This is a genomic window from Shewanella saliphila (assembly GCF_014648295.1).
Classification (GTDB): Bacteria; Pseudomonadota; Gammaproteobacteria; order Enterobacterales; family Shewanellaceae; genus Shewanella; species Shewanella saliphila.
Map to the genome: position 1 here is coordinate 1 of NZ_BMQV01000024.1, position 57,671 is coordinate 57,671.

The following is a 57,671-nucleotide window of genomic DNA, read 5'->3' on the forward strand; positions in this document are numbered from 1 at the left end:
TTAGCGCCTGCGATAACGGCACATAGCGAACCAAACAGTACCTCAAAAAGGCAATAGGTCACTTTAGCCCCTTGACGCTGGTCTGTTATTGTTTGGAAATTCTCTTTGAAGTGGTCAATATGCATGATGTGCTCCCGAAAAAAGGGAGTATAAGATCATAGCGAGATGTTAACGTCAAATAGTGCGTCGAATTGTTCGAAAAACGTTCACGATCTCGCCCTGGCGCCGCACCAAAGCATATTGTCACAGCAGCCAGTTTTTCTCGCCCAAGATTATTTTTAAACTTCAAGTTAACTCCTCATCCGTTGAGCCGATTTATTTAAGCAAACTAAATCTGTTTTAAATTTACAGTAAACACTCACAAAAGACAGCAATTCTACGGGTTAGTGAGATGCAAAAAAGCGACTACACAATGAGTCAGTCGCTTGTTATCAAGCTTTAGCAGTTAAATACTCACAATTTTTTGGTGCTAAACTAAAAAGAGTAAATTATTCATAGTATGCTGTTGTTTGTAATAATATCTCACTAAAATCAAAGATTTGATCAATAGTCTCTATCGGATGTCGAGTTTCATTTTTATCAACATCGAACAACCCAAGATATTTTTGTTTGGCATTAAAGTGCAAACGGCATAAAGGTTTGCGATTATTGTCATCTAATAACACACCAAAATAGCTCTGAGTATCTCTTGCAATAATTCTCGTTGCATCTACTTTTTGTCTTAAGATAGCTTTAACGATATTAAAACCTTCAACTTCATCATTAGTGGTAATAATTTTTGGTTTATCATCATCTTGCGTATGGAGAGTTTCTTCATCTTTTTTTGAAACTTGCTCGCCACCGATTGCCGATTTCAACCTGTCATTAATACTATCACTTAGAAATTGTCTTAAGGCTTTCTTTGTAATTTCAGTAAACTGTTGCTTAACTTTAGGTGTAAGTACACCGTCATATGCTCTTGCAGCGAAAAATTTAATAAACTCTTCTTCTGGTTCTTTAAATTGCTCATTTAACAATTTTTTTATTTGATTTAAATATTTAAGTTCACCAGCGGCACTCACGATAGACTCAACATCAAATGAAGATTTAGTGAGTTTCTTAAGCTCAGGAACCAAATGCTCATCAATATTTAATAAATCTAAGGTTAAAAATGGTTTTTCATCCATCTTATTAGGGGCATCAAGATCGGTAAAAAATTGGTATTCTGTGCCGTTTGTTAAAATGGCCAAACGAGAGTTTGTAACCGAAAAATACCTAAAAAGTTGTCCTGCATGTTTAATGGATAGCTTTTCACCATATTTTTTGCATTCGATAAGAATTTGTACCTCGCCATCCTTAACTAATGCATAGTCTACTTTCTCACCTTTTTTCGTGACTATATCGGCAGTAAACTCAGGGATTACCTCGTTGGGATTAAAAACATCATAACCTAATACTGTATGTAAAAATGGCATGATCAACGCATTTTTAGTAGCTTCTTCAGTTTGCAAACTGGCTGCTATTTCAGGAATCCTTTTTGATAAAACATCTATTCGTTCAATAAAATCCATCTCATCGACCTCGTGTTAATGATTAATGTCACTCCAATTTCAAGTTAGCAGATAAAAACCAAATACCATAATATTTTCTTGAGCATTTTTCAAACAATAAAAAAGGCTTCCATAAGAAGCCTTTTTTAATTAAATCATAAACTTACTCTACTGTGACGCTTTTTGCGAGGTTACGTGGTTGGTCAACATCGGTACCTTTAATTAAAGCCACATGGTATGACAATAACTGTAGTGGAATGGTGTAAATCAGTGGTGCCATAAACTCATCACAATGTGGTACCTGGATGACTTTCATGGTGTCGTCTGATTCAAACTCAGCATCGACATCAGCAAAAACATACATTAATCCACCACGAGCACGAACTTCTTCAACGTTCGATTTAAGCTTTTCAAGTAATTCATTGTTGGGTGCGACAACAATCACTGGCATATCAGCGTCAATAAGCGCTAACGGGCCGTGCTTTAGCTCGCCTGATGCATAAGCTTCTGCGTGAATGTATGAAATTTCTTTCAGCTTTAATGCGCCTTCCATTGCAATAGGATACTGGTCACCACGGCCTAAAAATAATGCATGCTGTTTATCTGCAAAATCTTCTGCTAGTTCAATAATTGCATCATTTAACCCTAATGCTTGCTCAACTTTGGCAGGCATTGACAGTAAGCTTTGAGTAATCGCCGCTTCCATATCGCTAGACATGCCATTATGACGACCAATTGCCGTTGTAAGCATTAATAAACCGGCAAGCTGCACGGTAAAAGCTTTGGTTGATGCTACGCCTATTTCAACACCAGCTTTCATCATATAAGCCATGTCAGATTCACGCACTAATGATGAACCCGCCGAGTTACAAATGGTCAATGTGGCCTTGTAGCCCATTTCTTTTGCTAAGCGCATTGCCGCTAATGTGTCGGCAGTTTCACCAGACTGTGAAATAGTCACTAATAGACTTTTTGGGAATAGGTGCGACTTGCGGTAGCGAAATTCTGATGCTATTTCAACGTTACACGATACTCCTGCCCAGTCTTCTAACCAGTAACGCGCAGCCATACCAGCATGGTAACTGGTACCACAGGCAATTATTTGTACGTGTTTAATGTCTTTTAATAGTTCTGCTGCATTTTCACCAAACGCACTGTCGAGCACTTTTCCACCCGTAATACGCCCCTCTAAAGTATGGGTAATGGCTGTTGGCTGCTCGTAAATCTCTTTAAGCATGTAATGACGGTACTCACCTTTATCACCCGCATCATGGGTAACTTCAGACTCTTTAATTTCACGCTTAACAGGATTACCATCGATATCAAAAATACTGACTTCACGACGAGTGATTTCCGCGACATCTCCTTCTTCTAAAAAGGCAAAAGAACGGGTAACGGGTAATAAGGCTAATTGGTCAGAGGCAACAAAGTTTTCACCTAAACCAAAACCAATCACTAACGGACTGCCACTGCGAGCTACAACCATACGCTCGCTATCACGACGATCAATAACAACTGTACCGTAAGCACCTTCTAGCTGTTTAACCGTGGCTTGAACTGCAGCCAATAAATTAGCCGTAGCTTTAAGCTCATGATGCACAAGGTGACAAATAACTTCAGTGTCGGTATCTGATGAAAATACATAACCTAAACCTTTAAGCATCTCACGTAGTTTGTTGTGGTTTTCAATAATACCGTTGTGTACAACCGCAATGTCATTTTCTGATAAATGTGGATGAGCATTACGCTCGCTTGGTTCGCCGTGGGTAGCCCAGCGGGTATGAGCGATACCAGTACCACCAGCCAGTGGCGCGGCATCTAACGCTGATGACAATTCTTGTACTTTGCCTAAACGACGAGTACGGCTTATTTCACCTTGATTAATAACAGCAACACCGGCTGAGTCATAACCTCGGTATTCAAGACGACGAAGGCCTTCGACTAAAATCTCTGCAACATCCCTTTGTGCAACAGCACCTACGATTCCACACATAGTATTTTCCTTTGAGATATTAATTTAGTTGGCATACGGCGCAAGTATGACTTTAACACCGAGTGCTGAAATGGTTTCTACAGCTTGCGGGCTGACGTTGTCGTCGGTGACTAAAACATTAACAACATCCCACGACAGTTCTAGGTTGGGGATCCGTCGACCTATTTTTGTCGACTCTAATAACACCACAACCTCTCGAGACATTTCGGCCATCACTTTACTGAGGCCAGTGAGTTCATTAAATGTGGTAGTTCCACGGTCTAAATCTAGGCCATCAGCACCAATAAACAGTTGGTCGAAGTTATATGAACGCAATACTTGCTCTGCAACTTGGCCCTGAAAAGACTCTGAATGTGGGTCCCAAGTACCACCGGTCATCAATAATGTCGGCTCATTTTCAAGATCATGAATCGCGTTTGCCAGCTGCAATGAATTAGTCATCACCACTAAACCACGCTTATCATTAAGTTGTTGTACGATCCCTGATGTGGTGCTACCACTGTCAATTATGATTCGGTTATGATCGCGAATAAGCTCTGCCGCTTTTGTGGCAATAGCTTGTTTGTTTAATGACAATGACTCATTGGTTATTTGTGTCATTTCTTGCGGTAGTTGGACAGCACCGCCATAGCGACGTAACAATAATCCGTGCGTCTCTAGCATGGCCAAATCTTTGCGGATCGTAACTTCTGAGGTTGAGAACAAACTGGCCAGCTCATCGACACTAACTTCACCTTGGTCGTTGACCAATTTAATAATCGAATGGCGGCGTTGTTGGGTATTACGCTTAGTCATTTTATTAAAAACCGTTATAAAAGTTTCGTTTCGAAAGATATTTTAGCATCAAATGAAACTTTTTCTAGATCTGAATCATTAAAATTGAAATAAAAGTACAAAAAAACCTCTGTTGTTAGCAGAGGTTTTGACAGTAAACGCCAGTATTGAGCTTACGGTATTACTTTTTAATCTTCACTGGACGTTGCCAACCTGAAATATGGCGCTGCTTTACACGGGTAATAACTAATTCATCTTCTGCTACGTCTTTAGTGATCGTAGAGCCGGCACCCAAGGTGGCGTTTTTGCCAATTGTCACAGGGGCAACTAATTGAGTGTCGCTTCCTACAAAGACGCCGTCTTCGATGGTGGTAATAAACTTATTAGCGCCGTCGTAGTTACAAGTAATGGTCCCTGCGCCAATATTAACACCGGCACCAATAACAGCATCACCGAGATAAGCTAAATGACCTGCTTTAGAACCCTCGCCTAAAACCGCCTTTTTGATTTCAACGAAATTACCAATGTGCGCATCTTGCTTCAGTTCAGCGCCAGGGCGTAATCGTGCAAACGGCCCTGCACTTGCCGCTTGACCCAGTTTTGCCCCTTCTACGATGGTATAAGGTTTAATTTCAGCGTTATCGGCAATCTCGCAGTTTATCAGAATAGCACCAGCGCCAATCGTGACGTTATTACCTAATACTACCGTCCCCTGGAAAATGACATTGATATCTATCATCACATCCATACCCACCGTGACATCACCGCGAATATCGATACGTGCAGGGTCACGTAAATTGGCACCTTCTAACATGAGTTTTTCAGCGGCGCGAGCTTGGTAAGCACGCTCTAATTGTGCTAATTGCACACGATTATTTGCGCCTTCAACTTCAATAGCAGACTGGGGTTGTGACGTGGTTATCGCGACACCATCAGCATGTGCCATGGCAATAATGTCTGTTAAATAGTATTCACCTTGAGCATTGTTGTTAGATAACCTGTTCAACCACGCTTTTAATTGCTTACCGGGTACCGCCATGATGCCGGTATTCACTTCAGTGATTTTTAATTGGTCTGCATTAGCATCTTTTTGCTCAACGATACCGACCACTTTACCGAATTCTCTCACTATACGGCCATAGCCTGTTGGGTTAACAAGATTAACGGTTAAAATCGCGAGGCCATTTTTTTCACGTGCGGCAAGCAAGCTTTCGAGTGTCGATTGTTGAATTAGCGGTACATCACCGTAGAGGATCAGCACGGTATCGTCGTCGTTAATATTAGGGTTGGCCTGTGCCACTGCATGGCCTGTACCAAGCTGCTCAGCTTGCAACACCCAATTTAATGTTTGCTCACCTAATGCCGCTTGTAGCTTATCTGCACCATAGCCATACACCAATTGAATCGCTTGTGAGCCTAATGAGTTAGCGGTGTCGATAACATGCTGAACCATACTTTTATGGGCTATTGGATGCAGAACTTTAGGCAAATCTGAGCGCATGCGAGTTCCTTTGCCTGCAGCTAAGATGACAACATTTAACGACATGGTTGATTCCTTCAAAAGTACATTTTATTCAATTTGGCGCTATTTTAGCTTAATCACGTTACAAATGAAAAATATCCCATTATTTCTTAATGATAAATAAAAAAGGCGACTCGTAATGAGTCGCCTTTTCAGCGTCAAATAATCAGATTATCTGGTGATATTTTTCTTAATGGTTTCAACTACTTTCAATTGAGCCAAAGATTTGGCCAATTCAATAGCAGCAGCTTCATAATTGAAGTCAGTACCAGCATTAGCAATAGCTTGCTCTGCACGTTCCTTCGCTTCTAAAGCGGCTTTTTCATCAATATCATCGGCACGTAATGCTACATCAGCAAGCACTGATATTGCAGTAGGTTGTACTTCCAGTAAACCACCTGAAAGATACAACACTTCTTCACTACCATCTTGCTTGATAAAGCGCGCCATACCAGGCTTGATTTTTGTTAGTAGAGCAACGTGGTTAGGCATAATACCTAACTCACCTTCAGCACCGTTCACTTCAAAAAAGCTCACTTCGCCGTGGTAGATGCTGTCTTCTGCACTAACAATATCAAGTTGGACTGTTTTGGCTGCCATCAAGTTCTCCTTAAAGAACTAAGCTTTACGGCCTAGTTATTTCTTTTTGTTAGCTTTTTCGACAGCTTCGTCGATTGAGCCAACCATGTAGAACGCTTGCTCAGGGATAGCATCAAACTCGCCATCCAAGATACCCTTAAAGCCACGGATAGTGTCTTTTAGAGAAACGTACTTACCAGGAGAACCTGTAAACACTTCTGCTACGAAGAAAGGCTGAGATAAGAAACGCTCAATCTTACGTGCTCTGAATACCATGGTTTTGTCATCATCTGACAATTCATCCATACCCAAAATAGCAATAATGTCTTTCAGCTCTTTATAACGCTGTAATACAGTTTGTACACCGTTTGCAACATCATAGTGCTCTTGACCAACAACCTGTGGATCTAACTGACGTGAAGTCGAATCCAACGGGTCAACGGCTGGGTAAATACCCAATGAAGCAATTTGACGAGACAATACAACAGTCGCATCTAAGTGAGCGAAGGTTGTTGCTGGTGACGGATCGGTTAAATCGTCCGCTGGTACATATACTGCTTGTACAGAGGTAATAGAACCAGACTTAGTTGAAGTGATACGTTCTTGAAGAACACCCATCTCTTCAGCTAGTGTTGGCTGATAACCTACCGCAGAAGGCATACGACCTAATAGTGCAGATACTTCAGTACCAGCAAGGGTGTAACGGTAAATGTTGTCCACGAACAACAATACGTCACGACCTTCGTCACGGAACTTTTCAGCGATACTCAGGCCAGTTAACGCTACGCGTAAACGGTTTCCTGGAGGCTCGTTCATCTGACCATAAACCATGGCAACTTTGTCTAATACGCCTGAATCTTCCATCTCGTAGTAGAAGTCGTTACCCTCACGAGTACGCTCACCTACACCAGCGAAAACAGAAAGACCTGAGTGAGCTTTAGCGATGTTGTTAATCAGTTCCATCATGTTAACTGTTTTACCAACACCAGCACCACCAAACAGACCTACTTTACCACCTTTAGCGAATGGACAAACAAGGTCGATAACCTTGATACCCGTCTCTAAAAGCTCAGTCGCATTTGATTGATCTTCATATGAAGGAGCTGCACGGTGAATTTCATAACGCTCTTCTTCACCAATTGGACCCGCTTCATCAATTGGCTCACCTAATACGTTCATGATACGGCCAAGGGTCTTAACCCCTACCGGAACAGAAATTGGTGAACCTGAGTTTGCTACCTCTAGACCACGACGCAGACCATCAGAAGAACCCATAGCGATGGTACGAACTACACCACCACCTAGCTGCTGCTGAACTTCCAGCACCAAACCATTACAGGCGCCTTCACCTGTGATCTTCAGAGCGTCATATACCCGAGGTACAGAATCTTGTGGAAACTCGACGTCCACAACCGCGCCAATTACTTGGACAACAGTACCTGTGCTCATGATTAATCCTCTAAACTTGAATTCGTTACCTAACCTAAACCGCTGCAGCGCCTGAAACAATTTCCGACAGTTCTTGCGTAATCGCAGCCTGACGGGCTTTGTTATAGACTAATTGCAGATCATCGATCATTTCGCCAGCGTTGTCTGTTGCCGCTTTCATCGCTACCATACGGGCAGCCTGTTCAGAGGCAAGGTTTTCAACAACACCTTGATACACTTGTGACTCTACATAACGAGTTAACAGTACATCCAAAATTTCTTTTGGATCTGGCTCGTAAATATAATCCCAAGGGTAACTCGCTACTTCTTCATCTGACTTAGGTAAAGGTAGCAGCTGTTCGATCACAGGAGTCTGGGCCATTGTGTTAACAAATTTGTTGAACACAATGTACAGACGATCCAGTTTACCTTCGTTGTAAGCTTTTAACATGACACGAACCGTGCCAATCAAATCAGCAAGTTTTGGCGCATCGCCTAAACCTGATGCATGGGCAGTAACATTACCACCAAAGCTTTTGAAGAATTGAACTGAACGAGCACCTACTGGACAAAAGTCCACTTCAGCACCTTGCTCTTTCCACTTCTTCACGTCTGACACAACCTTTTTGAACAGGTTGACGTTCAAACCACCACAAAGGCCACGGTCGGTTGCTACAACAATGTAACCAACCCGCTTGGCATCTCTCACCTCTAAATAGGGGTGTTTATACTCGAGAGTACCTTGCGCTACGTGACCGATCACCTTACGCATATTTTCTGCATATGGACGGCTGGCTGCCATGCGTTCCTGCGCTTTGCGCATTTTACTGGCTGCAACCATTTCCATAGCTGAAGTGATCTTCTGAGTGTTTTTAACACTCGCGATCTTGGTTTTAATCTCTTTAGCGCCGGCCATCTCTACTCTCCAATCTGGGACCTGAGGTGCCTAATGACACCTCTTGTTCATTATTACCAGGTTTGGGTTTCAATGAACTTGTCCATGCCTGCCTTCAACTCACCTTCGATATCAGCGTTATAATCGCCAGTAGCGTTGATGGTTTTGATTAGGTCAGCATGTTGACTGTTCATGTATGAAAGCAGAGCGGCTTCGAAGCGACCGATTTCGTTTAAAGCAACACCTTTAAGGTAGCCTTTTTCAGCTGCGAAAATAGACACAGCCTGGGCAGCAACGCTCATAGGAGCATATTGCTTTTGCTTCATTAATTCGGTTACACGCTCACCATGCTCAAGTTGAGCACGAGTTGCATCATCTAAATCAGATGCAAACTGTGAGAACGCTGCAAGCTCTCGATACTGTGCAAGTGCAGTACGGATACCGCCAGACAGTTTCTTGATGATCTTAGTCTGCGCTGCACCACCAACACGAGAAACAGAAATACCTGGGTTAACTGCTGGACGTAAGCCCGAGTTAAACAAGTCAGTCTCAAGGAAGATCTGACCATCTGTAATAGAAATTACGTTGGTCGGTACGAACGCTGATACGTCACCAGCTTGGGTTTCAATAATAGGTAACGCGGTTAACGAACCGGTTTGACCTGTTACTGCACCGTTTGTGAACTTTTCTACATAGTTCACGTTTACGCGTGATGCACGCTCTAGTAAACGCGAGTGTAGATAGAATACGTCACCTGGGTATGCTTCACGTCCTGGTGGACGCTTCAATAGCAATGAAATTTGACGGTAAGCAACTGCTTGCTTAGACAAATCATCATATACGATTAAAGAATCTTCACCGCGGTCACGGAAGTATTCACCCATAGAACAACCAGAATATGGCGCTAAGAATTGCAGAGCGGCAGCTTCAGAAGCTGATGCTACTACAACGATAGTGTTAGCAAGTGCACCATGTTCTTCAAGTTTGCGTACTACGTTAGCGATGGTAGAAGCTTTCTGACCAACAGCAACATAGACACACTTAATACCTGAATCTTTCTGGTTGATAATTGCATCGATAGCCATCGCTGTTTTACCAGTCTGACGGTCACCAATGATCAATTCACGTTGACCACGACCGATTGGGATCATGGCATCAACAGCTTTATAACCAGTTTGGATTGGTTGATCTACTGATTTACGCTCAATAACACCAGGGGCAATAACTTCAACAGGAGAGAAACCATCGTTGTCGATAGGTCCTTTACCGTCGATTGGCTCACCAAGGGTGTTAACAACACGACCAAGTAGTCCACGACCAACTGGTACTTCAAGAATACGACCAGTGGTTCTAACTTTTGCGCCTTCTGCTAAATTAGCATAAGGGCCCATTACTACGGCGCCTACAGAATCACGTTCTAAGTTCAACGCGATTGCAAAACGGCCACCAGGCAGTTCGATCATTTCACCTTGCATTACATCGGCAAGGCCGTTAATGCGAATGATGCCGTCACTTACTGCAACGATAGTACCTTCGTTGCGAGCTTCACTAACGACGTCGAACTGCTCGATCCGCTGCTTAATCAGATCGCTGATTTCAGTGGAATTCAGTTGCATGCTCAAACTCCCAATTACGACTGCAGCTTATCAGACAAGCGCGATAACTTACCGCTTACCGAGCCATCAATGACTAGGTCGCCTGATTTAATAATCACACCGCCAATGAGCGATGCGTCGATGCTGCAATTCAGCTTAACTTTGCGTGCGAGACGTTTCTCTAGAGAAACACTAATTTGCTGCTGTTGCTCAGAGCTTAGCTCAGTAGCAGAAACCACAGTGGCTTCAACTTCTTTTGCCCACTCATTACGGTATTCAGCAAAAAGTAGCGATACTGTTGGCAGTATCCCTAAACGACCGTTTTCAGCCATTACCTTTATCAGGTTCTGACCTTGCTCGTTGACTTGTTCACCGCATACATTAATAAACAGTGAGGCAAGTTGAGTACTCGCAAGAGTACCGTTAAGCAGTGGTTTCATTGATTCGTTTTCACTTACCAATGAGGCGAAAGCTAACATTTCTGTCCAGCTATCTACTGCTTTATGTTCAACAGCAAAATCAAAAGCTGCCTTTGCGTAAGGGCGAGCGATGGTGGTTAATTCAGCCATAACTCAACTCCTTATCAAATTTCAGCAACAAGTTTATTAACAATGTCACTGTGGGCGGCTGGGTCAATCGAACGTTCAAGAATCTTCTCTGCGCCTACAACGGCTAGAGTAGCAACTTGCTTACGCAAGTCATCTTTAACGCGATTACGTTCGTTTTCAATTTCTGCATTACCTTGAGCGATAATTTTAGCTCGCTCAACTTGTGCTTCAGCTTTAGCTTCTTCAACGATTTGAGCTTTACGCTTGTTAGCTTGCTCAATGATCTCGTTGGCAGTTACTTTTGCTTCTTTTAGCTGCTCAGTAGCTTTAATTTGCGCTAACTCTAGATCTTTTGCTGCACGGCCGGCATCTGCCAGACCATCAGCAATTTTCTTCTGGCGTTCTTCGATGGCATTCATCAACGGAGGCCATACAAACTTCATGCAAAACCACACGAAGAGAATAAAGGCAACCGTCTGACCGAATAGGGTAGCGTTGAAATTCACAACAGCCTCCTAGTTAGATTAAAGACAGAAGCGTTAATTAAAGCATTGCACCCAATGGGTTAGTAAATAGCATAAATAGCGCAATACCTACACCAATCATAGTTACGGCATCAAGTAGACCCGCTACGATGAACATTTTAACTTGTAACATAGGCGCCATTTCTGGCTGACGTGCTGCACCTTCCAAAAACTTTCCACCTAAAAGGCCGAAACCGATAGCTGTTCCTAATGCACCCATACCAATAAGTAGAGCAACAGCAATAGCCGTCATTCCTAATACAGTTTCCATATCTATCTCCAATATTCTAAATCGTTGTTATTAATGATTTAGGTCAAAAAAATTTTCGGTTACCCTTAGTGATCTTCATGCGCCATGCTTAAATAAACAATGGTCAACATCATGAAAATAAATGCTTGTAAAGTAATAACTAAAATATGGAAAATTAACCAACCTAGTTGTAATCCTACACCTAGAGCAGATAACGCCACGTTAGAACCATACATCAATGCAATAAGGATAAAAATCAACTCACCAGCATACAAGTTACCAAATAGTCGTAGAGCCAATGAGATTGGCTTAGCTACTAGAGTAACTGTTTCTAATAATAAGTTGACGGGTATCATTGCCCAATGGTTAAAAGGCTGAAATGTTAGTTCTTTAACAAAACCTGAAACACCTTTGACTTTAATGCTGTAGTAAATAATCAGCACAAACACACCAATAGCTAAGCTAAAAGTGATGTTTACGTCAGTAGTCGGAACTACTTTTAGGTATGGCACGCCTGCTAAACTTGCTGCCCATGGCAACCAATCTACAGGGATCATATCCATGAAGTTCATCATGAAAATCCACACAAAAATAGTCAGAGCTAAAGGCGCAATAACAGGATTGCGGCCGTGAAAGGTTTCTTTCACACTGCTATCAACAAACTCAACAATCATCTCGACAAAACATTGAAATTTGCCAGGAACGCCTGTCGTCGCTTTTTTGCCAGCACTGTAAAACAGCCATAAGAACAACACACCAAGCCCAACCGAAAAGAGCAACGAATCAATGTGCCATGTCCAAAACCCTTCACCAACACTTAAGTTGGTAAGGTGATGTTGGATATAGCCCTGCGGTGTTAACGCTTCACCAGTTGCAGCCATGATTCATCCCACTTAACTTTGCTTGAAATATAAAGGTGCTATCCAGTGCACAACTAACGCTAACGAATAACAAGTAAAAAGCGGCATAAATCCGACTTCCATGTTGATAAACACTAACGTAAACAATGCAATGGTCAACAGCATCTTTACCGCTTCCCCCCAGTAAAAGCTTTTAACCACTTTTGCTGCTGAGCTTGCCCCACTATGTGAGAAAGCTAGGGTTGCGAATACAAAATTAGGAAGTACAGCGATAATCGCACCTGCTAATGCAGACTGACCATACTGTGCTCCCCACATTACGAAAAATAGTATTGAAATAATACTCGCAACAATCGCTTGTACCAGCACTAATTTATAGGCTGCTAACCTACCACGACGCGCTAAAACATTACCCAACTTCATATCTCCGCATTAATGCCTTTCGCGGTCCTAATGTTAAATTTAATAGATTAAACTAGCCTTAAGATACAAAAAGCCTGCAAAGTATACCTTTTCGCGCTTTGTTTGCAACTTTGATGATAGGAAAACAACGATTTAATAAGTGAATTAGCGCTAAATATACAAAAGTAAAAATTAGCGCTGTGTCACAAAATTACTACATGAAATGGTTTAGTCGGCTTTTTAGCGGATTTTACTTAAAATACCGTCTAATTCAGCGAGATTTTGGTAGTTTATTACAATTTTTCCTTTGCCTTTAGTCCCATGGTTGATAGCAACTTTGGCACCGAGCCTTTCAATTAACTCTTGTTCTAAACGGCTAACATCATGATCTTTAGCATGAGTTTCGGCAACTTTAGCCGGATTTAAGGCTTTATTAACTAATCGTTCAGTTTCACGAACAGTCATTTCTTTTGATGCTACTAATCGGGCCAAAATAGTTTGTTCATCACCTTCAATGGCCAATAATGCACGGGCGTGCCCCATGTCAATGTCACCATATTCTAACAAACGCTTAACAGGTTCGTTGAGGCTGTTTAGACGTAATAGGTTTGACACGCTAACACGAGATTTACCTACCGCATCGGCGACTTGTTGATGGGTTAATTCAAACTCTTCAAGTAAACGCTGTAACGCTATTGCTTCTTCCATTGCATTGAGATCTTCGCGCTGAATATTTTCAATCAATGCAATCGCGACAGCGGCTTCATCGGCAACCTGCTTAACAATACAAGGGACTTTATCAAGCTTGGCGAGTTGTGCTGCACGCCAACGACGTTCACCGGCGATAATTTCATAATTACCCTCAACAACCTTACGTACAACAATAGGCTGAATAACACCTTGCGAGCGGATTGATTCAGCCAGTTCTTCTAGTGCTTCAGGCGACATATCTTTACGCGGTTGGTATTTCCCCGGCTGGAGTTTGTCGAGATCAAGATGAATAAGATCGCCAGCAGTGGCTAATGGCTGAGTGTCTTCAGGTTGCTCGCTTTTACGAGTAGCCGCATTACTATGGCTTAATAAGGCATCCAGGCCTTTACCTAAACCGCGTTTTTTTAACGTCATTTTTATGTCCTACGCTTGTTTGGGTTGTGTCAGCTGCTCTGCACGACGAATAATTTCACCTGCAAGGGCTAAATAAGCTTTAGCGCCAGCACTTGATTTATCGTAATACATGGCAGGTGCACCAAAACTAGGTGCTTCTGCTAAACGAATGTTTCTTGGAATGACAGTTCGATAAACCTTGTCACCAAAATGTTGTTTTAGCTGATCTGACACATCATTTGATAATCGATTACGCGGGTCGTACATGGTCCGTAATATACCTTCGATGGTTAATGTTGGATTGACCATTGCACCGAGCTTGGTAATGGTATCAATCAACGCTGTCAGCCCTTCTAATGCATAGTATTCACACTGCATTGGCACCAAAACAGAATCAGCTGCAGACATGGCATTAACGGTTAACATATTTAATGAAGGTGGGCAGTCGATAAAGATATAATCGTAATCGTCTCTAATCGGCGCAAGTGCATTACGTAAACGGATCTCACGGGCAAAAAACTCCATCAGCTTAATTTCTGCAGCCGTCACATCACCATTACCGGCGATCAGATCAAATTTACCCACGGTATTTTTAATCACAATATCTGCAAAAGGCTTTTCTTCTACCAGTAATTCGTAGGCAGTATTGTCAACATCGTATTTGTCGACACCACTGCCCATGGTTGCATTGCCTTGAGGATCTAAGTCGATCAACAACACTTTACGCTTTGTGGCGGCAAGTGATGCGGCTAAGTTTACGCAAGTTGTTGTTTTTCCTACGCCACCTTTTTGGTTGGCTACGGCAATAATTTTACCCACTATGTCATCCTGCCTTTAAATTATTGATGTCCGGTTAGATTAATTAGCAAAAGAAATGCGCTTTATTGCTTAGCAATTTTTAATAAATGTCGCTGTTCATCTAGCTTTGGTACATGCAATACAATGGTATCAACCAGCGAAAATCCTGCTGGCATTTGCTGTAATTCTTGTTCACTTAACTGGCCTTTTAAGGCGTAATAAATACCGTTTTCTTTTGGCAAATGATGGCACCAGCTGAGCATATCTTGTATTGAGGCAAACGCTCGGCTTAATACGCCATCAAATTTATCTTCAGGTTGATAAGCCTCAACCCGGCTCTCTACTGAGGTTATATTATTAATTTTAAGTTCAAATTGAACCTGTTTTTGAAAGCGGATCCGCTTACCTAAACTGTCTAATAATACAAATTCTTTGTCTGGGTTCATAATGGCTAATGGGATCCCGGGTAAACCAGGTCCTGTGCCGACATCAATAAAGCGATGTCCTTCAAGATAAGGAGAAACGGTTAAACTGTCCATAATATGACGGATTAACATTTGCTCAGGATCGCGAACCGAGGTGAGGTTATAGGCTTTATTCCATTTAGCGAGCATTTCAACAAAACCGATTAATTGTTTTTGTTGTAATTCAGTGGCCGATATTTTCATTTCAGCTAAATAGGTTTGGAGTTGCACAGATAACACAGAAAGCCTCGTAAATTGCATGAACAGACGGCAGTTATTATGAAGCCGTAAAAGCACTAAGGGAAGCCTTATGGCTTCCCTTGTGTTATTGAGTCGAAAAAATATCTGTAATTATGCGCTTTTTCTCAATAAACCACGCTTTTTCAAGTGTACAAGTAGAATTGAGACCGCTGCAGGAGTAATTCCTGATATGCGCGAGGCTTGTCCTACCGTTTCTGGTTTGTGGTTATTGAGCTTAGCGATCACTTCATTGGATAAACCTGGTACTTCTTTGTAATCCAGATCTAACGGTAATAATGAGCTTTCATGACGCACGGCTTTATCAACTTCGTCTTGTTGACGTTGAATATATCCTGAGTATTTAACTTGAATTTGCACTTGCTCAGCAGCTTGTGGGTCTTCAAGACCTGGGCCAAAACCTTCTAATTGCATTAATTTACTGTAATCCATTTCAGGACGACGCAGTAAATCTTCAAAAGAAGCTTCGCGAGAAATTGGCGTATTCAATTGTGGATTAAGCACATCGAGCAATGGTGAATTAGGGTGTACCCACTGTCCACGTAGACGTTGTAATTCCAGTTCGATCGATTCTTTTTTCTTACTGAACAATTCCCAACGATTATCGTCAACTAAACCAAGTTCACGACCTTTTTCTGTTAATCGTAGATCGGCGTTATCTTCACGCAATAATAAACGATATTCCGCACGGCTAGTAAACATACGGTATGGTTCTTTGGTACCTAGAGTTGATAAATCGTCAACTAATACACCAAGATATGCTTCATCACGACGAGGACACCATGTGTCTTTACCTTGTACTTGTAAAGATGCATTCATACCAGCAAGTAATCCTTGAGCACCGGCTTCTTCGTAACCGGTTGTGCCGTTGATTTGACCTGCAAAGAATAAGCCATTAATAGTTTTGGTTTCTAATGAGTTTTTAAGATCGCGTGGATCAAAATAATCATACTCAATAGCGTAACCAGGACGAACGATTTCAGCGTTTTCCATGCCTTTGATCGAACGCACTAAATTAAGCTGAACATCAAAAGGTAAACTGGTAGAAATCCCGTTAGGGTAGATCTCGTTAGTGCTTAAACCTTCAGGTTCAATAAAGATCTGGTGCGATGATTTATCCGCAAAGCGATGGATCTTATCTTCAATCGATGGGCAGTAACGAGGGCCAATACCTTCAATAACACCTGAATACATTGGGCTTCTGTCTAAGCCACCACGAATAATATCGTGGGTTTTTTCATTGGTGTGAGTAATAAAACATGAAATTTGTTTTGGATGCTGACTCACATCACCAATAAACGACATTACTGGCAATGGAGTATCGCCTTTTTGCTCTGTCATTTGTGAAAAATCAATGGTATTTGCATCAATACGTGGTGGTGTTCCGGTTTTTAAACGGCCAACACGGATGGGTAATTCACGTAAACGGTTTGCTAATGCAATGGCTGGTGGATCGCCTGCACGGCCACCACTGTAATTCTGTAAACCAATATGAATTTTGCCACTTAAAAATGTGCCTGTGGTTAATACCACTGCAGGGGCTTCAAATGCCAAACCCATTTGAGTGACAACACCTATAACTTTATTATTTTCAACCACTAAGTCATCAACTGCTTGTTGAAAAATACGTAAGTTAGCTTGATTTTGTAAAATGTGCTGAATTTTTTGACGATATAGCGCTCGGTCTGCTTGGGCACGAGTAGCACGAACAGCAGGACCTTTACTTGAATTTAATGTTCTAAATTGAATCCCGGCAAAGTCTGTAGCCGTTGCCATGGCTCCGCCTAATGCGTCGATCTCTTTAACCAGATGGCCTTTACCAATACCACCGATAGCGGGATTACAAGACATTTGACCTAGTGTGTCGATGTTATGGGTTAACAATAATGTTTTTGATCCCATTCTTGCTGCTGCGAGGGCTGCCTCAGTTCCGGCATGACCACCACCAACGACAATTACATCAAACCGTTCATGAAAATGCATTATGCGACCTTTGATTGCTTAGAAAGTTAAATTCAATTTGTAACGCGATTCGAGCTGCGCATTTTAGCACTTGCTTGTCAGAACGTGAATGATCATTTTTCATAGAATGATCAAGATGGGTTTGCTTAATAGATCTTAAGATCTTTATATAGATCTTTTTATTATGTTTACTATTAGGATCGAGCTTTTCTGTTAGTAACTTTTATTTCCATTTAAAATCAATAGATAACGAGCTTTCAAACCTGTGATCTGATCGCGATCAAACTCAATATAAGGTGGGGATAGATCGGGTACTTATCCACAAGGGTGATCTTTAAGCAGATCGGAGTGTGAATAGTACAGAGTTATGATCGCAGAAAATAATAGCTTATCCACAAAGTTGTTATTTGAAATAGTAATTTGTGGATAAGCTAGATCTAAATTGTGAGTTGATCTTAGTTTATACAAAATAAGATCGTATTTTATGCCTAGTTAATTTTATCCTGCCATTGTAATAACCACGCCAGTGCGGGCTCTTCAGGTACTGGATCTTGTTGAACATCAATTTGGATCTTATCCACAATGGTGTTTGATCCGTATTGTAATAACAGATCGATTATTTTTTCAGGGCCCTGGCAGAAAGTGTCATAGCTTGAATCGCCAATGGCACATAATGCATGCTGAATCCCGTTAAGATCAGGCATTTCTAGCATTAATTGTTTATAAAAAGGCACTATATTGTCTGGAAGATCGCCTGCTCCATGGGTTGAGCTAACGATGATCCACATTGAAAAATCGCTTAATTGGGCTAATTGTGGATCTATAAACACCTCAGTATGGTGGTTTAATTGAGATAATTGCTCTGCCATTTCATCTGCAACGTATTCTGAACTGCCCAATGTTGTACCCACTAGTAATGCTATGTTTGCCATTTCTACTCCAAATTGTTGCTTAATCTGCTCGTTTAATCGTCAGCTTTATGTGCTTTAAGGTTATTTTACTCGCTCAATTACGCTTAATGTTGGCTTATTTACACTTTTTAGTCCGAAATAAGCTGCTTATTTCGCTCTTTTATCGCAGCAATATTTTTTAGCGATAAAAAAACGAGCCATAAAGGCTCGTTTTAGGTGACTGGTTAGTTAGCATTAACAGATTTAGACTAAGTTAAATTGCCGCTTAATCCTTGCTAAGCAATTGCTCGCGTTAGCTAATCTGCAAATGTTTAGCATGGAAGCGCAGGTGAGCTTCAATGAAGGTTGCGATAAAGTAGTAGCTATGGTCGTAACCAGGCTGCATGCGCAATTCAAGTGGGTAGCCTTTGTTTTTAGCTATATTGACGAGTGTTTGTGGCTTTAACTGCTCATCTAAAAAGTTGTCATTGGTACCAATATCCACCAGCGCAGGCACAAATTGTTGGCTGTTTTGCATCAGCTCACAGCTATCATATTGTTGCCATTGCTGTTGATCATCGCCTAAATAACCGCGAAACGCTTTAATTCCCCATGGGCAATCCATTGGATTACAAATAGGGCTAAATGCCGAAACACTGTTAAATTGGTTTGGATTTTTCAATGCAATTGTCAGTGCACCATGGCCGCCCATTGAGTGACCACTAATACTGCGCTGCTTAGTTACCGGAAAATGCGCTTCGATGATTGCTGGCAGCTCAGACACCACATAATCATACATTTTATAATGCTGATCGAAAGGTGGTTTGGTGGCATTGAGATAAAATCCTGCGCCTAAACCAAAGTCATATGCACCGTCTTTATCGTCGGCAACCCCTTCGCCACGCGGGCTGGTGTCTGGCGCGACAATGGCGATTCCAAGCTCTGCGGCAATGCGCTGTGCACCTGCTTTTTGCATAAAGTTTTCGTCAGTACAGGTGAGGCCTGATAACCAATACAACACGGGCACATTTTGCTGTTCAGCTTGTGGCGGTAAGTAAATCGCAAAACGCATCGTGCAATTGAGCGCCGTTGACTGATGATGATATTGTTTATGCCAGCCACCAAATGCTTTGGTGCTGCTGATATTTTCAATGGTCATGATGGGTCCTTATAAAATAAATGCAGTTAATTAAAAAATTAACTGCATTGTTATTTGACTTAAGATCTGCTTTTAGACTTATTTATCAAAGTGGATAACGGTGCGGATGCTTTCGCCTTTATGCATTAAATCAAATGCATCGTTAATCCCTTCAAGGCCCATTGTGTGGGTAATAAAGTGATCTAACTTAAACTCACCTGCTAAGTATTGCTCAACAATACCGGGTAATTCACTGCGTCCTTTAACGCCACCAAATGCACTGCCACGCCATACACGGCCGGTCACTAATTGGAATGGACGCGTTGAAATTTCTTGGCCAGCACCAGCTACACCAATAATCACTGATTCACCCCAACCTTTGTGACAACATTCTAATGCACTGCGCATCACGTTAACGTTACCAATACATTCGAATGAGAAATCAACGCCGCCATCGGTCATTTCAACAATCACGTCCTGAATTGGCTTATCGAAGTCTTTAGGGTTAATGCAGTCTGTTGCCCCCAGTTTTTTCGCCAGTTCAAACTTAGATTCATTTAAGTCGACACCAATAATGCGGCTTGCTCCAGCCATAGTTGCGCCAATAATGGCTGATAGGCCAATGCCGCCTAGACCAAATATTGCTACGGTATCGCCTTTTTGTACTTTCGCTGTTTTCAGTACTGCGCCCATACCGGTCGTGACACCACAACCTAATAAGCACACTTCTTCTAATGGCGCTTCTTTACTGACTTTAGCCAGTGAAATTTCAGGTAAGACTGTGTATTCAGAAAAAGTAGAACAACCCATGTAGTGGAAAATAGGTTCGCCATCTTTAAAGAAACGGGTGGTGCCGTCTGGCATTAAGCCTTTACCTTGTGTAGCTCGTACAGCGCTACATAAGTTGGTTTTGCCAGAAGTACAGAACTTACATACACCACATTCTGCGGTGTATAACGGAATAACATGATCGCCCACTTTGACACTGGTAACACCTTCGCCAACCATATGAACAATCCCGCCACCTTCATGACCAAGAATGGCTGGAAATACGCCTTCAGGATCATCACCTGATAAGGTGAATGCATCGGTATGACATACACCAGATGCCACGATACGTACCATGACTTCACCGGCTTTTGGGTACATGACATCGACTTCTTCAACCGATAATGGTTGTCCTGGTCCCCAAGCAATTGCGGCTTTTGATTTAATAAATTGTGCTGACATAAATGACTTCCTTTAACGTAATACCATGAATGATGGTTAACTAGCATCACTACAGTGTAGTGTATTTATCCATTATATTTGTTTATCATAAAATGATAATCAGCTAGTTTTGTAAATGACTTTTACGAGAATGTAATAATGATGCAGTGGGAAGGGATTTTTGAGTTTGTTGCGGTAGCAGAAACCGACAGTTTTACTGCCGCAGGTAAGCGTTTAAGTATTTCGACGGCGCAAGTGAGTCGTCAAGTGAGTCAACTTGAAAACCGTTTAAACACTAAACTGTTTTATCGCACCACGCGTAAAGTGTCGTTAACCGAAGAAGGCTCCGTTTATTATCAGCATTGCCGCCAAGTGCTAGACAGTCTAGATGAAGCTGAGCGGGCTATTTCAAGTTTAAAAGATAAACCTCAAGGCTTAATTAGGATGACTGCACCGGTGACCTACGGTGAAAATTTTGTCATGCCGGTTGTTATCGATTTTATGCAGCAATATCGTGATATTGAGGTGGTGTGTGAGTTAACTAATCGCCAACTCGATTTAGTGGAAGGTGGTTTTGATTTAGCCATTAGGTTAGGGCGGTTATCTAATTCGTCAATGATGGCTAAACGCTTAACTAATCGAAGCCAATATGTGTGTGCAGCACCAAGTTATATTGCTCAGTTTGGTACACCTTATACTTTGTCGGAATTGAGCCAGCATAATTGTTTAATTGGCAGTCAGTCGCATTGGAATTTTATTGACCAGGGCAAGTCTAAAGCGGTTAAGGTACATGGGTCGTTGAGTTGCAGCAGTGGTTTAAGTTTATTGTCTGCGGCCATTAAGGGGCTGGGGATTGTGCAATTGCCGGGTTATTACGTTAATGACGCAATTGAATCTGGACAGCTAGTGGTGTTACTCGCGCCATATCAACAACCTAAAGAAGGTATTTGGGCTTTGTACCCACACAACCGCCATTTGTCACCCAAAGTACGATTGCTAGTGGATAAATTAGCCCAAGAGTTGTAATAAACGCTGGGCTAGGGATTATCAACGAGCCATAGTTTGGTAGTAGCGGTTTATTTGAGCTTTGGGCAGGCTAGATATTTTATTGATAATATCTAAGGTTATCTGGTGCTGCGGCAGTTGCTGTTGCAGTTCGTCGAGTTGATGTAACCAAAGGTAACTGGTCATGGTAGCGTCAGCTAAGGCGCGGTGAAACACACCGTCGTTAGGCAATTGGTGGTAACTCACTAACGTGCCAAGCTTATGGTTGGGGGCGTCCTGGCTTATACGACGAGATAACAACAATGAGCAAGCAAATTGGCCGGTGTAGTGCAGCTTATTATGCTTGAATTCGGCATCTAAGAATTTTTTATCAAAGCTGGCGTTGTGCGCGACTAAATTGAATCCGTCAATAAACTTGGCAAATTGTGCCATCACCTCTTTAGATGATGGCGCATGTTTGAGCATGTTATTGCTAATACCTGTGTACTGCTCAATAAAGTTGTTTACGTGTTTACCCGGGTTTATCAGCTCTTGAAAAGTGTCCACTATTTGGCCATCAACTAGCTTTACCGCACCAATTTCAATGGCTCTGTCACCATTATCGGGTGATAAACCTGTGGTTTCAAAGTCGAGAACGACAACTTGATTAGCCAATGTCATGTGTTTATTCCTACTGAGCTATACACTATTTACCGATACAGAATGAACTAAAGATTTTGCCGAGTAAGTCATCTGAAGTGAATTTACCAGTAATTTCAGATAGCGCCATTTGGCACATACGTAACTCTTCTGCTAATAGCTCACCAGCTAGATACACTTCAAGCTGTTCTTTACCCAGTTGTAGGTGACTTGCGGCTAAGTCTAAAGCTTCTAAATGACGACGGCGTGCAATAAAACCGCCTTCTAGATTACTTTGATAACCCATTAATGACTTAAGGTGTTGCTTTAACTCTTCAACTCCTAGGCCTGTTTTAGCTGAAATACGGTAAACATCGTATCCTTGCTCTTGCGACATTTCGAGGGTTTCACCGGTTAAATCGGCTTTGTTACGCACTACTGTTACACCCAGTCTTGAAGGTAAACGGTCAATAAAGTCGGGCCAGATATTATGTGGGTCAACGGCATCTGTCGTCGTACCATCAACCATAAACAAGACTCTATCGGCACTCGCTATTTCTGCCCAAGCGCGCTCAATACCGATTTGCTCAACCGTATCTGTGGTGTCACGTAATCCTGCTGTGTCGATAATGTGCAGCGGCATGCCATCAAGGTGTATGTGTTCACGCAGTACGTCACGGGTAGTGCCGGCAATTTCTGTGACAATGGCAGACTCTTTACCTGCAAGGGCATTAAGTAAGCTTGATTTACCAGCATTAGGACGTCCAGCAATGACGACTTTCATGCCTTCGCGAATAATTGAACCTTGCTTGGCGCTGGCTTGAACAGTAGTGAGTTTGTCGATAATCCGATATAAGGCATTAGCAATTTTACCGTCCGATAAAAAGTCGACTTCTTCATCAGGAAAATCAATCGCGGCTTCTACGTATAAACGTAGGTTAGTGACTTGCTCTACTAGCTCATGAACTTCTTTAGAAAACTCACCTTGCAATGATTGCAAAGCGCTTTTTGCTGCTTGCTCACTGGTAGCATCAATTAAATCGGCAATCGCTTCTGCTTGAGTTAAATCGAGCTTGTCGTTCATAAATGCTTGCTCACTAAACTCACCAGGTTTAGCTATGCGGATACCATCGATTTCCATGACGCGTTTAATCAACATATCAAGTACTATCTGGCCACCATGACCTTGCAGCTCTAATACATCTTCGCCAGTAAATGAGTTTGGACCTTTAAAAAATAGTGCAATACCCTGATCAATAACGTGACCATCGTGGCTATTAAAATCACAATATTCGGCGTAACGGGTTTTAGGCACATGACCAATAATGGCGTTGGCTACATTGGCAGCGAGATCGCCAGATACACGAATGATACCCACTCCACCACGTCCTGGTGCTGTTGCTTGCGCTACGATAGTGTCTGTTGTCACGGTAAATACCTGCTAAATCATTAAAGGAAAAGGCGGCCTATTAAGCCGCCTTTTTTATTCATTTAACTTTTGAATAAGTTAACTGTTGAGCTTGGGCTTATTTTAAGCCTTTTTTCTCTAAACCTGCATAAATAATCTTTTGCTGGGTAATCGCCACTAAGTTACCTACTAACCAGTAAAGTACCAGACCTGCTGGGAACCATAAGAAGAATACGGTAAAGATAACTGGCATCCATTGCATCATCTTAACTTGCATTGGGTCCATGGTCGGTGCCATTGGCTGCATTTTTTGCATCAAGAACATCGATACACCCATTAGTAATGGTAATACGTAGTAGGGATCTTGTACTGATAAGTCATCAATCCATAGCATGAATGGCGCGTGGCGTAATTCATAGCTTTCAAGTAATACCCAGTATAATGCGATGAAGATTGGCATCTGTAGCAAAATAGGTAAGCAACCGCCCATTGGGTTTACTTTCTCTTTTTTGTACAGTTCCATCATGGCTTGACCCATCTTTTGACGGTCATCACCAAAGCGCTCTTTCATCTCAGCTAATTTTGGCTGTAGGTTACGCATTTTAGCCATTGAGCTGTATTGTGCTTTTGTTAATGGATATAACAAACCACGTACTGTTAGGGTGATTAAAATAATCGCCATACCCCAGTTACCCACAAATGATTGATAGAACATCAATAACCAGTGAATAGGTATTGCTAACCACCACAAGAAACCATAATCAACCACTAGGTTTAAGGTTTCAGAGATAGCTGAAAGGGCTTTTTGGTTTTTAGGGCCAACATAAAATTGTGAACTAATTTTTTGGGTTGTGCCTGGTGCAATATCATATAACGCGCCACGGAAACCGATGTTAGCTAAACCACCAGCACTCACACTTGAGAAAATGGTATTTGAGTCAGTTGCTGGCGGAACCCAAGCTGATACGAAGTAGTGCTGTAACATTGCAGCCCAACCACCTAGTGTTACTTTACCTAGGTTTTTGTCTGCCATGTCTTCAAAGTCATACTTTTCGTAGCGAGTATCTTGAGTTGAGAATGCCGCACCACGATAGGTTGGCATCATCATGCTGCTTTCAGATTCTTTGATGGATTGTTTAATTTGACCATACATTTGCACTTGTAATGCAGTATCTGAAGTGTTGCTAATATTGTAATCAACGCCAACATCATATTGACCACGGGTAAACGTAAAGGTTTTTACGAAAGTCACACCGTTGTCAGCAGTAAAGGTTAATGGCACTGATAATGTGTCTTGACCATCTGCTAATGTATAAGAGGTATTTTGAGCGGCAAAGGCGGCACGACCTTTAGCGCTACTATCAATGCCGTCGCGACCGATTAAACCACTTTGTGCGATATAAGTGTGGTCGTTGGTTTGTTCAAGAATGACAAACGGGTCATCTTTATCAATCTCAACTTTGTGGGCAACCAATGCGGCATAAACGATGTCACCACCGACAGGGCTGATTTTGATATCAAGCTGGTCAGTTTTAACGGTAATTAAGTTCTTGGTTGCAGGCATATCCACTGGCATACCAGTTGAGTCTGCTTCAGGAACGTCTGCGCCGTTAATCGTCGCTGCGTTTGTTTGGGTAACAGTTTGTTGTGCTACCGGTTGTGGTGCTTTATCTGTTTGCCATTGCTGCCACATTAAAAAGCTGACAAACAACAAACCGATTAGCAATATATTGCGTTGAGATTCCATAGCCTATTTATTACACCTGTCATTTTTAGGGGGGACGGGATCACTACCGCCGGGATGTAAAGGGTGACATTTTAATATGCGTTTGATTGCAAACCAACTACCTTTCACTGTTCCGTGCGTTTTTATTGCTTCAATCGCATAATAAGAACAAGTTGGATCGAACCGACACTTAGGTCCCAGTAAAGGGCTTATAAAAATTTGATAACCACGGATAACCGTAGTTGCTAGCCATTGTAACGGCGACTGAGTTTTCGCCATAGCTTTTCTATCAACTTATGTAGTTCTGCATTTTCCATTTCCATCACGCCATTTCTGACTAATACTACGATATCAATGTTAGGGATGTCGTGTTGATGTAAACGAAAACTATCTCTTATCACGCGTTTAATGCGATTACGTTGGTTAGCACGTTTTACAAAACGTTTGGCCACAGTTAATCCTAAACGAGGATGTTGCTCAGAATTTGGAATAGCGAGCAGAGTTATTTCAGCAGAGGATGCTTTGATTGGATTGGAGAATACAGATTTAAATTGCGCGGGAGTTAACAAACGTAACTCCCGCGTAAAGGTATAGCTAGTCACCTAGTTATCTACTTACGCAGATAAACGAGCGCGACCTTTCGCACGACGACGTGCAAGCACCTTACGGCCGCCTACAGTGGCCATACGAGCGCGGAAGCCGTGAGAACGCTTGCGCTTCAGGTTGCTAGGTTGAAAAGTACGTTTACTCATGATGGCAATCCGTCTTTGTTAGTGAATTTACCTTATCTCCAAAATTAGAGGTAAGGGCAAAAAAGAGGCCGAATTGTAATCACTTTAATTACTATCGTCAATAACGAAAGTGGTTATATGATGAATTTCTGCCAATCTTTCTTTGATGGTGAAAGCTTATAAGCACCAGAAAATGTGGATAAGTCTGTGTACAGACACTACATCTTGTGGATCTTTGCTTGTTTTCATAGATCAAAGGTTGCGTATTATAGATCAATGTGGATCGGTTAATAAAGCTGGATTTGCATCAAATTTACAATTAATGGATCGATTTTGATCTTTCATGATCCCAGATATCCACATAGAATGATCCCGCTGGGGATAAATCTGTTTTTAAGGATAGCGATCATTGTGATCTCCCTATAGAATACACCTCCTTTGACTAAAGATATTTGGGGATAAATAAGTGGCGGTTTCACTTTGGCAACAATGTATCGGCAGACTGCAAGATGAGTTATCAGCCCAGCAGTTCAGTATGTGGATCCGTCCGTTACAAGCTGAAATGGATGGTGATACTCTGGTTTTGTATGCGCCAAATCGTTTTGTACTTGATTGGGTACGCGATAAATACATTAATATCATTAATCAATTTTTCACTGAACAAATGGGCAGTGATGCACCTAAGTTGCGTTTTGATATTGGTAGCCGTCCGTCTTCTGCACGTCCTGTTGCTCCAACCCCTGTAGCCGCTAAGCCTGTCAGTAGCCAAACGCGTGCTCAAGTTGGCACAACGTCATTTAATACCCAGGCAGAGCCGATTGTTAATGCCAATCATCGCAGTAACATCAACCCGACTTATCAGTTTGATAACTTCGTTGAAGGTAAATCAAACCAACTCGGTAAAGCGGCTGCCTTACAAGTATCTGAAAACCCTGGTGGCGCATATAACCCATTATTTTTATACGGTGGTACCGGTTTAGGTAAAACCCACTTATTGCATGCTGTCGGTAATGGGATCATTAAAAATAATCCGAACGCTAAAGTGGTGTATATGCATTCTGAGCGTTTTGTACAGGACATGGTCAAAGCCTTACAAAATAACGCCATTGAAGAATTTAAACGTTATTATCGCAGTGTCGACGCCCTGTTTATTGACGATATTCAATTTTTTGCCAACAAAGATCGTTCTCAAGAAGAGTTTTTCCATACCTTCAATGCGCTATTAGAAGGTAATCACCAAATTATTTTAACTTCAGACCGTTATCCTAAAGAGATCGACGGGGTAGAAGATCGCTTAAAATCTCGCTTTGGTTGGGGGTTAACGGTTGCCATCGAGCCACCTGAATTAGAAACCCGCGTGGCGATTTTAATGCGTAAAGCACAAGAGAGTGGCATTAACCTGCCTGATGAAGTGGCCTTTTTTATTGCTAAGCGTTTACGTTCAAACGTACGCGAGCTTGAAGGCGCATTAAACCGCGTTATTGCTAACGCTAACTTCACCGGTCGTCCAATTACTATTGATTTTGTGCGTGAAGCTTTACGTGATCTCTTGGCACTGCAAGAAAAATTAGTCACTATAGACAATATTCAGAAGACGGTTGCTGAATACTACAAAATAAAAATGGCAGATATGCTGTCTAAACGTCGTTCACGTAGTGTGGCAAGACCACGACAAGTGGCGATGGCGCTATCTAAAGAACTCACTAACCAAAGTTTGCCTGAAATTGGCGATGCTTTTGGTGGTCGTGACCATACGACGGTATTACATGCTTGTCGTAAAATTGCGCAACTGCGTGAAGAGAGTCATGACATTAAAGAAGATTACGCTAACTTGATTAGAACTTTGTCTTCTTAATTCAGGGAATGTAGAACGATGAAATTTTCAATTGATAGGGATGCCCTATTAAAGCCGCTGCAACTAGTGTGTGGCGCGGTAGAACGCAGACACAATTTACCTATTCTTGCTAATTTACTAGTTGAGGTTAGTGAAGACTCACTTAAGCTAACAGGCACGGATTTAGAGGTTGAGCTTGTTGGGCAAGCCGCTATACACGGTGACATCAACATTGGTCGCACTACCGTTCCTGCCAAAAAATTACTCGACATTGTTAAGTCTCTTCCTGAACAAAGCGAATTAAAAGTAGAACAACAAGATGGTAAATGGTTGTTACGCTCGGGTCGTAGCCGTTTTTCATTAGCCACATTGCCAGCTGAAGATTACCCTAATGTTGAAGCGTTCCAGGCTGATATTGAATTTAGCTTAAAGCAGGGTGTATTAAAGTCGATTATCGACTCTACTCAGTTTTCAATGGCTAACCAGGATGTGCGCTATTACCTCAACGGTTTATTATTTGAAACCGAAGGTAATGTACTACGCGCTATTGCTACCGACGGCCACCGTTTGGCGTTAAGCCATCGTACTGTTGATATTTCTTTGCCTGAAAAACAAGTGATTGTGCCACGTAAAGGGGTGGTTGAAATGGCGCGTTTGCTTGAAAGCGACGACCAAGATATTACCATTGCGATTGGCGATAACGCGATTCGCGCGATGACGAGCTCTGCGGTATTTACCAGTAAATTAGTTGATGGTCGTTTTCCTGATTATCGCCGAGTGTTACCAAAGGGTGGTAACAAGGTGGTTATTGCCAGCCGCAATCAATTAAAACAAGCGTTAACCCGTGCATCTATTTTATCGAACGAAAAATTCCGTGGTGTACGTATTCAACTTGAGCCTGGTTTATTAAAGATTACCGCCAATAACCCAGAGCAAGAAGAAGCTGAAGAAATTATCGACGTTGATTATGACTCAGATAAACTCGAAATTGGTTTTAACGTAAGTTATTTATTAGATGTGCTGAATAACCTCGCCAGTGATGATGTACGTATAACGCTGATTGACGGTAACTCAAGTGCATTAATAGAGAACCACAAAGAAGAAGATTCTATGTATGTGGTGATGCCAATGCGTCTGTAATACGTTATTGTCTAAATACTATATGAAAGGTGCTGCAAAGCACCTTCTTTGTCTCTACTGCTTTATTTGGCTATCACAATAGGTATTCATGAGTTTATCGCGCATTACCATAGGGTCATTTCGTAATATCAGTTCAGCATCGCTTAATCCAAGTGATGGGTTAAACTTGATTTACGGTCAAAATGGCAGCGGTAAAACCAGTATTTTAGAAGCGATTTACTTTTTAGGGATGGGACGTTCTTTTCGCAGTCATTTATCACAACGAGTGATTAATAATGATGACGATAAACTCACCCTTTTTGCCAATCTTATCCAAGATGAAAATGACTGTAAAATTGGTCTAAGACGTCATCGAAACGGCGAAATTGAAGTCAAAATTAATGGCGAAAAAGTCAAACGCTTATCCACATTAGCTGAAACGTTGCCTATTCAAGTTATTACCCCCGAAAGTTTTTCTTTACTGTTTGAAGGACCAAAAGCTCGCAGACAGTTTATTGATTGGGGCGCATTTCATTCTGACCCACATTTTTATCAAGCCTGGGTGAATGTTCGTAAGGTATTAAAGCAACGTAATCAATTGCTTCGTAACCAATCTCCTTATAGCCAAATACAATTTTGGGATAAAGAGCTGGTGCGGTATGCTGAACAAGTTACCGACATACGAAATCGATATGTAGACTCGTTAAATGAGCTACTTAAGGGTATAATAGGACGGTTTTTACCTCAGGTTGATATTAAGGTTTCTTTTACCCGAGGATGGGACAGCAAAACGGATTTTTCGCAGTTACTTGAAAACCAATATTCGCGCGATGTCGCCGCGGGTAACACGGGCAGCGGTCCTCATAAAGCAGACTTACGTTTGCGAGTAGGTAACCTACCTGCGCAAGATGCATTGTCCCGTGGACAATTAAAATTATTAGTCTGTGCACTGCGTATTGCACAGGGAAAGTTGCTCAAACAACAACTCGATAAAAACAGTATTTATCTAGTAGACGATTTACCGTCTGAGTTGGATGCACAGCATAGGCAGCTATTGCTACAGCAGTTAACCGAGACCGGTGCGCAAATTTTTGTCACCGCAATTGATCCGCTAGCAATAGTCGATTCGTTATCTAGCCCTCCGAACAGGATGTTTCATGTGGAGCAAGGGCAGGTAACGGTTATTGAATAACAACGAGAGAGAAATATGTCAGAGAATAGTTACGATTCTTCGAGTATCAAGGTATTAAAAGGCCTTGATGCAGTCCGTAAGAGACCTGGTATGTACATTGGTGATACTGATGACGGCACAGGTCTTCATCACATGGTATTCGAAGTGGTCGATAACTCTATCGATGAAGCTTTAGCCGGCCATTGTAGCGATATCACCATTACTATTCACTCAGACGGTTCTGTCTCTGTAAAAGATGACGGTCGTGGTATTCCGGTTTCTATCCATGAGGAAGAAGGTGTATCTGCTGCTGAAGTTATTATGACGGTATTGCATGCCGGCGGTAAGTTTGATGATAACTCATACAAGGTATCGGGTGGTCTTCACGGTGTGGGTGTGTCGGTTGTTAACGCTTTATCTGAAAAGCTGCAATTAACCATTCGTCGTGCCGGTAAAATTTATGAGCAATTTTATACTCATGGTGTACCAAACGAGCCGATTAAAGAAATTGGCGATGCCGTTAAAACCGGTACCGAAATTCGCTTTTGGCCTAGTAGCCAAACCTTTTCTGATGTTGAATTTCATTTCGATATTTTAGCCAAGCGTGTACGTGAGTTATCTTTCTTAAACTCTGGTGTGGGTATTCGTTTAGTTGATGAACGCGAAAACAAAGACGAATTCTTTAAATACGAAGGCGGTATTAGCGCATTTGTAGATTACTTAAATCGTAATAAAACACCGGTAAACAAAGATGTATTCCACTTCTCGCAAGAGCGCGAAGACGGTATTACCGTTGAAGTGGCAATGCAGTGGAATGACGGTTACCAAGAAAGTATCTTCTGTTTTACCAATAACATTCCTCAGCGCGATGGTGGTACTCACCTAGCGGGCTTCCGTGGCGCATTAACGCGTAACTTAAACACTTACATGGAACGTGAAGGGTTTAACAAAAAAGGTAAAACCAGTGCAACGGGTGATGATGCTCGTGAAGGCTTAACCGCGGTTATCTCAGTTAAAGTGCCTGATCCTAAATTCAGCTCACAAACTAAAGACAAATTAGTCTCTAGCGAAGTGAAAAGTGCTGTAGAACAAACGATGGGTGAGAAGTTAAACGATTACCTATTAGAAAATCCTGCCGATGCTAAATTAATCGTAGGTAAAATTGTTGATGCCGCTCGAGCACGTGAAGCCGCTCGTAAAGCGCGTGAAATGACACGTCGTAAAGGCGCATTAGATTTAGGTGGTTTGCCAGGTAAACTGGCTGACTGCCAAGAGAAAGATCCTGGTCTTTCTGAAATATACATAGTGGAAGGGGACTCTGCTGGTGGATCAGCCAAGCAGGGGCGTAACCGTAAAAACCAAGCTATTCTTCCACTTAAAGGTAAAATCTTAAACGTTGAAAAAGCACGTTTTGATAAGATGTTATCTTCACAAGAAGTGGCAACCTTAATTACCGCATTAGGTTGTGGTATTGGTCGCGACGAATACAACCCGGATAAAACTCGTTACCACAACATCGTTATCATGACCGATGCTGACGTCGACGGTTCGCACATTCGTACTCTGTTGTTGACCTTCTTCTTCCGTCAAATGCCTGAATTGATTGAACGTGGTTATGTATATATTGCACAGCCACCTTTATATAAAGTAAAAAAAGGCAAGCAAGAACAATACCTTAAAGATGAGTTAGCGTTAACTGAATACCTAACAACACAAGCATTAGACGGCACACATGTTTATCCTAGCCAAGGTGCATTAGGCATGAGCGGTGAGCCGCTTGAGCGTTTGGTGAATCAATACCGTGAAGTTGAGAAAATCATTACTCGTTTAGAAAAACGCTTCCCGATGAACTTAACCGATCGCATGTTGTATCACCCAGAGGTGACACTTGATATGCTAAGCGACGAAGCGCTAATGACTGCATGGTGTAAGCACTTTGTTGATGATTTAGTTGAACGCGAAAGCAGCGGTATTATTTTCTCGGCCAATATTGTTTTGGATCCTGAGCGTAAAGTGTATACCCCAAGCGTGACAATCCGTAAACATGGTATCGATACTAGCTTCCTATTTGGTTACGACTTCTTTACTTCAGCCGATTATCAACGCATCGCTAAGTTAGGCGCTGCACTTGATGGCATGATTGAAGAGGGTGGTTATGTACAACGTGGTGAGCGAGTTAAAGAAGTTGAAAGCTTCTTAGAAGCATTAGATTGGACCATGAGCGAAGCAAAACGTGGTTTATACATTCAACGTTATAAAGGATTGGGTGAAATGAACCCTGAACAATTGTGGGAAACTACAATGGATCCTGAATCTCGTCGCATGTTACGCGTTACCATTGAAGATGCAGTTGCTGCTGACCAACTATTTACATGTTTAATGGGCGACCAAGTTGAGCCTCGTCGTGAGTTTATTGAAACTAACGCGTTAAACGTGGCTAACTTAGACGTGTAGCACGTCTTATTAAAATAAATGGGTGCCTTATGGCGCCCATTTTGTTTTTATTGCTATGATTAAATTCTTGGCGTTAGTTTAATTTAAGAAGGTTACTTATTGTGGTCGTTAGATTTTTTAAAAAGCTGTTTAATATTCGTGACCGTAATGAACAAATTAAATTTACTGGGCAAACCGCAGCTGAAAAACGTCAACACACCAAACAACAGGTGACAGAGGCAATTGTCGTGACACCTACTCAAGCTGTAGAGTCGCAATTAGATTTATCGGCTTTATTTTACAGTTTATTATTTGCCAACCAGTCTATAGCCGACAGTGGTATTGCCAATAATCTTGAGCGCCGTGTCATGCAAGATATAGAACTGGCGTTAAGCTCGCCTCAAGCCATTGCCGAAAATGTATTAAAGCTCCCTAGTAAAATACTCGAATTAGACAGAAAACTAGCTGATGACAATATTGACACCAAAGAGCTTATTAAGCTTATTGAGCAAGATCCATTGTTGTGTGTTGAAGTGCTTAAACTGTGTAACTCAATGGCCTTTAAACGTTCCGAAAACGATGTAACGAGTATTCAACAAGCATTAGTACAGGTTGGTCGACAACAATTAAGGCACTTTATCACCAGCTGCTTAGCGCGCGAAATGATAGACATAAAACCAATATATTTTAGGCGCTTTGGTGCCGAGATTTGGCGTCACTCAATGCAGGTGGCTTTTTTAGCCAGTGAACTCGCCAATGCAGAACAATGTGATATCGCATTTTTACTTGGCTTACTTCATGATGTCGGCAAAATTGCGATTTTTAAGATGCTGGTGGATGCATTTTATCAAGCTGAGCCCGGTGAACAACCTAGCTCAACCTTGTTTAAGCAGGTCATGACCACAAAGTCATTAACCTTAAGTGCATTATTAGCACGTTACTGGCGTTTACCTGAGCATTTTGAAGCACCGTTAACGTTATTGGCTAATACTAACATTAAGCCTGATGACGAAATGACATTAATCATCTGGAAGGCCAATATTATTAGTGAGTGCTCTATGCTGCAGCAAGTGGATAAATTACCGCAGAAAGAACTTATCGTGTTGTTGGCTCAGGTGGGTATCACTGAACAAGAGTTTGCTGAACTACATAAAAAATTGCTAGAGTTTTAAGTCGTTAAGACTCTTCAGCAATAAAAAAAGCGCCGTAAGGCGCTTTTTTAATGCAGATATTTCATATTATTGTAATAGTGAAATATCTGCTACATGCAAAAACTGCTCACGAAGATTGGTTAATAACGCTAAACGGTTATTTTTCAATGCTTCATCGTCAGCCATTACCATTACATCTTCAAAGAACTGGTCCACGCTTTCACGTAAATCGGCTAATAATGTTAATGCTTGCTGGTAATCAGCATTGGCAAACAATGGTGCTAACTGTGGTTGTAGTTGTGCTAACTTTTCTGCCAAGGCTTTTTCAGCCGTTTCTGCTAATAGCGCTTGGTTGATGTTTGCAGGCAGTTTGCCTTCAACTTTAGCCAAGATATTAGATACACGTTTATTTGCAGCAGCAAGCGCAGTAGAAGCCTCTAAAGCACGGAAGTGCGATACCGCTTTAACGCGACTGTCAAAATCAGCTGGGCGAGTTGGGCGACGAGCTAATACTGCTAAAATCACATCAACTTGAATTCCTTTGTCTTGATACCAAGCACGGAACCGTGCGAGTAAGAATTCGAGTACATCTTCGGCAGTATTAGCGTTGCTAACATTATCTGCGTGTAACGCTTGTGCTTTAGCAATTAAATCGACTAAGTCTAGTGGCAAATTGTTTTCAACAATAATACGTAAAATACCAATAGCAGCTCGGCGAAGTGCAAATGGATCGGCAGCGCCTTTAGGTGCCTGGCCAATACCAAAAATGCCCACTAAGGTGTCTAGCTTTTCAGCTAACGCAACCGCGCAAGACACGCTTGCCGTTGGTACCGTATCACCCGAAAACTTAGGTTTGTATTGCTCTTCTAAAGCAACGGCAACCGCTTCAGTTTCACCATCAAGGCGAGCATAATGCATCCCCATGGTGCCTTGAGTGTCAGTAAACTCCATCACCATGTTGGTCATCAAGTCTGTTTTAGACAATAGACCGGCGCGGCTTGCATCAGCACTGTTTGTGCTAACACCCTGACCATCAAGTTGGGTTGCAATAAACCCTGCAAGTGTTGAAATGCGCTCAACGCGCGCTTTTAACGTGCCAAGTTGCTTTTGGAATACAACCGTTTCAAGACTGGTTAAGCGTGACTCTAGCGTGTGCTTTTTATCAGTATTAAAGAAGAATTCAGCATCTGCTAGGCGAGGGCGAACCACTTTTTCATTACCTGAAATAATTTGCTGCGGGTCTTTAGATTCGATGTTAGTGACGAAAATAAAGTTAGGTAGCAAGTTACCGATTTTATCAAATACAGGGAAGTATTTCTGGTCGCCTTTCATGGTGTATACAAGGGCTTCAGATGGCACAGCTAAAAACTTTTCTTCAAAGCTAGCGGTTAATACTATTGGCCATTCAACCAATGATGCCACTTCTTCAAGTAAGTCTTCTTGGATATCGGCAACACCACCAATCTTGGCAGCAGCGGCTTCAGAGTCTGCTTTGATTAAGGTTTTACGAAGCTGATAATCAGCCAGTACTTTACCTTGCTCTTTTAGCGCAGTTAAATAGTTGTCTGCATGGTCTAGCTCGAAAGTTGCTTGACCCATAAAGCGATGACCGCGAATAACACGATCAGATTTAATACCCAATAATTCACCCGCAACTAATTCGCTGCCCAGTAACATGGTCACAGTGTGAACAGGGCGAATAAATTGTGTTTTATTGCTGCCCCAACGCATTGGTTTTGGGATTGGCAATTTATCAAGCGCTCGTTGTGCCATATCAGCAATTAGGCTTTTAGTCTCAACACCCACGACTTTAGCTTGATGTACTAGCCATTCACCTTTGTCGGTGACTAAGCGTTCAGCCTGGTCAACAGTAATACCGTTACCACGTGCCCAGCCTTGCGCTGCCTTAGTTGGGTTACCATCTGCATCAAATGCAGAGCTTACCGCAGGGCCACGTTTTTCAACGACTTTATCTGCTTGTGCAAGGGCTAGGCCGACAACATTAATGGCTAAACGACGAGGCGCGGCATACCAAAGAGCAGAATCAAAAGGTAAGTCTGCTTTGGTTAATTCATCGGTAAAGTTTGCTAAAAAAGACTCCGCTAAAGTGCGTAATGACTTTGGCGGTAACTCTTCTGTACCCACTTCAATGAGTAAGTTCTCAAATTTCATTGGTGACCTCTACTTACACAGTGGGAAGCCAAGTGCTTCACGTGCTTGATAATAAGATTCTGCAACACCTTTAGCCATAGTGCGAACGCGTAAAATATAACGCTGACGTTCAGTAACCGAAATGGCATGGCGAGCATCAAGTAAATTGAAAGCGTGCGAGGCTTTCATGACTTGTTCGTATGCAGGTAGTGGTAGAGGTTTTTCTAACGATAATAAGTGCTGGCACATCTTTTCGCATTCATCGAACATAGTAAACATAAAGTTTACATCGGCATGTTCGAAGTTATAAGTTGATTGCTCAACTTCATTTTGATGGAAAATGTCACCGTAGGTTACACGGCCAAGAGGCCCGTCGGTCCAAACAAGATCGTACACACTGTCGACTTCTTGAATGTACATGGCTAAACGCTCAAGGCCATAGGTGATTTCACCCGTTACAGGGCTACATTCAATGCCGCCAACTTGTTGGAAGTAAGTAAATTGAGTCACCTCCATACCGTTAAGCCACACTTCCCAGCCTAAACCCCAGGCGCCTAATGTTGGTGACTCCCAGTTGTCTTCAACAAAGCGAATGTCATGCACTTGGGTATCAATCCCCAAGGCTTCTAATGAGCCTAGATAAAGCTCTTGAATATTGTCAGGTGATGGCTTTAATACTACTTGGAATTGGTAGTAATGTTGTAAGCGGTTTGGGTTTTCACCATAGCGTCCATCAGTAGGACGGCGAGACGGCTGCACATATGCGCTACTCATAGGCTCTGGGCCTAATGAGCGTAAGAACGTCTGCGGGTGGAAAGTACCTGCACCAACTTCCATATCGAGAGGTTGGACAATTGCGCAACCTTGCTGCGCCCAATATTCCTGGAGGGTTAGGATGAAACCCTGAAATGTCTTTACGTCGTGTTTCGTCGTCATGTCTACTGCTATTAGGCTATTAATAGAAAATGGTAATGATTATACCTTGTAGAACAAGGCAGATGTAGGTTATTTTTTAACGTATGAATAAAAACGTTAATGGAACCGTATAATGCAAGTTAACCGATGTGGCTGGGTAAGTGAAGATCCTTTGTATCAAGATTATCATGATAACGTTTGGGGCAGACCTCAATACGATGCAAAGCAGTTATTTGCCAAGTTATGTTTAGATGGTCAGCAAGCAGGTTTGTCTTGGATTACTATTTTAAAAAAGCAGCAAAACTATGAGCAATTATTTGCCGGATTTCAGCCTAGTTTGATTGCAGAGTTTGACCAAGACAAAGTTGAAGCACTAATGCTTGAGCCAGGCATCGTGCGCAACCGATTAAAAATAAACTCGATCATCAAAAACGCTAAAGCGTATGTGGCGTTTGTTGAGCAGGGAAATGATTTTTCTACTTTTTTATGGGATTTCGTTGGTGGAAGCCCTAAGGTCAATCATTTTGAAAACTCAAGCCAGGTGCCAGCTCAAACCCCAGAATCTGAAGCGATGTCTAAAGCGCTTAAAAAGTTAGGCTTTAACTTTGTTGGGCCAACTATTTGTTATGCGTTTATGCAGGCCGTTGGAATGGTGAATGACCACACGACAGATTGCCATTGTTATGGTCAGTATTGATTACCTTTAAAACTCATTTCTGTTAATTATGTGACCAATCAGAGTCACTCAGATTGTTCAGTTTGAGGCGCATTGTTGAAATAATGGTTATTCCCTTCTAAGACAATGCAACAAAGTAATGGACAGTCTGAGTGCCTCCTACAAGGCGGGTTTCTGTGCTTTTATGCTGCTTAATAGCATTTTGACGTACGACTGCATGGATGCAGAAGGTAGAGCAACGCAGGAGCAGTTGCCGAGAGCAACTATGCCTACAATTCTATTACTTACCTAGAAGGCACAGAACTCCCGCTGAATGACCAGATAATTAGTGGAATTGGTATAAAACTCATTTCTGTTAATAAAAAAGGGTGTTCCACGTGGAACACCCTTTTTACTTATTCACATTATTAGAGTGAGAATGCTAGATCTTTTCAAAGAAAAACGCTTTACGCTTTTGCTTATCACCATTTAATTCGTTCATGGTTTCTGAGTTAAATAACTTACCGTTTATCATGGTGTAAGTCACTTTATCGGTACTACGGATATCTGTTAATGGATCGCCGTCAATCACAATGAGGTCGGCTAATTTACCTGGTTTAATTGAACCTAGCTGATGATCCATGCCGAAGGTGGTGGCAGGATTAATGGTGGCCGTTTTGAGCACATCCATATTACTCATGCCGCCTTGTGCGAACATCCACATTTCCCAATGAGCCGCTAACCCTTCGCGTTGACCATGGGCGCCAATATTAACTTTAACACCTAAATCATTCAGTTCATTGGCCACTCTGGCAACATTAAAGTGGTTATAGTGCTCGTCTGGCGCGGTGGTTCTGCGCATTGAGCGAGCGTCTAAAATCTCATGCGGTACATACATGCTTAAGCGTGGGTGAGCCCAGACATCGGTTTTGTCGTACCAGTAATGTTCACCTGATATGCCACCATAAGAAACAACTAGTGTTGGCGTATAGTTAACTTTGGTTTGGCTCCAGAATTGCTTAATGTCACTGTAAATAGACGCCACAGGTAATGAGTGTTCTAAAGTTGTGTGTCCGTCAGCGGCCATTGATAAGTTGTGTTGCAATAAACTGCCACCCTCAGGAACCACCATCATTTCGAGTTCACGCGCTGCGGCAATAATTTGCTGACGTTGATCTCGACGAGGTTGGTTGTAACTTTTAACACTGAATGCGCCGACTTTTTTAAGGCGCTCTAGGTGAAACTTTGCATCATCTAACGAATCAACATGTGAGGTGTAACCTGGTAGGTTGGCGCCATATAAAATGGTGCCTGTTGAAAAGATCCTTGGACCGACAATTTTGCCCGCCTTTTGTTGCTCTGATGCGGCAAATATTTCGGTAGTATCATTTGATGGGTCATGAATAGAGGTCACGCCTAGGGACAATCCTGAATATAATGCCCAGTTTTGTTGCGGGATAATTTCATCATCTGCTTGTCCACCATGTGCATGGGCATCAAATAAACCAGGCATAATGGTTTTACCGCTAATATCGATAACCTGTGCGTTATCCGGAATTGCTAATGTCTCATCACCAACCTGGCTAATTTTATTGTCTTTTACAATAACAACGCCATTGTCGATGACCTGGTCATTTTCCATGGTAATGACTTTACCACTGACAAATACCACTGTTCCACGTGGAACATCTGCTTTATCTTTAAAGCCAATGGCAGTCACTTTGGGTTCTACTTTTTTGTTTGATTTGCTGTATTGAGTGTCAACATCAGCTTGATATAGCTCAGGGCCTAATGTCCAATATAGTTGGTTGTTTTTACCATTCCAGCTGATGCTTTCACCTGCACGGGCACTTAATTGGCTAATAGGTAAGTTAGTGGCTTTAGGTCCAATGGCAATGGTTTCACCGTGTTTGGCAAACGGGGTTACATATACTCTAAAGCGTTCTGCAAAGGCTAGGTGTTCACCATCTGGCGATAAACGAAACTCTGTTGCGTGGTCACTGGTGTAATGGGTACGCCTTTCAAAGCCATTCATGCCGATTGAGGCGAACTCTGGGGTTTTACCAAAATCCATAAAATACACTCGGTCTGAGTCTGCACCAAATTGCGGTTGATGGCCGCTGGCAGTTAGTTTGGTACTTTGTTTACCTTTGATATCGACTTTATATAAGCCCGGTTCTTGTGACCAGGTACGTGGAGTCATGTATCCGCCACGGGCTTTGCGGTACACAATGTAGTCGCCATCAGGCGAGAAGGTTGGCTCGACATATTTACCTGGTTCATTGGTTAATACTTTGGCTTTGCCACCACGAGAACTGACAACGCTTACAGTGCCTTGATGCTGATCATTCCAGGTAGTAAATACAATGTCTTTACCGTCGCGAGACCACTGCGGGAATAGCTCGTTAATATCATCATCTAAACGGGTCAGGCGTTTATGTTTGCCGTCTTTAATATCACGGATCCAAATTTTTCCTAGGGCTTCGAATACAACTTTTTCACCGTTAGGTGATACTTGAGCCATACGTAACATTTTTACGTCGAATTCATCTTGATCTAGGTTTTGCGTGAAACGAACCGCCGGCTGCACATCGCGTTGGCCTTTAATGCTAAATGGAATGTCGCTGAGCTTTTTGCTGTCGACATCAAGTTTATTAATTTTTCCTTGGGCCCAAAACACAATGTGCTTGTTGTCTTTGGTCCACGACATTGTTGGGTACACACCATGAATCGCCCAGGTTTCTTGCATATCGCGGTCAAGCTTATCGTACAGTTTGGTTTCTGCACCTGACTTTAAATCAAGTGAGTACAGCGTTGACTGAAATCCATCACGTTTAATATACGCTAATGTTTTGCCATCAGGGCTTGGCGTTGGGCGGATTGCGCCACCAGTACCTTCAATCAATACTTCGATATCGCCAGTTTGGGTGTCATAACGCTTAATTTTATAAATGCCTTTTACTGAGTCTTTAGAGTAGTGAAAGGTTTTACCTGGCGTTGCGTCCTGACTAAAGTAAATATAGCGGCCATCTGGCGAGTAGGCTGGTTCACCTAAGTCTTTTTGCTCGTTTGGACGTTCGGTTAATTTAACGCCTTCACCACCTGCAACGTGATACATCCATACTTCGCCTGCGCCTAAGCTGCGGGTACCTGTGTAATGCTTACGAGCTACAAGGTATTGCGAGTCTGGACTCCATGCAGGGCTGTTGAGTAATCTAAAGGTTTCTTTGGTGACAGGATGTGGATTTGAGCCATCTGCATCCATAATCCAGATATTATCACCGCCATCTTCATCGCTGGTAAAGGCAATGTATTTACCATCAGGACTATAAACAGGCTGCATTTGCCAGGCGATACCTTGTGCAATTGGCTTGGCTTCGCCACCTGAAATTGGCATTTGATATATATCACCTAGTAGGTCAAACACGATGTTTTTACCGTCAGGCGACACATTGACGTTCATCCAGGTGCCTTCGGTGACATTAATATCAATTTGTTGCAGTTGAGCATTCTCTGGTGAGTTAACTTGCCATTTCGTTGTGTCATCTTCAGCGGCAATACTTGCAGTGTTCATACCGAGTGATAGGGCTATTGCTGCATAAATAGGTGTCAATTTTGATGTAAACATAAATTAGATTATCCGTTTGGTTTTAGATTTTAGTGGAATCAACCTGTTTCGAGTTTTGTATTAGATATTGATGTCTCTGCACACTCAAATGCGGCAAGGTGTCATTTAGAGGTTCCTTTATCGCATAAATTACCAATAAGGTGTACAACAAATCTGTTTCAATTGATGACAGACATTAACATAGATGCCCATTTATCATTAATGGGCATAGAGAGATGAGGGGCGAGTTTAAAGGGCAAAGCTTAAATAAAAATGAGTTACCGAGTATCTGTTTAAGCGATAGTGACTAGGTCATCTGGTTGAATTAAACCAGCTTGAATGACACGGCAAGTTACACCACCACGCCAGTCTGGTAAAAGCGCTTGCTCTAAACCTGGGTGAGCCATTTCCATTTTTTTACATGGGTCGGTTTCACCGGTGATTTGCAGTTGAAGATCGGTGCCAATTGAAATGATTTTACCGACATCTTTGGCATTAAATTCATAGCCACTGATTAATAAGTTTGCTCTGCGAGTGAGCCAATCCAGGTCTGCATTAATTTGCTCACAAGCAAGTTGCCATTGTTGTTGAGACATAACGGTTACTTGGCGTTTACCTGGGCGGCCAAAAATATCATTTTCTACACCACGTTCTACAGTCACATTGGCACAAAATGTCGGTTTCATTACACCACGCTTTGCTGTTTTGTAAGCGATGGCTTCCAATGTGATGGCCATGATCTAAAGTCCTTTTTTGAGTAAGTATTGATAGGGTGTTTTGCTGGTGTCACTGGCAATTAATGTGTGGTCCATAAACTCACAAAAACTTGGAATATCTCTTGTGGTCGCTGGGTCATCAGCGATAACTAGTAAGGTTTCACCCTCTGTCATTTTACGAACGGTTTTGCGGATCATCATTACGGGCTCAGGGCAGCGTAGGCCAAGTGCGTCGAGTTGATGTTGTGCTTGAGCATATATATCGGTCATTGAATAAAATCTATTTTACTAGTCTAATTGCGCCAATATTACTCTTGTCAGTTATGCTTGCCAAGTTTGAGTTTGGCTAAGATATGTCGATTTGCATTGTGTTTGAGTATTTTTTAATTTTCATAGAACATGTTTCACGTGGAACATTAGCCAAAGCAGAAAAATTTAAAAATAAAAAAACGAGCCAAATTGGCTCGTTTTTAATGTTATTCGTAAACTGAGTTTTGCTCAGTTTTAAATAAAATGGTTTTTATACACGCTCAAATACTGTCGCGATACCTTGACCTAAACCAATACACATAGTGGCAAGACCAAGCGTTGCATCTTTTTCTTCCATTAAGTTTATTAGCGTTGTTGAGATACGTGCACCAGAACACCCTAATGGATGACCTAGTGCAATTGCGCCGCCGTTAAGGTTAATCTTTTCATCGACAACATCTTGTAAGCCAAGATCTTTAACACAAGGTAAAGACTGAGCTGCAAAGGCTTCGTTTAGTTCGATAAGATCTAAATCGGCAACAGACAAACCAGCACGGGCTAATGCCTTTTGGGTTGCTGGTACTGGGCCATAACCCATAATTGCCGCATCACAACCGGCAACCGCCATTGAGCGAATACGTGCACGGATGGTTAGCCCTAAAGCGCGCGCTTTAGATTCTTCCATAACCAACATTGCAGAAGCGCCGTCTGATAATGCAGATGATGTACCTGCGGTTACCGTACCGTTTGCTGGGTCGAATGCTGGGCGTAAACCGGCTAAAGATTCTAATGATGTTTCTGGACGAATCACTTCATCGGTCATCACTTTAATTAATGCGCCGTTTGCGTCGTGGCCTTCAATGCCCCAAATTTCTTTGGCGAAGCGACCTTCGATGGTTGCTGCGTGTGCACGTTGATGTGAACGTACGGCAAATGCATCTTGTTGTTCACGAGTGATACCGTGCATTTTACCTAGCATTTCAGCGGTTAAGCCCATCATGCCAGATGCTTTTGCTACACGGTTTGCCATACCTGGATGAAAATCAACACCGTGGTTCATTGGTACGTGGCCCATGTGCTCAACACCACCAATAATGAAGGTGTCGCCTTGGCCAGTCATAATGGCGCGAGCAGCCTGATGTAATGCGTCCATTGATGAACCACATAGACGGTTTACAGTTACAGCACCTGCCGTTTTTGGAATACCGGCAATTAATGCTGCATTACGGGCAATGTTAAAGCCTTGTTCTAGTGTCTGTTGTACACAACCCCAAATGACATCTTCGATGTCGTTTGGGTCTAATTGTGGATTACGCACTAGTAGTGCTTTCATTAATTCTGCAGACAATGTTTCTGCACGTACATTTCTAAATACCCCAGCCTTAGAGCGGCCCATAGGGGTACGAATGCAGTCTACGATAACAGCTTGTTTCATGATTTAATTCCTTTCCCACTGATTAGGCTTGGTAGTAACTACCGTTGTTGGCTGCAAGTTCGCGCATAGCGTCGGTAACTTGATATAAGCCACCAAGATGTGCGTATTTGTCTGCTAGGGCAACAAAATTGGCTACGCCCATGGTATCTATGTAACGGAATACACCACCACGGAATGGAGGGAAACCAATACCGTAAACTAGACCCATATCGCCTTCAGCAGGTGATGCAATAATGCCTTCTTCTAAACAACGAACCGTTTCGATGATCATTGGGATCATACAGCGTGCGATGATGTCATCTGACTCAAACGTCTTTAATGCGCCAAACTCAGCGCTTAATAATTCGTAGCTTGTAGGATCAATGTCTTTTTTCGGTTTACCACGACGGTCAACTGAGTAAGCATAGAAACCTTTTGTGTTTTTTTGACCTAGACGCTTGTTTTCAAACATAATATCGATAGCGTCTTTGCCGTTTTTGCCCATACGATCAGGGAAACCTTCTGCCATAACCGCTTGTGCGTGATGACCTGTATCTAGGCCGACTACGTCAAGTAAGTATGCTGGGCCCATTGGCCAACCAAATTGTTTTTCCATGACTTTATCAACAGCGGCAAAGTCAGCACCTTCAGCAAGTAGGCCGCTAAAGCCTGCGAAGTATGGGAACAACACGCGGTTAACGAAGAAGCCTGGGCAGTCGTTTACTACGATTGGTGTTTTACCCATTTTGCTTGCGTAAGCGACAACCGATGCAATGGTTTCGTCTGAACTGTGCTCGCCGCGGATAACTTCAACCAATGGCATTTTGTGCACAGGATTAAAGAAATGCATACCGCAGAAACGCTCAGGTTTTTTGAGGCTCTTTGCCAACAAGTTGATTGAAATCGTTGAAGTGTTAGATGCAATAATGGCATCTTCTGCAACTTGACCTTCAACTTCAGCCAATACTGTCGCTTTCACTTTTGGATGTTCAACAACCGCTTCAACCACGATGTCGCTACCTTTTATGGCGGCGTAATCAAGTGACGGGGTAATGTTATTTAATACTTTTGCCATTTTCTCCGGCGTAGAGCGGCCGCGAGCAACTTGTGTTGATAGAATTTTAGCCGCTTCATTTAAGCCTAACTCTAATGCTGGCTGAGCGATGTCTTTCATCACGATTGGCGTGCCTTTACTGGCGCTTTGGTATGCAATACCACCACCCATGATACCAGCACCTAATACTGCTGCTTGGTTAACATCTTTAGCCAGTTTGCTGGCTTTTTTCGCTTTACCTTTTACAAATTGGTCATTTAAGAAAATACCAATTAATGCTTGGGCAACATCTGTTTTAGCTAGCTTGATAAACGCTTGTGCTTCGACTTTTAATGCACCATCGCGGTCTAAACCTGCAGCTTGCTCAACCACATTCACAGCAGCCATTGGCGCTGGATAATGTTTACCCGCAACAGAGAACACCATGCCTTTAGCGGTAGCAAAAGACATCATGGCTTCAAGCTTTGGTAACTGAAGTGCTGATTGCTTTTTAGTACGACGTGTTTGCCAGTCAATGCTGCCATTTAATGCATCGTGCAACATTTGTAGTGCTGCTGTTTCTAAATGTTCTGGTGCAACCACGGCGTCAATGGCGCCGACTTTTAATGCATCAGCTGGGCGTTGATCTTTTGCTGTAGTGATCCACTCAACGGCATTATCTGCACCGATAACACGTGGTAAACGCACTGTGCCACCAAAACCAGGGATAATCCCCAGTTTAGTTTCTGGTAAGCCAACACGTGCATTGGTATCTGCAATACGTAAGTCGGTTGCTAAAATGGTTTCGAAACCGCCGCCCAATGCAAATCCATTAACAGCTGATGCAGTAGGGAATGGTAGGTCTTCAAGCTTATTAAATACTGCGTTAGCTTGTTCAACCCAAGCTTGTAACGTCGCATCATCCTGCTGGAATAGACTCAAAAATTCAGTGATATCAGCACCAACAATAAAGGTGCTTTTTGCTGATGTCAGCAATAACGCTTTGATATTGGTGTTTTGCTTTATGCTGTCTAATGCAGCATCTAATGAGGCTAGAGTTTCTCTGTCGAACTTGTTTACCGAACCAGGTGCGTTAAAACACAGTTTGGCAATATTATCTTCAAGTAACTCAACCTGAATGGTAGGGCTTTGGTAGATCATTGCTTGCTTCCTTATTGCTTAAAAGCGACTTCCACATCTTATTTACTGTGCAGTTATCAAGCTAAATTCACAGCAGTTTAGGCCATCTATTGACCAATTGATTGTCAGTGTGCGACTAAATGAGAAAAATTACAACACCCAATTTAAACGGCCGTTTAATTTTTTATCATCTAGCGATGCGTTTTCTAGTTTGTGATAGACTTATTGGGTTAAAACTTATCAAAGGGACAATCTATGGATCAGTTAGCCCATCTATATCATGCGCATATTACCGAGCTTAATCGTCGTGTTGCTGATATTTGTCAACGTGAAAACCTTGCCGGCATTGTGATTCACTCGGGGCAACCTCATAGACAATTTTTAGATGATCTAAATTATCCCTTTAAAGTAAATCCACAATTTAAAGCTTGGCTGCCAATTTTAGACACCCCTAACTGTTGGGTAATTGCTAATGGCCAAGACAAGCCGACTTTAGTGTTTTACCGTCCGGTAGATTTTTGGCATAAAGTGAATGATGTGCCACAAACTTTTTGGACAGAACATTTTAATATTCAATTATTAACAAAGCCTGATCGCATTGCTGATTACTTACCTAAAAATATGACCGCATGGGCCTATATCGGTGAGCACTTGGATGTGGCTGATGTGTTAGGTTTTACTGCCCGTAACCCTGATGCTGTGATGAATTACTTACATTATCATCGCGCTGATAAAACACAGTATGAGCTTGAGTGTTTGCGCCGCGCCAACCAAATTGCCGTTAAAGGCCATTTAGCGGCCAAAAATGCGTTTTATAATGGGGCGAGTGAGTTCGAAATTCAGCAGTGCTATTTATTGGAAATCGGCCAAGGTGAAAATGATGTTCCCTATGGCAATATTGTCGCATTAAATCAAAATTCTGCGATTTTACATTACACCGCACTTGAGCATACTAAACCTGAACAAAGGTTATCTTTTTTGATTGATGCGGGTGCTAATTTTTATGGGTATGCTGCTGATATTACACGTACTTATGCTTTTGAGAAAAACCGTTTTTATCAATTAATTGTCGCGCTTAATAAAGTGCAACTCGCCATTATTGAACAAATGAAACCCGGCGTTAAATATGTTGATTTACATATTGCGACACATGAGCATATTGGCCAATTACTCGTTGATTTTGAACTTGCAACCGGCACAATTGAGCAATTAGTTGCACAAGGTATTACCAATGCTTTTTTCCCTCATGGCTTAGGGCATATGTTAGGGTTGCAGGTGCATGATATGGGCGGTTATGCTCATGATGAACGAGGAACGCACATTGCTGCGCCAGATGCGCATCCATTTCTACGCTGCACTCGTGTTTTAGCCGCAAATCAGGTGCTAACAGTTGAGCCGGGTATTTATATTATTGATACCTTACTTGAACAACTATCGCCGTCAGCAAAACAAATGATTAACTGGAAAACGGTAGATGAATTGCGGCCTTTTGGTGGGATCAGAATAGAAGATAACGTAATCGTGCATCAAAACCGGGTCGAAAACATGACAAGAGAGTTTGGTTTAGTTGATTGAGTCATATTTAATACCTCAAGCTAACGTGTTGATAGAGGAAGAGATAAAGCATAGCCGCTTTATCTCTTTGTTGTTTCATTGTCCAAATCAACAACAAATGAAGTTAGCGCTTACTGACATAAAGCTACAATATCCAGGAGCGAGTCATTATTGTTATGCTTTTGTGGCTGGCAGCCCTGAAAATACCATTGATATGGGGGCTAGCGATGATGGTGAGCCGTCGGGCAGTGCCGGAAAACCCATGTTAGCATGCCTGCAAGGAGCGAATATTGGTGAGCTTGGTGCAATTGTTGTGCGTTACTTTGGTGGTACTAAGTTGGGCGTGGGTGGTTTAGTTCGTGCTTATACCTCAGGGATTAAGCAAGGATTGCCTCAAGTACAAACGCAAATAAAGCATATACGCTACCCAACGAGTTTAGTGTGTCATTATGCGCAATTAACCGATGTAGAATATTTAGTTAATCAACATGATGGTGTGGTTATTGATAAAGTGTTTACTGATAGGGTTGAGGTTCATTTTGAATTGGCCAAATCATACCATCAAGATTTTAATCAAGCTTTAGCGACCCTGACTCAGGGCCAGTTACAAGTAAAGTTTACAGTTTGACCAATGGCAAACTTATGCCAGAATGTCATTCAATTGTTAACATGGTCGCAGTGCAACCTAAACAGAATCCTTAATGCAATATAAAACAATTATTAGAATCACCGGTTTGCTGATGGGATTATTTTCAATCACCATGTTACCGTCGGCATTAGTGGCTATCTTGTATAAAGATGGCGGTGGTACCGCGTTCATTCAGGCCTTTTTTGTCAGTATCTTTTTGGGCTTTTTATTGTGGTACCCCAATCGTCATCAAAAAGGTGACCTTCGTACCCGCGAGGGGTTCTTGATTGTGGTGTTATTCTGGACGGTTCTTGGGTCGATAGGGGCGCTGCCGTTTATTTTCTCTAATGAGCCGAATCTTAGTTGGACTGACAGTTTTTTTGAATCCTTTTCTGCGTTAACCACCACCGGGGCTACCGTTATTGTTGGCCTTGATGACCTACCTAAATCGGTATTGTTTTATCGCCATTTACTGCAGTGGATGGGCGGCATGGGTATCATTGTACTTGCTGTGGCTATTTTACCGCTGTTAGGTATTGGTGGTATGCAGTTATATAAAGCCGAAGTTCCTGGTCCAGTAAAAGACACCAAGGTTACCCCTCGTATTGCCGAAACAGCCAAAGCCTTGTGGTACATTTATTTTATGCTGACAACCTTGTGTGCGTTAGCATTTTACTTTGCCGGAATGGACGCTTTTGATGCTATTTGTCATTCATTTTCAACGATTGCGATTGGCGGGTTTTCTACCCATGATGCCAGTTTAGGGTATTTTGATAGCCCATTAATCAATGTCATTTGTGCGGTTTTCTTACTGATTGCAGCCGTCAATTTTAGTTTGCATTTTGCCGCATTTAGTTGGCGTGGGATTAACTTTAAAATCTATTTTAAAGATGCCGAATTTAAAGTGTTAATTGCCGTGCAGCTGGTATTAACAGCCATTTGTTTTATGACGCTATATCAGTCTGGTGTTTACGATTCGGCAGAACAAACCCTCGATTATGCATTCTTTCAAGTGGTATCTATTTCGACCACCGCCGGGTTTGGCACTGAAAGTTTTCATTCCTGGCCATTGTTTTTACCTATTTTGTTAATATTTTCGAGCTTTATTGGTGGCTGTGCGGGTTCAACCGGTGGCGGTATGAAAGTGATTCGCTTGATTCTATTGGTATTACAAGGCTCGCGCGAATTGAAACGTTTAGTTCATCCTAAGGCGATGTATTCAATCCGGATCGGCGGGAATGCATTACCAGACCGGATTATTGATGCGGTTTGGGGGTTCTTTTCTGCATATGCTTTGGTCTTTGTGGTGTGCATGGTGATTTTAATGGCCATGGAAATGGATGCAATTACGGCATTTAGTGCCACTGCGGCGAGTATTAATAACTTAGGCCCTGGTTTAGGAGACGTTGCCTCAAGCTATGCTAACATCACCGATGGGGCTAAGTGGGTATTGATTGTTGCGATGTTGTTTGGTCGATTAGAGGTCTTTACATTGTTGGTCTTGTTTACCCCTACTTTTTGGAAAAATTAATGTTAAAAACGGCAATTTTGTATTCAACAGTTGATGGACAAACCTTGGCTATTTGTCAGCGAATTGAGCAAGTACTTCGCGAAAGTGGCGAGCAAGTGACAGTGATTAACCTAACGGATGTGACTGCTGAGCAACTAGCTGCAGTGGATAAAGTGGTGATTGGTGCCAGTATTCGTTATGGCAAACATCGACCTGAGTTATTTAAGTTTGCCGCGCAGCACCGGGCATTGCTCGACACTAAGTTGAACAGTTTTTTTACCGTAAACGTTGTCGCCAGAAAACCGTTAAAAAATACCCCTGAAACCAATCCTTATATGCAAAAGTTTTTAACCTTATCGGTTTGGAAACCTAAACTGCTTGGGGTTTTTGCCGGTAAAATTGATTATCCACGTTATCGATTTTTCGATAAGGTCATGATTCGTTTCATTATGTGGATGACCAAAGGGCCAACAGACACCAGCGGCACGTTTGAGTTTACCGACTGGAATAAAGTAGAAGGGTTCGCCAAAGATATTGCGGCGCAAAAGCATTAACTTGTTAAGTGGCGCAATAACGGCGGTGTAAAATGGATATGACTTCATTCACTTGTTCATTTTTAAGGGTGTAATACACCACTTGAGAGCTTTTTCGTGTATTCACTAAGTCTTGCGTGCGCAGTACGGCTAAATGTTGCGACAATGCAGACTGGCTCAAAGGCACGGTTTCATTCAGCTCTGTCACACTGTGTTCTTTTTCCAGCAGCAAACATAAAATCATCAGTCGATACGGATTCGCTATTGCCTTTAGCCATTGCGCGGCTGTTTCAGCATTATTAAGCATGGTGACGACATCGATATCTTGCTGCATGAGTATTCCAACCTAGTGAACTTGAGTTAGTTTAACACTAACTCCCTATTTAGTATCATCATACTTCTGCACTTCACAGATCTCAATTTTAACTATTAAATATATGAGCTATTTCTAATTTGTGATCATTGCTCAGGTTTAAAAACCACTTTTTATGCCAAACTGAGGCAAATAACGCAGTAATGAGAAATAACATGGCGCACATATTAGTACTTTATTATTCTCGTGGAGGCCACACGGCTCAAATTAGTCGTGCTATTGCTGATCAAATTATCGCTAATGGTGATCAATGTGATGTAGTGAATATCCATGATACTAAACAAAAACCGATTGAATGGGATAAATATCAAGCCGTAGCTTTAGGTGCCTGTGTTTTGTATGGCTCATACCATAAGTCGGTTTTTGAATTTGTCAGCCAACATCAGCAAGCTTTATCGAATATTCCAAATAGCTTTTTTTGTGTCAATGTTGTTGCGCGTAATCCTGAAAAACGCATCCCTGAAAACAATAAATATTTACAGAAATTCTTAACCTTATCAGCTTGGAAACCACAAGATGTTAAGATTATTGCTGGTAAAGTAGATTATCCATCTTGGCCTTGGTACGACAGCTTAATGATTAGATTGATCATGAAAATGACAGATGGACCGACAGATCCTACCGCCATTATTGACTATACCGATTGGGAAGATGTGAAAACTTACGGCAATCACATTGCTAAGCTAGCCCAGGTTGAGTTTAGCTAACAGTGGCATGATTTAATGAGATAGTTTAGCGCTAAAGCACGGCAAAAGTGGCCGTGCTTTTTAGTGGCTGATAATTGGTATTGTATTGGTGTAACTCGAGCTCAAAAAACTTACTTTAAAAGAAAAATGCACTCGGCTGAAACAGCTTTTCTACATCGCCGATGAATTTTTTATTCACTAAAAATAAGATGACATGATCACCTTGTTCTATCACGGTTTTGTCATGGCCCATTAACACTTCATCGTTTCGAACTATGGCACCAATGGTCGTGCCTGGTGGTAGCTTTATCTCACCAATTTGTTTGCCAACGACTTTTGATGTACTGGCGTCACCGTGAGCGATAGCTTCTATGGCTTCCGCTGCACCACGACGTAATGAGTAAACGTTGCAAATATCACCTTGGCGAATATGAGTAAGCAGGGCAGAAATAGTGGCTTGTTGTGGTGAAATCGCAATGTCGATATTGGCTTCTTGCACAATATCAACATAGGCTTCACGCTGAATCAGCACCATGACTTTTTTGGCACCCATGCGTTTTGCGAGCAATGCCGACATAATGTTTGCTTCGTCATCGTTGGTGACGGCAATAAACACATCGGTTTGATCTATGTGTTCTTCAATCAATAATTCTTGGTCTGAGGCGTCACCACAAAAAACAGTTGTTTTTTCAAGCTTTTCAGATAGTTGTTCAGCACGTTCTTGTCGGTGTTCAATCAGTTTTACTGAGTGATTACGTTGCAGTTTTTGTGCTAAACCAAAGCCGATATTACCGCCACCAGCAATCATAATGTTACGGTATGAGTTATCGAGCTTTTGCATTTCGCTCATTACCGCACGAATATGGCGACTGTCGGCGACAAAAAATACTTCATCATCGGCTTCAATAATGGTGGTACCGCGCGGCATAATCGGCCGGCCTTGTCTAAAAATCGCCGCGACTCGGGTATCAATATTTGGCATGTGCTCACGTAATGTGGCTAATGCATTGCCGACCAAAGGCCCACCATAATAGGCTTTTACTGCGACTAGGCTTAACTTACCCTTTGCAAATTCAAGTACTTGCAATGCACCAGGGTATTCAACCAGCCTTTGTATGTAAGTGGTTACTAACTGTTCAGGGGCGATGAGTTCATCAATAATAAAACCACCACGCGGTTTTGCGTCACTGGTTTTAATCTCGCTGTTAATAAACAGCTTATCTTGTAATTCTAGGTAGGCTTCGGAGCGAATACGGGCAATTTTTGTTGGCGTACCAAATAGACTGTAGGCAATTTGGCAAGCAGACATATTACATTCATCGCTGTTTGTCACAGCAATGAGCATGTCGGCATCTTCTGCGCCAGCTTCTTTTAAAACACTTGGATGGGCGCCATGGCCTACTACAACACGTAAATCAAACTTATCTTGCAATAGCCTTAGTCTCGCTCGGTCGCTGTCGACTAAGGTGATGTCATTATTCTCTCCGACTAAGTTTTCAGCTAATGTGCCGCCAACTTGGCCCGCCCCTAAAATAATAATCTTCATGGCTTTGGCTAGATCCTTAAATTGCTTTAACTAAGTGTGCGTAATAAAAACCATCCATATTGTCTTGGCCGGGTAAAATCTGCCAACCAATGTCATCGGGATTTGGCTGTTGTGCGATTGGCACTAACTTAGCGTCTGGCGTGCGGGCTAAAAACTGCTCAACTTGTTGGCTGTTTTCTTGCGGTAAAATAGAGCAAGTGGCATACAGTAATGTACCGCCGGGTTTTAGCCATTGCCAACAGTGATCAAAAATTTGTCGTTGCAAATTGGCTAACTCTTCAATGTCATTATTTTTACGCAGCCATTTAATATCTGGATGGCGTCGGATCACTCCGGTTGCTGAGCAAGGTGCATCCAGTAAAATACGGTCAAATTGTTGCCCTTGCCACCATGAGTCAATATTGGCTGCATCGCCGTGAATAACTTGCGCTTTTAAATGCAGTCTGTCCAGATTTTGTTGCACTCGGGCAAGGCGTTTTTCATCAAAATCGACCGCAACAAGGTTAATGCTGGGCGCGAGTTCGATTAAATGACAACTTTTACCACCAGGCGCTGCGCACGCATCTAACACTAGCTCATTTGCAGCAGGCGCTAAGAGTGTCGCAGCCCATTGTGCCGCGCCATCTTGTACAGACGCTGCGCCTTGCATAAAGTCTGGCAAGTTGGAGACATCTTTAGGGCTGTCTAGCAATATTGAATCTGGGCTCGGGCCTGCTTGGGCACTAATCTCTTGTGTCGTTAGTGCGCTTAAATAGTCTTCGCGAGATTGCGATAAACGATTGTTACGTAGCCACATTGGTGGACGTTGGTGGCTTTGCTCAATAATGGCTTGCCAGTTGTCTGGATAGGCTTGTTGTAAGCGTTTAATAAACCAGGCGGGAGTATTAAAACGTAGCGTATCTGAGTCCGTGTTTAAGGCTGCATCTTGGCGTTGAATATTGCGTAATACACCATTGACGACCTTTACTAATCCATCAAAACGCAGTTGCCGACAGGCTTCTGCTGTTTCTGAAAGGGCGGCATGTGCAGGAATACGGGTGAAGTAAAGCTGATAACAACCCACTATCAATAACTGATGTAAAATGCGTTGTTTGCCTTTAAATGGCTTGGTTAGGCAGTCACTTACACATTTGTCTAGCTGTGGTAGTTGTCGCATTACTCCGTAGCAAAGTTCTGCTAATAAGGCTTTATCTTTACCGTTTTGTAAGTGTTGCTGTTGCTCAGGAAGGGCAACCGATAACGAGATGCCTTTTTCAAGTACGTCATAAATCGCTTTAGCTGCAAGTGCACGCACATTCATGCTAGTTAGCCTCTTGGTTTAAACACACACCAGCAGCAAACCAATCACTACGAGCATTTAAGATATCAGCCACATTTAATGGCTTTTTGTTAGGCAATTGCATGGTTTCGATAATTAATGTGCCGTCTGCTGTCGCAACTTCAATACCTTGTTTGGTAGCCGAAATCACAGTGCCAGGTGCTTGCGAGCATGTTTGGGCATTGTAGGTTGCTTGCCATACTTTTATCACGCTTTGTTGGTGTTCAAAGTAGCTAACAGGCCAAGGGTTAAAGGCGCGGATCTCTTGCCACAATTGCTTAGCGCTTTTATGCCAATCAATACGGGCTTCTTCTTTAGACAGTTTTTCTGCGTAGTTTGCTAGGGCTTCATCTTGCTTTTGTGCTTGAAGGCTACCTTCACTTAGCCCTATTAGCGCTTCAACTAAGGCTTGAGGACCTTGCTCGGCTAGTTTTTCATACAGGCTTGCTGAAGTGTCGCTTGCTTCTATGGGCAAATGCGTTTTTAGTAGCATGTCGCCCGTATCAAGGCCAACATCCATTTGCATAATGGTGACACCGGTTTCTGTGTCGCCAGCCCATAGTGCGCGCTGAATAGGTGCCGCACCACGCCAGCGAGGTAATATAGAACCGTGAACATTGATGCAGCCTAATCTAGGAGTATCAAGTACTATCTTTGGTAAAATCAATCCGTAAGCGACCACCACCATAATGTCGGCATTGAGGCTGGCTAATTCTGCTTGGGCGTCTTCGTTGCGCAGTGATGCCGGCTGAAAGACGTTGATGTCATGTTGTTGTGCTAATGCTTTAACTGGGCTGGCGGTCAGCTTTTTTCCACGGCCAGCCGGTCGGTCTGGTTGGGTGTAAACGGCAATTACATCATGTTCAGAGTTTATTAGCGCCTGTAAGTGTCTGGCGGCAAAATCCGGAGTACCGGCAAAGATAATTTTTAACGGTTTCAAATTTGTTCCTATTGTTACTTGGCGGCTAGACGCGCTTCTTTTTCAAGTTTTGTTTTTATACGCTGACGTTTAAGTGGTGACAAGTAATCCACAAATAGCTTACCTTTTAAGTGATCCATTTCATGTTGGATACAAATTGCAAATAGTTCGTCGGCTTCAACGGTAAATTCTTCACCGTGACGATCAAGTGCTTTGAATGTGACAAATTCAGCGCGGTCTACTTTGGCATAAATACCAGGAACAGATAAACAACCTTCTTCATTGGCAAAGTCGCCGCTGCTTTTTATAATTTGTGGATTAATAAAAATCGTTGGACGTTCAACGTCATCTTGTAAGTCCATGACGATAAGCTGTTTATGGAAATCGACTTGGGTTGCAGCAAGGCCAATGCCTTTTTCTTCGTACATGGTTTCTAACATATTATCGATTTGGGTTTGTAATTCTGGCCCAAAATCAGTCACAGGTTCAGCAATAGTGCGTAAACGCTCATCTGGAAATCGTAAAACATTTAATAATGGCATATATAAACTCTTAACAAGTCTGTCAAATTTCAGCCAGTTAGCTATACTGGCTGTTGCGAATAGGGTAATTTTAATCCTTACCGCCTATCAATAACAGTAAAAAGCTCTAATAAAGAGCTAAACAACATGGACCACACCATGAAACGCTTACTTTTACTTGCTTTTTTATCATTAAATATTTTTGGAGTTAGTGCTGATACACTCACTTTGAAAGCTGGGCATCCTGATACGTATGTCGTTAAAAAGGGCGATACGTTGTGGGATATATCTGGATATTTTTTAAATGATCCATGGCGTTGGCCTAAATTGTGGGGTGTTAACCCGCAAATTGCTAACCCTCATCTTATTTACCCTGGCGATAGGCTGACATTGGTCTTTATCGATGGGCAACCGCGTTTAGTGGTAAAACAGCATATAAAGAAAAGTCCTGAAGGAAGAGTCGCTTCAAAAAATGGTCCTATCCCTGCAGTGGACTTAGCGCTTATTCAACCCTATTTAACGCAAAATCGTGTAGTAGACCCTGCTTGGTTTGCCAGTTTGCCAATGGTTATGAGTGGTGAAAGCCCATCACTGCACCATGTGGTGAGTGACGTTATTTATGTTAACGCTCCGCTTGAGGTCGGCTTAAAAGTGGCCATGTATGAAACTGGGCGTGAGTTTTTTGCTTCAGACAGAGAAGGCATGTTAGGCCAAGAGATGATTTTAGCCTCTAGTGGCCGGGTGATTGAGTCTGGGCCAATATCTAAAGTAGAGTTATTAAGTAGCTTACGTGAAACCAAAGGCGGCTTTAGAGTTGCTCCGGTTGAAGATGAAGCATTAATGTCTGCCTATTTTATTCCCAAAGCGGCCGAGCTTACGGTACCTACGTCAATTTTAGCGATTAACGGTAAAATCCGTGAAGCCGGTAAACTTGATGTTGTATACATTGACCGTGGCAGTGAAGATGGTGTTGAAACAGGCCATGTATTTTCGATGTATCGAGATGGTGAAATCATTACCTATGATAATGACGGTTTGCCTGTACGCGCGTTGGACCGTTCATCGTATGACAAAGTGTTAGCGCACTTTGCTGAAGAGACTTCGCATAAGATGCCTGATATCTTTCATGGTAACTTATTGGTATTTAAAGTCTTCGATAAAACGAGTTTAGGCTTGATTATGTTTAATGAAATCCCTGTTCGCACCGGCGACAAACTCGCTAAACCTGAACCGTTGACCTTAAAGGGTAAATAATTTCGGATAAACTGGTCGACTGGCTAGTTGTTTGTGCAGTATCTGGGTTAGGACCTGCCCGGATTCAACAATTATTAACTCAAATGGACATTGAAGAACTTCGTCAACGTCTAGAGTTTGAACCACAAGGCTTGCCGTTATCGGCAAGCCTGTTAGCAAAATGCCAAATCGATTTTGATAAAGTTGATTTGGCATTAGCATGGCAAGAGTCACAACCTCATCATTATATTTTAACTCCTTCAGATCCACTCTATCCTCCTTTATTACAACAAATTAGTGATGCTCCTTTAGTGTTATTTGTTAAAGGTCTCGTGACGCCTTTAGTGATGCCTAGCATTGCCATTGTGGGGAGCCGAAATGCATCGCGTGGTGGCTTAGATATGGCAGCTGAGCTTGCTTATAATTTGGCAAGCCAAGGTTTTGTTATTACCAGTGGCATGGCTACGGGGATTGATGGTGCTGCCCACAAAGCGACATTGGCCGCGAATGGTTCAACTATGGCAGTATTAGGCACTGGCGTTGAACGTATATACCCCAAACGACATCAACAGCTGTACCACGACATTATTCAATCTGGCTGTGTTATCAGTGAGTATTGGCCGGAAGTTGGACCCTTTGCGGGTAATTTTCCTAAACGCAATCGTATTGTCAGTGGATTAAGTCTGGGTACAGTAGTGGTGGAGGCCAGTCGTAAAAGCGGTTCGTTAATTAGTGCTCGGCTAGCAATGGAGCAAAACCGTGAGGTATTTGCAGTTCCGGGCTCAGTACTAGGCGGATACAGCCAAGGTTGTCATGATTTAATCAATAATGGCGCAAAACTTGTTGAGTCTGCTGCCGATATTATAGAAGAGTTAGGGAGTTTATCGGATTATCACCTTGAACAATTGCATCAACGGCACCATATACAGGATAATGACATTTGTGATTTGCCATTTCCTTCGCTGTTAGCTAGTGTAGGTTATGAAACGACTGCAATTGATGCAGTGGTTGAGGATAGTGGGAAGCCAATAGATCTGGTGTTAGTACAAATG

53 protein-coding genes (1 of these 53 running past the window's edge) are annotated in these 57,671 nt (G+C 42.3%); 14 read left to right on the plus strand and 39 right to left on the minus strand.

Features of this window, described 5'->3' with window-relative positions:
• From IEY48_RS12095 to IEY48_RS12195, 21 genes are all read right to left on the minus strand, one after another.
• A partial coding sequence (locus IEY48_RS12095) for a transposase family protein (RefSeq protein ID WP_188920654.1) occupies positions 1 to 125 on the minus strand: 125 nt, incomplete at its 3' end.
• Between the two features lie 363 nt (positions 126 to 488).
• Entirely contained in the window at positions 489 to 1,550 is a 1,062-nt protein-coding gene (locus IEY48_RS12100) for a type I restriction endonuclease (protein ID WP_188920655.1), read from the minus strand.
• A 142-nt stretch (positions 1,551 to 1,692) separates the two neighbouring features.
• Positions 1,693 to 3,522, minus strand: a complete 1,830-nt coding sequence (gene glmS / locus IEY48_RS12105) for a glutamine--fructose-6-phosphate transaminase (isomerizing) (RefSeq protein WP_188920657.1) — start codon at positions 3,520 to 3,522, stop codon at positions 1,693 to 1,695.
• Between the two features lie 24 nt (positions 3,523 to 3,546).
• Positions 3,547 to 4,317 carry a DeoR/GlpR family DNA-binding transcription regulator gene (locus IEY48_RS12110; RefSeq protein ID WP_188920659.1) on the minus strand — a complete coding sequence of 257 codons (771 nt, stop codon included), beginning with the start codon at positions 4,315 to 4,317 and terminating at the stop codon, positions 3,547 to 3,549.
• Between the two features lie 160 nt (positions 4,318 to 4,477).
• Positions 4,478 to 5,842 carry a bifunctional UDP-N-acetylglucosamine diphosphorylase/glucosamine-1-phosphate N-acetyltransferase GlmU gene (glmU, locus tag IEY48_RS12115; protein WP_188920660.1) on the minus strand — a complete coding sequence of 455 codons (1,365 nt, stop codon included), beginning with the start codon at positions 5,840 to 5,842 and terminating at the stop codon, positions 4,478 to 4,480.
• 147 nt (positions 5,843 to 5,989) lie between these two features.
• Positions 5,990 to 6,418 carry a F0F1 ATP synthase subunit epsilon gene (locus IEY48_RS12120; RefSeq protein WP_188920662.1) on the minus strand — a complete coding sequence of 143 codons (429 nt, stop codon included), beginning with the start codon at positions 6,416 to 6,418 and terminating at the stop codon, positions 5,990 to 5,992.
• Positions 6,419 to 6,454: 36 nt separating this feature from the next.
• Positions 6,455 to 7,846: a F0F1 ATP synthase subunit beta gene (gene atpD / locus IEY48_RS12125; RefSeq protein ID WP_188920664.1), complete on the minus strand. Its 1,392-nt coding sequence runs from the start codon at positions 7,844 to 7,846 to the stop codon at positions 6,455 to 6,457.
• 34 nt (positions 7,847 to 7,880) lie between these two features.
• Positions 7,881 to 8,741: a F0F1 ATP synthase subunit gamma gene (gene atpG / locus IEY48_RS12130; protein ID WP_188920665.1), complete on the minus strand. Its 861-nt coding sequence runs from the start codon at positions 8,739 to 8,741 to the stop codon at positions 7,881 to 7,883.
• 53 nt (positions 8,742 to 8,794) lie between these two features.
• Positions 8,795 to 10,336: a F0F1 ATP synthase subunit alpha gene (gene atpA / locus IEY48_RS12135; RefSeq protein WP_188920667.1), complete on the minus strand. Its 1,542-nt coding sequence runs from the start codon at positions 10,334 to 10,336 to the stop codon at positions 8,795 to 8,797.
• Positions 10,337 to 10,350: 14 nt separating this feature from the next.
• Positions 10,351 to 10,884: a F0F1 ATP synthase subunit delta gene (gene atpH, locus IEY48_RS12140; protein ID WP_188920669.1), complete on the minus strand. Its 534-nt coding sequence runs from the start codon at positions 10,882 to 10,884 to the stop codon at positions 10,351 to 10,353.
• 14 nt (positions 10,885 to 10,898) lie between these two features.
• Positions 10,899 to 11,369 (minus strand): F0F1 ATP synthase subunit B, encoded by a 471-nt coding sequence (atpF, locus tag IEY48_RS12145; protein ID WP_188920671.1) that lies wholly within the window; start codon positions 11,367 to 11,369, stop codon positions 10,899 to 10,901.
• 37 nt (positions 11,370 to 11,406) lie between these two features.
• Positions 11,407 to 11,658, minus strand: coding sequence for a F0F1 ATP synthase subunit C (gene atpE, locus IEY48_RS12150; RefSeq protein WP_011639455.1), 252 nt, complete (start codon positions 11,656 to 11,658; stop codon positions 11,407 to 11,409).
• Positions 11,659 to 11,723: 65 nt separating this feature from the next.
• Entirely contained in the window at positions 11,724 to 12,518 is a 795-nt protein-coding gene (atpB, locus tag IEY48_RS12155) for a F0F1 ATP synthase subunit A (protein WP_188739954.1), read from the minus strand.
• A gap of 12 nt (positions 12,519 to 12,530) precedes the next feature.
• Complete coding sequence (locus IEY48_RS12160; RefSeq protein ID WP_188740000.1) at positions 12,531 to 12,914, minus strand: ATP synthase subunit I; 384 nt, start codon at positions 12,912 to 12,914, stop codon at positions 12,531 to 12,533.
• Between the two features lie 225 nt (positions 12,915 to 13,139).
• Positions 13,140 to 14,024, minus strand: coding sequence for a ParB/RepB/Spo0J family partition protein (locus IEY48_RS12165; RefSeq protein ID WP_188920673.1), 885 nt, complete (start codon positions 14,022 to 14,024; stop codon positions 13,140 to 13,142).
• A 9-nt stretch (positions 14,025 to 14,033) separates the two neighbouring features.
• Positions 14,034 to 14,822: a ParA family protein gene (locus IEY48_RS12170; RefSeq protein ID WP_188920675.1), complete on the minus strand. Its 789-nt coding sequence runs from the start codon at positions 14,820 to 14,822 to the stop codon at positions 14,034 to 14,036.
• Positions 14,823 to 14,884: 62 nt separating this feature from the next.
• The gene (gene rsmG / locus IEY48_RS12175; RefSeq protein ID WP_188920677.1) at positions 14,885 to 15,505 is read right to left on the minus strand and encodes a 16S rRNA (guanine(527)-N(7))-methyltransferase RsmG; all 621 of its coding nucleotides are present in this window, start codon (positions 15,503 to 15,505) and stop codon (positions 14,885 to 14,887) included.
• A 111-nt stretch (positions 15,506 to 15,616) separates the two neighbouring features.
• The gene (gene mnmG / locus IEY48_RS12180; RefSeq protein WP_188920679.1) at positions 15,617 to 17,506 is read right to left on the minus strand and encodes a tRNA uridine-5-carboxymethylaminomethyl(34) synthesis enzyme MnmG; all 1,890 of its coding nucleotides are present in this window, start codon (positions 17,504 to 17,506) and stop codon (positions 15,617 to 15,619) included.
• Positions 17,507 to 17,973: 467 nt separating this feature from the next.
• Entirely contained in the window at positions 17,974 to 18,417 is a 444-nt protein-coding gene (gene mioC, locus IEY48_RS12185; RefSeq protein ID WP_188920681.1) for an FMN-binding protein MioC, read from the minus strand.
• Between the two features lie 271 nt (positions 18,418 to 18,688).
• On the minus strand, positions 18,689 to 19,534 hold the full coding sequence (gene fghA, locus IEY48_RS12190) for an S-formylglutathione hydrolase (protein ID WP_188920683.1): 846 nt from the start codon (positions 19,532 to 19,534) through the stop codon (positions 18,689 to 18,691).
• A gap of 78 nt (positions 19,535 to 19,612) precedes the next feature.
• The gene (locus tag IEY48_RS12195; RefSeq protein ID WP_188920685.1) at positions 19,613 to 20,743 is read right to left on the minus strand and encodes an S-(hydroxymethyl)glutathione dehydrogenase/class III alcohol dehydrogenase; all 1,131 of its coding nucleotides are present in this window, start codon (positions 20,741 to 20,743) and stop codon (positions 19,613 to 19,615) included.
• A 138-nt stretch (positions 20,744 to 20,881) separates the two neighbouring features.
• Here IEY48_RS12195 and IEY48_RS12200 point away from each other — a divergent pair, with 138 nt between their 5' ends.
• Positions 20,882 to 21,748 (plus strand): LysR substrate-binding domain-containing protein, encoded by an 867-nt coding sequence (locus IEY48_RS12200; protein ID WP_188920687.1) that lies wholly within the window; start codon positions 20,882 to 20,884, stop codon positions 21,746 to 21,748.
• 21 nt (positions 21,749 to 21,769) lie between these two features.
• Here the strand turns inward: IEY48_RS12200 and IEY48_RS12205 are convergent, their stop codons facing one another.
• From IEY48_RS12205 to rpmH, 6 genes are all read right to left on the minus strand, one after another.
• Positions 21,770 to 22,387, minus strand: coding sequence for a 3'-5' exonuclease (locus IEY48_RS12205; RefSeq protein ID WP_188920689.1), 618 nt, complete (start codon positions 22,385 to 22,387; stop codon positions 21,770 to 21,772).
• A 25-nt stretch (positions 22,388 to 22,412) separates the two neighbouring features.
• Positions 22,413 to 23,774 (minus strand): tRNA uridine-5-carboxymethylaminomethyl(34) synthesis GTPase MnmE, encoded by a 1,362-nt coding sequence (gene mnmE / locus IEY48_RS12210; RefSeq protein WP_188920691.1) that lies wholly within the window; start codon positions 23,772 to 23,774, stop codon positions 22,413 to 22,415.
• Positions 23,775 to 23,871: 97 nt separating this feature from the next.
• Positions 23,872 to 25,500, minus strand: a complete 1,629-nt coding sequence (gene yidC / locus IEY48_RS12215) for a membrane protein insertase YidC (RefSeq protein WP_188920692.1) — start codon at positions 25,498 to 25,500, stop codon at positions 23,872 to 23,874.
• 3 nt (positions 25,501 to 25,503) lie between these two features.
• Entirely contained in the window at positions 25,504 to 25,758 is a 255-nt protein-coding gene (yidD, locus tag IEY48_RS12220; RefSeq protein WP_188739966.1) for a membrane protein insertion efficiency factor YidD, read from the minus strand.
• The gene (gene rnpA / locus IEY48_RS12225; RefSeq protein ID WP_160055730.1) at positions 25,725 to 26,081 is read right to left on the minus strand and encodes a ribonuclease P protein component; all 357 of its coding nucleotides are present in this window, start codon (positions 26,079 to 26,081) and stop codon (positions 25,725 to 25,727) included. Before rnpA ends, yidD begins: the two co-directional genes overlap by 34 nt.
• A 12-nt stretch (positions 26,082 to 26,093) precedes the next feature.
• A complete protein-coding gene (gene rpmH, locus IEY48_RS12230; protein WP_006083827.1) occupies positions 26,094 to 26,231 on the minus strand; it encodes a 50S ribosomal protein L34 in 138 nt (45 codons plus the stop codon).
• Between the two features lie 445 nt (positions 26,232 to 26,676).
• On the opposite strand from rpmH, the gene dnaA reads away from it, so the two are divergent.
• The 5 genes from dnaA to IEY48_RS12255 all read left to right on the plus strand — a co-directional run bounded on the left by dnaA (position 26,677) and on the right by IEY48_RS12255 (position 33,939).
• Positions 26,677 to 28,065 carry a chromosomal replication initiator protein DnaA gene (gene dnaA / locus IEY48_RS12235; RefSeq protein WP_188920694.1) on the plus strand — a complete coding sequence of 463 codons (1,389 nt, stop codon included), beginning with the start codon at positions 26,677 to 26,679 and terminating at the stop codon, positions 28,063 to 28,065.
• Between the two features lie 18 nt (positions 28,066 to 28,083).
• Positions 28,084 to 29,184 carry a DNA polymerase III subunit beta gene (gene dnaN, locus IEY48_RS12240; protein WP_188920696.1) on the plus strand — a complete coding sequence of 367 codons (1,101 nt, stop codon included), beginning with the start codon at positions 28,084 to 28,086 and terminating at the stop codon, positions 29,182 to 29,184.
• 88 nt (positions 29,185 to 29,272) lie between these two features.
• The gene (gene recF, locus IEY48_RS12245; protein WP_188920698.1) at positions 29,273 to 30,355 is read left to right on the plus strand and encodes a DNA replication/repair protein RecF; all 1,083 of its coding nucleotides are present in this window, start codon (positions 29,273 to 29,275) and stop codon (positions 30,353 to 30,355) included.
• 15 nt (positions 30,356 to 30,370) lie between these two features.
• The gene (gyrB, locus tag IEY48_RS12250) at positions 30,371 to 32,788 is read left to right on the plus strand and encodes a DNA topoisomerase (ATP-hydrolyzing) subunit B (RefSeq protein ID WP_188920701.1); all 2,418 of its coding nucleotides are present in this window, start codon (positions 30,371 to 30,373) and stop codon (positions 32,786 to 32,788) included.
• A gap of 101 nt (positions 32,789 to 32,889) precedes the next feature.
• Positions 32,890 to 33,939: an HDOD domain-containing protein gene (locus IEY48_RS12255; RefSeq protein ID WP_188920703.1), complete on the plus strand. Its 1,050-nt coding sequence runs from the start codon at positions 32,890 to 32,892 to the stop codon at positions 33,937 to 33,939.
• Positions 33,940 to 34,005: 66 nt separating this feature from the next.
• On the opposite strand, the gene glyS is transcribed toward IEY48_RS12255, so the two are convergent.
• Both glyS and glyQ read right to left on the minus strand, forming a co-directional pair.
• A complete protein-coding gene (glyS, locus tag IEY48_RS12260) occupies positions 34,006 to 36,090 on the minus strand; it encodes a glycine--tRNA ligase subunit beta (protein WP_188920705.1) in 2,085 nt (694 codons plus the stop codon).
• Positions 36,091 to 36,099: 9 nt separating this feature from the next.
• On the minus strand, positions 36,100 to 37,005 hold the full coding sequence (glyQ, locus tag IEY48_RS12265) for a glycine--tRNA ligase subunit alpha (RefSeq protein ID WP_188920707.1): 906 nt from the start codon (positions 37,003 to 37,005) through the stop codon (positions 36,100 to 36,102).
• Between the two features lie 112 nt (positions 37,006 to 37,117).
• Between glyQ and IEY48_RS12270 the strand changes: the two genes are divergently transcribed.
• Positions 37,118 to 37,681, plus strand: a complete 564-nt coding sequence (locus IEY48_RS12270) for a DNA-3-methyladenine glycosylase I (protein WP_188920708.1) — start codon at positions 37,118 to 37,120, stop codon at positions 37,679 to 37,681.
• A gap of 400 nt (positions 37,682 to 38,081) precedes the next feature.
• On the opposite strand, the gene IEY48_RS12275 is transcribed toward IEY48_RS12270, so the two are convergent.
• From IEY48_RS12275 to fadB, 5 genes are all read right to left on the minus strand, one after another.
• A complete protein-coding gene (locus IEY48_RS12275; protein WP_188920710.1) occupies positions 38,082 to 41,267 on the minus strand; it encodes an amidohydrolase family protein in 3,186 nt (1,061 codons plus the stop codon).
• 272 nt (positions 41,268 to 41,539) lie between these two features.
• A complete protein-coding gene (locus IEY48_RS12280; RefSeq protein ID WP_188920711.1) occupies positions 41,540 to 41,983 on the minus strand; it encodes an MOSC domain-containing protein in 444 nt (147 codons plus the stop codon).
• Between the two features lie 3 nt (positions 41,984 to 41,986).
• On the minus strand, positions 41,987 to 42,232 hold the full coding sequence (gene tusA, locus IEY48_RS12285) for a sulfurtransferase TusA (RefSeq protein ID WP_188920713.1): 246 nt from the start codon (positions 42,230 to 42,232) through the stop codon (positions 41,987 to 41,989).
• Positions 42,233 to 42,482: 250 nt separating this feature from the next.
• The gene (fadA, locus tag IEY48_RS12290) at positions 42,483 to 43,646 is read right to left on the minus strand and encodes an acetyl-CoA C-acyltransferase FadA (RefSeq protein ID WP_188920715.1); all 1,164 of its coding nucleotides are present in this window, start codon (positions 43,644 to 43,646) and stop codon (positions 42,483 to 42,485) included.
• Positions 43,647 to 43,668: 22 nt separating this feature from the next.
• Complete coding sequence (gene fadB / locus IEY48_RS12295) at positions 43,669 to 45,819, minus strand: fatty acid oxidation complex subunit alpha FadB (RefSeq protein WP_188920717.1); 2,151 nt, start codon at positions 45,817 to 45,819, stop codon at positions 43,669 to 43,671.
• Positions 45,820 to 46,053: 234 nt separating this feature from the next.
• Here fadB and pepQ point away from each other — a divergent pair, with 234 nt between their 5' ends.
• From pepQ to hemG (IEY48_RS12315), 4 genes are all read left to right on the plus strand, one after another.
• On the plus strand, positions 46,054 to 47,373 hold the full coding sequence (gene pepQ, locus IEY48_RS12300) for a Xaa-Pro dipeptidase (RefSeq protein WP_188920719.1): 1,320 nt from the start codon (positions 46,054 to 46,056) through the stop codon (positions 47,371 to 47,373).
• Positions 47,366 to 47,980, plus strand: coding sequence for a YigZ family protein (locus tag IEY48_RS12305; protein ID WP_188920721.1), 615 nt, complete (start codon positions 47,366 to 47,368; stop codon positions 47,978 to 47,980). Before pepQ ends, IEY48_RS12305 begins: the two co-directional genes overlap by 8 nt.
• Before the next feature lie 73 nt (positions 47,981 to 48,053).
• Positions 48,054 to 49,511: a TrkH family potassium uptake protein gene (locus tag IEY48_RS12310; protein WP_188920723.1), complete on the plus strand. Its 1,458-nt coding sequence runs from the start codon at positions 48,054 to 48,056 to the stop codon at positions 49,509 to 49,511.
• Positions 49,511 to 50,044, plus strand: a complete 534-nt coding sequence (hemG, locus tag IEY48_RS12315) for a menaquinone-dependent protoporphyrinogen IX dehydrogenase (RefSeq protein WP_188920725.1) — start codon at positions 49,511 to 49,513, stop codon at positions 50,042 to 50,044. Before IEY48_RS12310 ends, hemG (IEY48_RS12315) begins: the two co-directional genes overlap by 1 nt.
• 4 nt (positions 50,045 to 50,048) lie before the next feature.
• On the opposite strand, the gene IEY48_RS12320 is transcribed toward hemG (IEY48_RS12315), so the two are convergent.
• Positions 50,049 to 50,357, minus strand: a complete 309-nt coding sequence (locus IEY48_RS12320; RefSeq protein ID WP_188920728.1) for an ArsR/SmtB family transcription factor — start codon at positions 50,355 to 50,357, stop codon at positions 50,049 to 50,051.
• Positions 50,358 to 50,551: 194 nt separating this feature from the next.
• On the opposite strand from IEY48_RS12320, the gene hemG (IEY48_RS12325) reads away from it, so the two are divergent.
• A complete protein-coding gene (gene hemG, locus IEY48_RS12325; RefSeq protein WP_188920730.1) occupies positions 50,552 to 51,103 on the plus strand; it encodes a menaquinone-dependent protoporphyrinogen IX dehydrogenase in 552 nt (183 codons plus the stop codon).
• Between the two features lie 115 nt (positions 51,104 to 51,218).
• On the opposite strand, the gene trkA is transcribed toward hemG (IEY48_RS12325), so the two are convergent.
• From trkA to def, 4 genes are read right to left on the minus strand one after another with little or no spacing between them, the layout of a single operon-like run.
• Positions 51,219 to 52,628, minus strand: a complete 1,410-nt coding sequence (trkA, locus tag IEY48_RS12330) for a Trk system potassium transporter TrkA (protein WP_188920732.1) — start codon at positions 52,626 to 52,628, stop codon at positions 51,219 to 51,221.
• Between the two features lie 16 nt (positions 52,629 to 52,644).
• Entirely contained in the window at positions 52,645 to 53,928 is a 1,284-nt protein-coding gene (gene rsmB, locus IEY48_RS12335) for a 16S rRNA (cytosine(967)-C(5))-methyltransferase RsmB (RefSeq protein ID WP_188920734.1), read from the minus strand.
• A gap of 1 nt (position 53,929) precedes the next feature.
• A complete protein-coding gene (gene fmt, locus IEY48_RS12340) occupies positions 53,930 to 54,886 on the minus strand; it encodes a methionyl-tRNA formyltransferase (protein WP_188920736.1) in 957 nt (318 codons plus the stop codon).
• Positions 54,887 to 54,900: 14 nt separating this feature from the next.
• Positions 54,901 to 55,407, minus strand: a complete 507-nt coding sequence (gene def, locus IEY48_RS12345) for a peptide deformylase (RefSeq protein ID WP_229786427.1) — start codon at positions 55,405 to 55,407, stop codon at positions 54,901 to 54,903.
• Between the two features lie 126 nt (positions 55,408 to 55,533).
• Between def and IEY48_RS12350 the strand changes: the two genes are divergently transcribed.
• Both IEY48_RS12350 and dprA read left to right on the plus strand, forming a co-directional pair.
• On the plus strand, positions 55,534 to 56,640 hold the full coding sequence (locus IEY48_RS12350) for a LysM peptidoglycan-binding domain-containing protein (RefSeq protein WP_188920738.1): 1,107 nt from the start codon (positions 55,534 to 55,536) through the stop codon (positions 56,638 to 56,640).
• Between the two features lie 83 nt (positions 56,641 to 56,723).
• Positions 56,724 to 57,671, plus strand: partial view of a DNA-processing protein DprA gene (gene dprA, locus IEY48_RS12355; RefSeq protein WP_188920740.1) — the 5' portion only. It continues 69 nt past the right edge of the window; only the first 948 of its 1,017 coding nucleotides appear in the window; it begins with the start codon at positions 56,724 to 56,726; its stop codon lies beyond the right edge, outside the window.

Excerpts from the sequence above, each read along its gene's own strand:
- atpB (WP_188739954.1), bottom strand. The coding sequence starts at position 12,518 with ATGGCTGCAACTGGTGAAGCGTTAACACCGCAGGGCTATATCCAACAT.
- atpH (WP_188920669.1), bottom strand. The coding sequence starts at position 10,884 with ATGGCTGAATTAACCACCATCGCTCGCCCTTACGCAAAGGCAGCTTTT.
- fadA (WP_188920715.1), bottom strand. The coding sequence starts at position 43,646 with ATGAAACAAGCTGTTATCGTAGACTGCATTCGTACCCCTATGGGCCGC.
- IEY48_RS12280 (WP_188920711.1), bottom strand. The coding sequence starts at position 41,983 with ATGGCCATCACATTGGAAGCCATCGCTTACAAAACAGCAAAGCGTGGT.
- gyrB (WP_188920701.1), top strand. The coding sequence starts at position 30,371 with ATGTCAGAGAATAGTTACGATTCTTCGAGTATCAAGGTATTAAAAGGC.
- atpG (WP_188920665.1), bottom strand. The coding sequence starts at position 8,741 with ATGGCCGGCGCTAAAGAGATTAAAACCAAGATCGCGAGTGTTAAAAAC.
- IEY48_RS12120 (WP_188920662.1), bottom strand. The coding sequence starts at position 6,418 with ATGGCAGCCAAAACAGTCCAACTTGATATTGTTAGTGCAGAAGACAGC.
- hemG (WP_188920730.1), top strand. The coding sequence starts at position 50,552 with ATGGCGCACATATTAGTACTTTATTATTCTCGTGGAGGCCACACGGCT.
- trkA (WP_188920732.1), bottom strand. The coding sequence starts at position 52,628 with ATGAAGATTATTATTTTAGGGGCGGGCCAAGTTGGCGGCACATTAGCT.
- IEY48_RS12100 (WP_188920655.1), bottom strand. The coding sequence starts at position 1,550 with ATGGATTTTATTGAACGAATAGATGTTTTATCAAAAAGGATTCCTGAA.
- glmU (WP_188920660.1), bottom strand. The coding sequence starts at position 5,842 with ATGTCGTTAAATGTTGTCATCTTAGCTGCAGGCAAAGGAACTCGCATG.
- fadB (WP_188920717.1), bottom strand. The coding sequence starts at position 45,819 with ATGATCTACCAAAGCCCTACCATTCAGGTTGAGTTACTTGAAGATAAT.
- atpD (WP_188920664.1), bottom strand. The coding sequence starts at position 7,846 with ATGAGCACAGGTACTGTTGTCCAAGTAATTGGCGCGGTTGTGGACGTC.
- rsmB (WP_188920734.1), bottom strand. The coding sequence starts at position 53,928 with ATGAATGTGCGTGCACTTGCAGCTAAAGCGATTTATGACGTACTTGAA.
- tusA (WP_188920713.1), bottom strand. The coding sequence starts at position 42,232 with ATGACCGATATATATGCTCAAGCACAACATCAACTCGACGCACTTGGC.
- glyS (WP_188920705.1), bottom strand. The coding sequence starts at position 36,090 with ATGAAATTTGAGAACTTACTCATTGAAGTGGGTACAGAAGAGTTACCG.
- IEY48_RS12350 (WP_188920738.1), top strand. The coding sequence starts at position 55,534 with ATGGACCACACCATGAAACGCTTACTTTTACTTGCTTTTTTATCATTA.
- mioC (WP_188920681.1), bottom strand. The coding sequence starts at position 18,417 with ATGGCAAACATAGCATTACTAGTGGGTACAACATTGGGCAGTTCAGAA.
- pepQ (WP_188920719.1), top strand. The coding sequence starts at position 46,054 with ATGGATCAGTTAGCCCATCTATATCATGCGCATATTACCGAGCTTAAT.
- hemG (WP_188920725.1), top strand. The coding sequence starts at position 49,511 with ATGTTAAAAACGGCAATTTTGTATTCAACAGTTGATGGACAAACCTTG.
- IEY48_RS12270 (WP_188920708.1), top strand. The coding sequence starts at position 37,118 with ATGCAAGTTAACCGATGTGGCTGGGTAAGTGAAGATCCTTTGTATCAA.
- yidC (WP_188920692.1), bottom strand. The coding sequence starts at position 25,500 with ATGGAATCTCAACGCAATATATTGCTAATCGGTTTGTTGTTTGTCAGC.
- IEY48_RS12310 (WP_188920723.1), top strand. The coding sequence starts at position 48,054 with ATGCAATATAAAACAATTATTAGAATCACCGGTTTGCTGATGGGATTA.
- recF (WP_188920698.1), top strand. The coding sequence starts at position 29,273 with ATGAGTTTATCGCGCATTACCATAGGGTCATTTCGTAATATCAGTTCA.
- mnmG (WP_188920679.1), bottom strand. The coding sequence starts at position 17,506 with ATGCATTTTCATGAACGGTTTGATGTAATTGTCGTTGGTGGTGGTCAT.
- fghA (WP_188920683.1), bottom strand. The coding sequence starts at position 19,534 with ATGACCATTGAAAATATCAGCAGCACCAAAGCATTTGGTGGCTGGCAT.
- atpE (WP_011639455.1), bottom strand. The coding sequence starts at position 11,658 with ATGGAAACTGTATTAGGAATGACGGCTATTGCTGTTGCTCTACTTATT.
- def (WP_229786427.1), bottom strand. The coding sequence starts at position 55,407 with ATGCCATTATTAAATGTTTTACGATTTCCAGATGAGCGTTTACGCACT.
- IEY48_RS12165 (WP_188920673.1), bottom strand. The coding sequence starts at position 14,024 with ATGACGTTAAAAAAACGCGGTTTAGGTAAAGGCCTGGATGCCTTATTA.
- atpA (WP_188920667.1), bottom strand. The coding sequence starts at position 10,336 with ATGCAACTGAATTCCACTGAAATCAGCGATCTGATTAAGCAGCGGATC.
- yidD (WP_188739966.1), bottom strand. The coding sequence starts at position 25,758 with ATGGCGAAAACTCAGTCGCCGTTACAATGGCTAGCAACTACGGTTATC.
- IEY48_RS12275 (WP_188920710.1), bottom strand. The coding sequence starts at position 41,267 with ATGTTTACATCAAAATTGACACCTATTTATGCAGCAATAGCCCTATCA.
- IEY48_RS12110 (WP_188920659.1), bottom strand. The coding sequence starts at position 4,317 with ATGACTAAGCGTAATACCCAACAACGCCGCCATTCGATTATTAAATTG.
- glmS (WP_188920657.1), bottom strand. The coding sequence starts at position 3,522 with ATGTGTGGAATCGTAGGTGCTGTTGCACAAAGGGATGTTGCAGAGATT.
- IEY48_RS12205 (WP_188920689.1), bottom strand. The coding sequence starts at position 22,387 with ATGACATTGGCTAATCAAGTTGTCGTTCTCGACTTTGAAACCACAGGT.
- dnaN (WP_188920696.1), top strand. The coding sequence starts at position 28,084 with ATGAAATTTTCAATTGATAGGGATGCCCTATTAAAGCCGCTGCAACTA.
- IEY48_RS12320 (WP_188920728.1), bottom strand. The coding sequence starts at position 50,357 with ATGCAGCAAGATATCGATGTCGTCACCATGCTTAATAATGCTGAAACA.
- IEY48_RS12195 (WP_188920685.1), bottom strand. The coding sequence starts at position 20,743 with ATGTCAGCACAATTTATTAAATCAAAAGCCGCAATTGCTTGGGGACCA.
- rpmH (WP_006083827.1), bottom strand. The coding sequence starts at position 26,231 with ATGAGTAAACGTACTTTTCAACCTAGCAACCTGAAGCGCAAGCGTTCT.
- IEY48_RS12200 (WP_188920687.1), top strand. The coding sequence starts at position 20,882 with ATGATGCAGTGGGAAGGGATTTTTGAGTTTGTTGCGGTAGCAGAAACC.
- glyQ (WP_188920707.1), bottom strand. The coding sequence starts at position 37,005 with ATGACGACGAAACACGACGTAAAGACATTTCAGGGTTTCATCCTAACC.